Source organism: Paenibacillus sp. sgz302164 (assembly GCF_056120505.1).
In genome coordinates this window covers 1-55,321 of record NZ_JBVYOL010000036.1, presented here as the reverse complement: position 1 = coordinate 55,321, position 55,321 = coordinate 1, and the positions used below count along the sequence as shown (strand labels likewise).

Annotated in this window: 66 protein-coding genes, 3 rRNA genes, 1 riboswitch and 1 other annotated feature (1 of these 71 cut by a window edge); of the genes, 4 read left to right on the top strand and 65 right to left on the bottom strand. The window is 49.2% G+C overall.

What is annotated here, in order from left to right; translation table 11 throughout:
• From AC0LWT_RS35095 to AC0LWT_RS34825, 55 genes are all read right to left on the bottom strand, one after another.
• Window positions 1–787: the 5' portion of a DNA-directed RNA polymerase subunit alpha gene (locus AC0LWT_RS35095; protein ID WP_474686349.1), read on the bottom strand. 158 nt of this gene lie to the left of the window's left edge; the window shows 787 of its 945 coding nt (coding positions 1–787); the start codon lies at window positions 785–787; its stop codon lies off the left edge, out of view.
• Between the two features lie 126 nt (window positions 788–913).
• Complete coding sequence (gene rpsK / locus AC0LWT_RS35090) at window positions 914–1,309, bottom strand: 30S ribosomal protein S11 (RefSeq protein ID WP_188178365.1); 396 nt, start codon at window positions 1,307–1,309, stop codon at window positions 914–916.
• A gap of 18 nt (window positions 1,310–1,327) precedes the next feature.
• Window positions 1,328–1,696, bottom strand: coding sequence for a 30S ribosomal protein S13 (gene rpsM / locus AC0LWT_RS35085; protein ID WP_474686347.1), 369 nt, complete (start codon window positions 1,694–1,696; stop codon window positions 1,328–1,330).
• A gap of 19 nt (window positions 1,697–1,715) precedes the next feature.
• On the bottom strand, window positions 1,716–1,829 hold the full coding sequence (rpmJ, locus tag AC0LWT_RS35080; protein WP_003333770.1) for a 50S ribosomal protein L36: 114 nt from the start codon (window positions 1,827–1,829) through the stop codon (window positions 1,716–1,718).
• A gap of 127 nt (window positions 1,830–1,956) precedes the next feature.
• Window positions 1,957–2,175 (bottom strand): translation initiation factor IF-1, encoded by a 219-nt coding sequence (infA, locus tag AC0LWT_RS35075; RefSeq protein WP_009676800.1) that lies wholly within the window; start codon window positions 2,173–2,175, stop codon window positions 1,957–1,959.
• Window positions 2,176–2,177: 2 nt separating this feature from the next.
• Window positions 2,178–2,483, bottom strand: a complete 306-nt coding sequence (locus AC0LWT_RS35070) for a hypothetical protein (RefSeq protein ID WP_474686345.1) — start codon at window positions 2,481–2,483, stop codon at window positions 2,178–2,180.
• Between the two features lie 10 nt (window positions 2,484–2,493).
• Window positions 2,494–3,246, bottom strand: coding sequence for a type I methionyl aminopeptidase (map, locus tag AC0LWT_RS35065; RefSeq protein ID WP_474686343.1), 753 nt, complete (start codon window positions 3,244–3,246; stop codon window positions 2,494–2,496).
• Entirely contained in the window at window positions 3,246–3,896 is a 651-nt protein-coding gene (locus AC0LWT_RS35060; protein WP_474686341.1) for an adenylate kinase, read from the bottom strand. The genes map and AC0LWT_RS35060 overlap by 1 nt, the downstream gene beginning before the upstream one ends.
• Window positions 3,897–3,984: 88 nt before the next feature.
• Window positions 3,985–5,292, bottom strand: coding sequence for a preprotein translocase subunit SecY (secY, locus tag AC0LWT_RS35055; protein WP_474686339.1), 1,308 nt, complete (start codon window positions 5,290–5,292; stop codon window positions 3,985–3,987).
• Entirely contained in the window at window positions 5,292–5,732 is a 441-nt protein-coding gene (gene rplO / locus AC0LWT_RS35050) for a 50S ribosomal protein L15 (RefSeq protein WP_474686337.1), read from the bottom strand. Before rplO ends, secY begins: the two co-directional genes overlap by 1 nt.
• 36 nt (window positions 5,733–5,768) lie before the next feature.
• Entirely contained in the window at window positions 5,769–5,957 is a 189-nt protein-coding gene (gene rpmD, locus AC0LWT_RS35045) for a 50S ribosomal protein L30 (protein ID WP_163953700.1), read from the bottom strand.
• A gap of 12 nt (window positions 5,958–5,969) precedes the next feature.
• Entirely contained in the window at window positions 5,970–6,467 is a 498-nt protein-coding gene (gene rpsE, locus AC0LWT_RS35040) for a 30S ribosomal protein S5 (protein ID WP_474686335.1), read from the bottom strand.
• Between the two features lie 28 nt (window positions 6,468–6,495).
• Complete coding sequence (gene rplR, locus AC0LWT_RS35035; protein ID WP_474686333.1) at window positions 6,496–6,864, bottom strand: 50S ribosomal protein L18; 369 nt, start codon at window positions 6,862–6,864, stop codon at window positions 6,496–6,498.
• A 101-nt stretch (window positions 6,865–6,965) separates the two neighbouring features.
• Window positions 6,966–7,508: a 50S ribosomal protein L6 gene (rplF, locus tag AC0LWT_RS35030; protein WP_474686331.1), complete on the bottom strand. Its 543-nt coding sequence runs from the start codon at window positions 7,506–7,508 to the stop codon at window positions 6,966–6,968.
• A 29-nt stretch (window positions 7,509–7,537) separates the two neighbouring features.
• Window positions 7,538–7,936 carry a 30S ribosomal protein S8 gene (gene rpsH / locus AC0LWT_RS35025; protein WP_474686329.1) on the bottom strand — a complete coding sequence of 133 codons (399 nt, stop codon included), beginning with the start codon at window positions 7,934–7,936 and terminating at the stop codon, window positions 7,538–7,540.
• A gap of 32 nt (window positions 7,937–7,968) precedes the next feature.
• Window positions 7,969–8,154, bottom strand: coding sequence for a type Z 30S ribosomal protein S14 (locus AC0LWT_RS35020; protein WP_113022649.1), 186 nt, complete (start codon window positions 8,152–8,154; stop codon window positions 7,969–7,971).
• Window positions 8,155–8,190: 36 nt separating this feature from the next.
• On the bottom strand, window positions 8,191–8,733 hold the full coding sequence (gene rplE, locus AC0LWT_RS35015) for a 50S ribosomal protein L5 (protein ID WP_474686327.1): 543 nt from the start codon (window positions 8,731–8,733) through the stop codon (window positions 8,191–8,193).
• Between the two features lie 32 nt (window positions 8,734–8,765).
• Window positions 8,766–9,119 (bottom strand): 50S ribosomal protein L24, encoded by a 354-nt coding sequence (gene rplX, locus AC0LWT_RS35010; RefSeq protein WP_474686325.1) that lies wholly within the window; start codon window positions 9,117–9,119, stop codon window positions 8,766–8,768.
• Between the two features lie 41 nt (window positions 9,120–9,160).
• The gene (rplN, locus tag AC0LWT_RS35005) at window positions 9,161–9,529 is read right to left on the bottom strand and encodes a 50S ribosomal protein L14 (protein ID WP_474686323.1); all 369 of its coding nucleotides are present in this window, start codon (window positions 9,527–9,529) and stop codon (window positions 9,161–9,163) included.
• A gap of 36 nt (window positions 9,530–9,565) precedes the next feature.
• The gene (rpsQ, locus tag AC0LWT_RS35000) at window positions 9,566–9,829 is read right to left on the bottom strand and encodes a 30S ribosomal protein S17 (protein ID WP_474686321.1); all 264 of its coding nucleotides are present in this window, start codon (window positions 9,827–9,829) and stop codon (window positions 9,566–9,568) included.
• Between the two features lie 27 nt (window positions 9,830–9,856).
• Window positions 9,857–10,054 carry a 50S ribosomal protein L29 gene (rpmC, locus tag AC0LWT_RS34995; protein ID WP_134756089.1) on the bottom strand — a complete coding sequence of 66 codons (198 nt, stop codon included), beginning with the start codon at window positions 10,052–10,054 and terminating at the stop codon, window positions 9,857–9,859.
• Window positions 10,044–10,478, bottom strand: coding sequence for a 50S ribosomal protein L16 (gene rplP, locus AC0LWT_RS34990; RefSeq protein ID WP_474686319.1), 435 nt, complete (start codon window positions 10,476–10,478; stop codon window positions 10,044–10,046). Before rplP ends, rpmC begins: the two co-directional genes overlap by 11 nt.
• Before the next feature lie 3 nt (window positions 10,479–10,481).
• Entirely contained in the window at window positions 10,482–11,144 is a 663-nt protein-coding gene (gene rpsC, locus AC0LWT_RS34985; RefSeq protein ID WP_474686317.1) for a 30S ribosomal protein S3, read from the bottom strand.
• Window positions 11,145–11,157: 13 nt separating this feature from the next.
• Window positions 11,158–11,490, bottom strand: coding sequence for a 50S ribosomal protein L22 (gene rplV / locus AC0LWT_RS34980; RefSeq protein WP_474686315.1), 333 nt, complete (start codon window positions 11,488–11,490; stop codon window positions 11,158–11,160).
• 30 nt (window positions 11,491–11,520) lie between these two features.
• Complete coding sequence (gene rpsS, locus AC0LWT_RS34975; RefSeq protein ID WP_474686313.1) at window positions 11,521–11,799, bottom strand: 30S ribosomal protein S19; 279 nt, start codon at window positions 11,797–11,799, stop codon at window positions 11,521–11,523.
• 48 nt (window positions 11,800–11,847) lie between these two features.
• On the bottom strand, window positions 11,848–12,678 hold the full coding sequence (gene rplB, locus AC0LWT_RS34970) for a 50S ribosomal protein L2 (protein ID WP_474686311.1): 831 nt from the start codon (window positions 12,676–12,678) through the stop codon (window positions 11,848–11,850).
• A 30-nt stretch (window positions 12,679–12,708) separates the two neighbouring features.
• Complete coding sequence (gene rplW, locus AC0LWT_RS34965; RefSeq protein ID WP_474686309.1) at window positions 12,709–12,999, bottom strand: 50S ribosomal protein L23; 291 nt, start codon at window positions 12,997–12,999, stop codon at window positions 12,709–12,711.
• The gene (gene rplD, locus AC0LWT_RS34960) at window positions 12,996–13,622 is read right to left on the bottom strand and encodes a 50S ribosomal protein L4 (RefSeq protein ID WP_474686308.1); all 627 of its coding nucleotides are present in this window, start codon (window positions 13,620–13,622) and stop codon (window positions 12,996–12,998) included. Before rplD ends, rplW begins: the two co-directional genes overlap by 4 nt.
• Before the next feature lie 16 nt (window positions 13,623–13,638).
• Window positions 13,639–14,262 carry a 50S ribosomal protein L3 gene (gene rplC, locus AC0LWT_RS34955; RefSeq protein WP_474686306.1) on the bottom strand — a complete coding sequence of 208 codons (624 nt, stop codon included), beginning with the start codon at window positions 14,260–14,262 and terminating at the stop codon, window positions 13,639–13,641.
• 45 nt (window positions 14,263–14,307) lie between these two features.
• Window positions 14,308–14,616, bottom strand: a complete 309-nt coding sequence (gene rpsJ / locus AC0LWT_RS34950; protein ID WP_028557496.1) for a 30S ribosomal protein S10 — start codon at window positions 14,614–14,616, stop codon at window positions 14,308–14,310.
• An 826-nt stretch (window positions 14,617–15,442) separates the two neighbouring features.
• Complete coding sequence (tuf, locus tag AC0LWT_RS34945; RefSeq protein ID WP_474686304.1) at window positions 15,443–16,633, bottom strand: elongation factor Tu; 1,191 nt, start codon at window positions 16,631–16,633, stop codon at window positions 15,443–15,445.
• 38 nt (window positions 16,634–16,671) lie between these two features.
• Window positions 16,672–18,747 (bottom strand): elongation factor G, encoded by a 2,076-nt coding sequence (fusA, locus tag AC0LWT_RS34940; protein ID WP_474686302.1) that lies wholly within the window; start codon window positions 18,745–18,747, stop codon window positions 16,672–16,674.
• A gap of 38 nt (window positions 18,748–18,785) precedes the next feature.
• Window positions 18,786–19,256 (bottom strand): 30S ribosomal protein S7, encoded by a 471-nt coding sequence (gene rpsG / locus AC0LWT_RS34935; RefSeq protein WP_134756067.1) that lies wholly within the window; start codon window positions 19,254–19,256, stop codon window positions 18,786–18,788.
• A gap of 44 nt (window positions 19,257–19,300) precedes the next feature.
• Entirely contained in the window at window positions 19,301–19,720 is a 420-nt protein-coding gene (gene rpsL, locus AC0LWT_RS34930; RefSeq protein WP_474686300.1) for a 30S ribosomal protein S12, read from the bottom strand.
• Between the two features lie 163 nt (window positions 19,721–19,883).
• Window positions 19,884–20,135 carry a ribosomal L7Ae/L30e/S12e/Gadd45 family protein gene (locus AC0LWT_RS34925; RefSeq protein ID WP_474686298.1) on the bottom strand — a complete coding sequence of 84 codons (252 nt, stop codon included), beginning with the start codon at window positions 20,133–20,135 and terminating at the stop codon, window positions 19,884–19,886.
• Between the two features lie 178 nt (window positions 20,136–20,313).
• Window positions 20,314–23,934, bottom strand: coding sequence for a DNA-directed RNA polymerase subunit beta' (gene rpoC / locus AC0LWT_RS34920; RefSeq protein WP_474686296.1), 3,621 nt, complete (start codon window positions 23,932–23,934; stop codon window positions 20,314–20,316).
• A 70-nt stretch (window positions 23,935–24,004) separates the two neighbouring features.
• Window positions 24,005–27,541 carry a DNA-directed RNA polymerase subunit beta gene (gene rpoB, locus AC0LWT_RS34915; protein WP_474686294.1) on the bottom strand — a complete coding sequence of 1,179 codons (3,537 nt, stop codon included), beginning with the start codon at window positions 27,539–27,541 and terminating at the stop codon, window positions 24,005–24,007.
• 366 nt (window positions 27,542–27,907) lie between these two features.
• The gene (locus AC0LWT_RS34910; protein ID WP_474686292.1) at window positions 27,908–28,507 is read right to left on the bottom strand and encodes a class I SAM-dependent methyltransferase; all 600 of its coding nucleotides are present in this window, start codon (window positions 28,505–28,507) and stop codon (window positions 27,908–27,910) included.
• Window positions 28,508–28,642: 135 nt separating this feature from the next.
• Complete coding sequence (gene rplL, locus AC0LWT_RS34905) at window positions 28,643–29,005, bottom strand: 50S ribosomal protein L7/L12 (protein WP_235120077.1); 363 nt, start codon at window positions 29,003–29,005, stop codon at window positions 28,643–28,645.
• 48 nt (window positions 29,006–29,053) lie between these two features.
• Entirely contained in the window at window positions 29,054–29,563 is a 510-nt protein-coding gene (gene rplJ, locus AC0LWT_RS34900; RefSeq protein ID WP_474686290.1) for a 50S ribosomal protein L10, read from the bottom strand.
• Between the two features lie 64 nt (window positions 29,564–29,627).
• Window positions 29,628–29,781 (bottom strand) — a sequence feature (ribosomal protein L10 leader region).
• A gap of 55 nt (window positions 29,782–29,836) precedes the next feature.
• Window positions 29,837–30,529 (bottom strand): 50S ribosomal protein L1, encoded by a 693-nt coding sequence (rplA, locus tag AC0LWT_RS34895; protein ID WP_474686288.1) that lies wholly within the window; start codon window positions 30,527–30,529, stop codon window positions 29,837–29,839.
• A gap of 91 nt (window positions 30,530–30,620) precedes the next feature.
• On the bottom strand, window positions 30,621–31,046 hold the full coding sequence (rplK, locus tag AC0LWT_RS34890) for a 50S ribosomal protein L11 (protein WP_474686286.1): 426 nt from the start codon (window positions 31,044–31,046) through the stop codon (window positions 30,621–30,623).
• Between the two features lie 156 nt (window positions 31,047–31,202).
• On the bottom strand, window positions 31,203–31,736 hold the full coding sequence (nusG, locus tag AC0LWT_RS34885) for a transcription termination/antitermination protein NusG (protein WP_235120070.1): 534 nt from the start codon (window positions 31,734–31,736) through the stop codon (window positions 31,203–31,205).
• A 24-nt stretch (window positions 31,737–31,760) separates the two neighbouring features.
• Window positions 31,761–31,973, bottom strand: a complete 213-nt coding sequence (gene secE / locus AC0LWT_RS34880; protein WP_474686284.1) for a preprotein translocase subunit SecE — start codon at window positions 31,971–31,973, stop codon at window positions 31,761–31,763.
• 19 nt (window positions 31,974–31,992) lie between these two features.
• Window positions 31,993–32,142: a 50S ribosomal protein L33 gene (rpmG, locus tag AC0LWT_RS34875; RefSeq protein ID WP_134756045.1), complete on the bottom strand. Its 150-nt coding sequence runs from the start codon at window positions 32,140–32,142 to the stop codon at window positions 31,993–31,995.
• 254 nt (window positions 32,143–32,396) lie between these two features.
• Window positions 32,397–33,041 carry an RNA polymerase sporulation sigma factor SigH gene (sigH, locus tag AC0LWT_RS34870; protein WP_028557511.1) on the bottom strand — a complete coding sequence of 215 codons (645 nt, stop codon included), beginning with the start codon at window positions 33,039–33,041 and terminating at the stop codon, window positions 32,397–32,399.
• A gap of 116 nt (window positions 33,042–33,157) precedes the next feature.
• On the bottom strand, window positions 33,158–33,670 hold the full coding sequence (locus AC0LWT_RS34865; RefSeq protein ID WP_474686281.1) for an NYN domain-containing protein: 513 nt from the start codon (window positions 33,668–33,670) through the stop codon (window positions 33,158–33,160).
• A 4-nt stretch (window positions 33,671–33,674) separates the two neighbouring features.
• Window positions 33,675–34,412, bottom strand: a complete 738-nt coding sequence (gene rlmB / locus AC0LWT_RS34860; RefSeq protein ID WP_474686279.1) for a 23S rRNA (guanosine(2251)-2'-O)-methyltransferase RlmB — start codon at window positions 34,410–34,412, stop codon at window positions 33,675–33,677.
• 66 nt (window positions 34,413–34,478) lie between these two features.
• Window positions 34,479–34,910 carry a Mini-ribonuclease 3 gene (locus AC0LWT_RS34855; RefSeq protein WP_474686278.1) on the bottom strand — a complete coding sequence of 144 codons (432 nt, stop codon included), beginning with the start codon at window positions 34,908–34,910 and terminating at the stop codon, window positions 34,479–34,481.
• Window positions 34,907–36,307, bottom strand: coding sequence for a cysteine--tRNA ligase (gene cysS, locus AC0LWT_RS34850; protein ID WP_474686276.1), 1,401 nt, complete (start codon window positions 36,305–36,307; stop codon window positions 34,907–34,909). The genes AC0LWT_RS34855 and cysS overlap by 4 nt, the downstream gene beginning before the upstream one ends.
• A complete protein-coding gene (gene cysE / locus AC0LWT_RS34845) occupies window positions 36,288–36,959 on the bottom strand; it encodes a serine O-acetyltransferase (RefSeq protein ID WP_474686274.1) in 672 nt (223 codons plus the stop codon). The genes cysS and cysE overlap by 20 nt, the downstream gene beginning before the upstream one ends.
• A 334-nt stretch (window positions 36,960–37,293) precedes the next feature.
• Window positions 37,294–38,742 carry a glutamate--tRNA ligase gene (gene gltX, locus AC0LWT_RS34840; protein WP_474686272.1) on the bottom strand — a complete coding sequence of 483 codons (1,449 nt, stop codon included), beginning with the start codon at window positions 38,740–38,742 and terminating at the stop codon, window positions 37,294–37,296.
• A gap of 31 nt (window positions 38,743–38,773) precedes the next feature.
• On the bottom strand, window positions 38,774–39,259 hold the full coding sequence (gene ispF, locus AC0LWT_RS34835) for a 2-C-methyl-D-erythritol 2,4-cyclodiphosphate synthase (protein ID WP_474686270.1): 486 nt from the start codon (window positions 39,257–39,259) through the stop codon (window positions 38,774–38,776).
• Window positions 39,256–39,960, bottom strand: a complete 705-nt coding sequence (ispD, locus tag AC0LWT_RS34830) for a 2-C-methyl-D-erythritol 4-phosphate cytidylyltransferase (RefSeq protein ID WP_474686268.1) — start codon at window positions 39,958–39,960, stop codon at window positions 39,256–39,258. Before ispD ends, ispF begins: the two co-directional genes overlap by 4 nt.
• 51 nt (window positions 39,961–40,011) lie before the next feature.
• Window positions 40,012–41,079, bottom strand: coding sequence for a PIN/TRAM domain-containing protein (locus AC0LWT_RS34825; RefSeq protein ID WP_474686266.1), 1,068 nt, complete (start codon window positions 41,077–41,079; stop codon window positions 40,012–40,014).
• A 142-nt stretch (window positions 41,080–41,221) separates the two neighbouring features.
• On the opposite strand from AC0LWT_RS34825, the gene AC0LWT_RS34820 reads away from it, so the two are divergent.
• Complete coding sequence (locus AC0LWT_RS34820) at window positions 41,222–41,617, top strand: nucleoside triphosphate pyrophosphohydrolase family protein (protein WP_474686264.1); 396 nt, start codon at window positions 41,222–41,224, stop codon at window positions 41,615–41,617.
• An 84-nt stretch (window positions 41,618–41,701) separates the two neighbouring features.
• Here the strand turns inward: AC0LWT_RS34820 and pssA are convergent, their stop codons facing one another.
• From pssA to AC0LWT_RS34785, 7 genes are all read right to left on the bottom strand, one after another.
• Complete coding sequence (gene pssA / locus AC0LWT_RS34815; RefSeq protein WP_474686262.1) at window positions 41,702–42,448, bottom strand: CDP-diacylglycerol--serine O-phosphatidyltransferase; 747 nt, start codon at window positions 42,446–42,448, stop codon at window positions 41,702–41,704.
• A gap of 86 nt (window positions 42,449–42,534) precedes the next feature.
• The gene (gene disA, locus AC0LWT_RS34810) at window positions 42,535–43,614 is read right to left on the bottom strand and encodes a DNA integrity scanning diadenylate cyclase DisA (protein ID WP_474686260.1); all 1,080 of its coding nucleotides are present in this window, start codon (window positions 43,612–43,614) and stop codon (window positions 42,535–42,537) included.
• 40 nt (window positions 43,615–43,654) lie between these two features.
• Entirely contained in the window at window positions 43,655–45,022 is a 1,368-nt protein-coding gene (gene radA, locus AC0LWT_RS34805) for a DNA repair protein RadA (protein ID WP_474686257.1), read from the bottom strand.
• A gap of 164 nt (window positions 45,023–45,186) precedes the next feature.
• On the bottom strand, window positions 45,187–47,628 hold the full coding sequence (gene clpC, locus AC0LWT_RS34800; protein ID WP_474686255.1) for an ATP-dependent protease ATP-binding subunit ClpC: 2,442 nt from the start codon (window positions 47,626–47,628) through the stop codon (window positions 45,187–45,189).
• Window positions 47,629–47,685: 57 nt separating this feature from the next.
• Window positions 47,686–48,747: a protein-arginine kinase McsB gene (gene mcsB, locus AC0LWT_RS34795; protein WP_474686253.1), complete on the bottom strand. Its 1,062-nt coding sequence runs from the start codon at window positions 48,745–48,747 to the stop codon at window positions 47,686–47,688.
• Window positions 48,748–48,771: 24 nt separating this feature from the next.
• Entirely contained in the window at window positions 48,772–49,284 is a 513-nt protein-coding gene (gene mcsA, locus AC0LWT_RS34790) for a protein-arginine kinase activator protein McsA (protein WP_474686251.1), read from the bottom strand.
• Between the two features lie 16 nt (window positions 49,285–49,300).
• Window positions 49,301–49,762, bottom strand: coding sequence for a CtsR family transcriptional regulator (locus AC0LWT_RS34785; RefSeq protein WP_474686249.1), 462 nt, complete (start codon window positions 49,760–49,762; stop codon window positions 49,301–49,303).
• 253 nt (window positions 49,763–50,015) lie between these two features.
• Window positions 50,016–50,190: riboswitch (M-box (ykoK) riboswitch) on the top strand.
• 330 nt (window positions 50,191–50,520) lie between these two features.
• Here AC0LWT_RS34785 and AC0LWT_RS34780 point away from each other — a divergent pair.
• The 3 genes from AC0LWT_RS34780 to AC0LWT_RS34770 are packed head-to-tail and all read left to right on the top strand — an operon-like array spanning window position 50,521 to window position 54,742.
• Window positions 50,521–52,245 carry an ABC transporter permease gene (locus tag AC0LWT_RS34780; RefSeq protein ID WP_474686247.1) on the top strand — a complete coding sequence of 575 codons (1,725 nt, stop codon included), beginning with the start codon at window positions 50,521–50,523 and terminating at the stop codon, window positions 52,243–52,245.
• A gap of 13 nt (window positions 52,246–52,258) precedes the next feature.
• The gene (locus tag AC0LWT_RS34775; protein ID WP_474686245.1) at window positions 52,259–53,563 is read left to right on the top strand and encodes an ABC transporter ATP-binding protein; all 1,305 of its coding nucleotides are present in this window, start codon (window positions 52,259–52,261) and stop codon (window positions 53,561–53,563) included.
• Between the two features lie 30 nt (window positions 53,564–53,593).
• On the top strand, window positions 53,594–54,742 hold the full coding sequence (locus AC0LWT_RS34770) for an FtsW/RodA/SpoVE family cell cycle protein (protein ID WP_474686243.1): 1,149 nt from the start codon (window positions 53,594–53,596) through the stop codon (window positions 54,740–54,742).
• 126 nt (window positions 54,743–54,868) lie between these two features.
• On the opposite strand, the gene rrf (AC0LWT_RS34765) is transcribed toward AC0LWT_RS34770, so the two are convergent.
• The 3 genes from rrf (AC0LWT_RS34765) to AC0LWT_RS34755 all read right to left on the bottom strand — a co-directional run.
• Window positions 54,869–54,962 (bottom strand): 5S ribosomal RNA (gene rrf / locus AC0LWT_RS34765).
• Between the two features lies 1 nt (window position 54,963).
• Window positions 54,964–55,080 (bottom strand): 5S ribosomal RNA (rrf, locus tag AC0LWT_RS34760).
• Between the two features lie 99 nt (window positions 55,081–55,179).
• Window positions 55,180–55,321, bottom strand: a 23S ribosomal RNA gene (locus tag AC0LWT_RS34755); the annotation flags it as partial.

Here is a 55,321-nt window from a genome sequence, read left to right as displayed (position 1 = left end):
AAGAGCGAACGGAAAGATCCAGCTCTTCGATCGTCATCTCGAGAACTTTTTCTTTCTTGTCTTCTTCCTTCTCCACCATGATCTCGGCATCCTTCGCTTCATCCGTCAAACCGACGAACAGGAACAAATGCTCCGTCAAGATTTTGGCGCCCAAGCTTACCGCTTCTTCAGGTCTGATGCTTCCATCGGTCCACACTTCGAGGGTCAGTTTATCATAGTTAGTCACTTGGCCGACACGAGTATTCTCGACACTGTAGTTCACGCGGGTAATCGGCGTGTAAATCGAATCGATAGGAATAACTCCGATCGGCTGGTCTTCACGCTTATTCTTGTCCGATTGAACATAACCGCGGCCTCTGCCTGCATGAATCCTCAAATGAAGACGAGCATCAGGAGACAAAGTCGCAATGTGCAGATCCGGATTGAGAATCTCCACATCACTATCACCGCGGATATCCGCTGCGGTAATATTCCCTTCTCCCTCAGCATCAATTTCAAGTACTTTCTCCTCATCGGAGTGAATTTTCAACGATAGGCCCTTAAGGTTGAGGATAATTTCCGTTACATCCTCAAGCACGCCAGGGATCGTCGAGAACTCATGCAAAACGCCATCGATTTGGACAGAGGTTACTGCAGCACCCGGTAAAGAGGACAGCAAGATACGACGTAGTGAGTTACCTAATGTGGTACCGTAGCCCCGTTCCAACGGCTCTACGACAAATTTGCCATAGGCGCCGTCTTCACTTAAAGCTACAGTTTCTATTTTTGGCTTTTCAATTTCGATCATGAAATGTACCCTCCATTCAAAACGTCGTTTCCCTCTGGATACTTCGGTAAAAATTTGATAGTATGCCTATCCTTCAAAACCATTATTCACGATTTTGAGATATTTATACTACAAAGTATGCCTGAATTATACGCGACGGCGTTTTGGAGGACGGCAGCCATTGTGAGGAACCGGAGTTACGTCTTTAATCAGGTTCACTTCAAGACCTGCTGCTTGCAAAGAACGAATTGCTGCTTCGCGGCCAGCGCCAGGGCCTTTAACCATGACTTCAACAGTTTTCAAACCGTGCTCCATAGCTGCTTTTGCTGCGGATTCTGCTGCCATTTGCGCTGCAAAAGGCGTGCTTTTACGGGAACCTTTGAAACCGAGGTTTCCTGAACTTGCCCAGGAAATCGCGTTGCCATGAGGATCCGTAATGGTAACGATAGTGTTGTTGAACGTGGAACGGATATGTGCCACGCCGGACTCAATATTTTTGCGGTCACGACGTTTCGTACGGACTACTTTTTTAGGTTTTGCCATTAGCTCTAACCCCCTTTATTATTTCTTCTTGTTAGCTACTGTACGACGAGGACCTTTACGCGTACGAGCATTCGTTTTAGTACGTTGTCCGCGAACAGGAAGGCCGCGGCGGTGACGAAGACCACGATACGATCCGATCTCGATCAGACGCTTGATGTTCAGGGAGATTTCACGACGCAGATCGCCTTCAACTTTCAGCGTTTTGTCGATTACATCACGAATTTTGCTCACTTCGTCTTCAGTCAGGTCGCGAACGCGAGTGTTCTCGCTAATTCCTGTAGCGCTGACGATTTTTTGAGCTGTTGTATTGCCGATACCGAAAATGTAAGTCAAAGCGATAACTACACGCTTATCACGAGGTAAGTCAACTCCAGCTATACGTGCCATTTACAGGCTGCACCTCCTTTTATCCTTGTTTTTGTTTGTGTTTCGGATTTTCACAGATAACCATTACATTGCCTTTGCGGCGAATAACTTTACATTTCTCGCAGATCGGTTTAACCGACGGTCTTACCTTCATTTTTAACCCCTCCTATAAAGATTTCTTCAAGAAATCTTGTATCGTAAGCACCATGTTGCGTTTTCGTTAGAAAACTTGCTTCGTAAGCATACGCCTTGAGAGAGTAACTTACATATAAGCCGAACATTTATTTAAAACGGTAGGTTATACGGCCTCTTGTTAAATCATAAGGCGATAATTCTACGGTAACCTTGTCTCCGGGCAAAATGCGGATAAAGTGCATTCTGATTTTACCGGATACATGGGCTAGGATTTTATGACCATTTTCCAATTCAACCTTAAACATTGCATTCGGAAGAGGTTCAATCACTGTACCTTCTACTTCAATTACATCTTCTTTGGCCACAGTCATTCTCCTTTCTCTTGTGCTTCAACTTGCAGACGATCTACGAATTTGGCAATTGCGAACCGCAACTTCCCATTAGTTACACGGCCTGTTTCCCTGATGCTTGACTCGACTTCGCTGCTGATTGCATCCTGCAATTGAAGGTGGTTCAGGTTCTTCTTCTTCGGCTGATCGAATTTGCGCTTATCACCGTCTGCGAGCAGCACAAAACGGGAATCTACAATTCCGATCACGACCGCATATTCTCCGGGATCTCTGCCGCGAAGCACCTTTACGATCTGGCCCAGTTGTGGAGTTAGGCTATCCACTCTTTATCACCTACGCTTTAGGCAAAGTTAGTATTTCATAACCGTCTGCCGTAATTGCTATCGTATGTTCAAAGTGAGCACATAGTGTTCCATCCACCGTAACTACGGTCCAATCGTCTTCGAGTGTTTTGACAAACCTTTCGCCAACGATCACCATTGGCTCAATGGCTAATACCATACCCGGTTTCAAGCGTGGTCCTTTGTCCGGTATGCCGTAGTTCGGAATTTGCGGCTCTTCGTGAAGATCCGTGCCAATCCCGTGCCCGACATACTCCCTGACTACGGAGAAGCCTGCATCTTCAATACAGGTTTGGATCGCATGCGACAGCGTGTAAAGCCTGGCATCCGGTTTTGCCTCGGCTAGACCTTGATAGAGCGACTTTTCGGTAACTTCCAATAAACGCTTGGCGGTTTCCGTGATTTCGCCTACCGGATAGGTCCATGCGGAATCTCCATGATAGCCCTTATAGCGAGCCCCGATATCGATGCTGATTATATCGCCCTCTGCCAGCTTTCTTGGACCAGGAATACCGTGAACTAATTCATCGTTGACTGAAGCACAGATGCTGCCTGGAAAACCGTTGTAGCCTTTAAAAGATGGAGTTGCTCCCTGACTGCGAATGTATTCCTCTGCGATCTGATCAAGTTCTTTCGTTGTAATGTTCGGACGAATCGCCCTTGCCAGCAAGCGGTGCGTCTCTGCTACGATCCGACCTGCTTCTCGCATAAGGTCCAGTTCAACCTCGGACTTACAAATGATCATTACGCCAGACCTCTTATCAGTGAGCTGATTTGTTCGGTTACCGCATTAATATCCTGTTCCCCGTTAACCTCACGCAACATTTCCCTCTTTTGGTAGTAATCCAGCAGTGGAGCCGTTTTGTTTGTGTACTCATCCAGGCGGGTACCGACTTTTTCTTCCGTATCGTCAGATCTTTGATACAATTCACCGGAGCATTTATCGCATACGCCTTCTTGCTTCGGCGGATTGAAGACGACATGATACGTAGCGCCACAGGATTTGCAAATTCTGCGGCCCGTAAGTCGTGGAAGCAGATAGCTGCGATCGACGGCAAGATTGATGACAAGCTCAATCTTCTTGCCCAGGGATTCCACGATTTCGTTCAAAGCATCCGCCTGGGCGACGGTTCTGGGGAACCCGTCAAGCAAGAAGCCTTTATCGCAATCCGGCTGTGCAAGCCGTTCTTTCACAATACCGTTCGTGATTTCATCCGGAACCAGAAGTCCCTTATCCACATATCCCTTAGCCTCGACTCCGAGCGGCGTTCCTTGGCTCATCGCCAAACGGAATGCATCGCCGGTTGAAATATGAGGAATTTGAAATTCGCTTACGATTTTTTCCGCCTGCGTACCTTTGCCTGCACCAGGAGGACCCATAAAAATAACGTTCACTTTTAACTCCCTCCCATCGCACTCGGCAATACGAACAGCACAATAGGTGCCGATGTCGCAAAATAAACGCCCCATCAGAACCTATTTGCTATTTATTGATAAAACCTTTGTAATGTCGCTTGATCAATTGGCTCTCGATTTGTTTCATCGTCTCGAGACCAACGCCTACTACGATCAATAGTGAAGTTCCACCGATTCTAACCGAGGTAGGAAGACCTGCAAGCCCTCCGAACAGCATCGGCAAAATCGAAATGGCTGACAAAAACAAAGCGCCCGACAAAGTAATTCTGGTCATTACTCGCGTCAGATAAACAGAAGTTGTTTTACCAGGACGAATGCCCGGGATGTATCCGCCGTTCTTTTTCATCTGATCGGCCATCTGAACAGGATTGATTTGTACAAACGTGTAGAAGTAGGTGAACCCGATAATCAGCAGCACGTAAAGCACGATCGCGAGCGGAGCTGTTTGGTTAATGCTCAAGTTAGTAATGATCCACTCGGCAACCACGTTGCCTCTCCAGTAACTTGCAATGGTCGGAGGGAACATGAGCAGTGACAAAGCAAAGATTACAGGAATTACACCAGCCGCATTCACTTTCAGAGGGATGTGGGTCGTTTGACCGCCGTACATTTTTCTTCCAACCACACGCTTCGCGTATTGGACCGGAATTTTACGTACCCCCTGTTGAACGAAAATCACCCCGGCAATGATCAAAATTACGACCAAAGCAATGATGACGAGTTTTACGATGTTAAGGAACAAAGCTCCCTCTGCGTTGGCAAAGAGTGTTTTGTAAATTTGCTGGATGCCAGTCGGAATCGCCGCGACGATCCCTGCAAAGATGATAATGGAAATACCGTTTCCAATCCCATACTCGGTGATTTGCTCTCCAAGCCACATCAAGAAGGCAGTTCCTGCCGTCAGCACGATGGCAATTAACGCAAATGTTGTAAAGCCAGGCGTAATAACAAGCCCGCTGTACAGACGGTTAAAGCCGATCGAAAGTCCAAACGCTTGAATCAACCCTAAGACGATCGTTCCGTAACGGGTAATCTGCGTCATCTTCTTTCTTCCGACTTCGCCCTCTTTCGCCCATTGCGCAAAGCGTGGAATTACATCCATGGACAAAAGCTGAACGATAATCGAAGCTGTGATGTACGGCATGATCCCCATCGCGAAAATCGAAAATTGGAAGAGCGCTCCACCAGAGAACGTGTTGAGCAAACCAAAGACGTCATTCTGATTGGTCTGGTCTTGCAGCTTCAAAACATCTGTATTAATGTTCGGCACCGGGATAAAGGCACCTACTCTGTAGACGATCAGCATAATAAGAGTGAAAATAATTCTTCTTCGCAGATCCTCTACCTTGAAGATGTTGGATATGGTATTGAACATTAAATCACCTCGGTTTGACCGCCGGCAGCTTGGATTTTCTCAATTGCGGATTGAGAGAACTTATTCGCTTTTACGGTTAATTTTACTGTAATTTCACCGTTTCCTAAAATCTTGATGCCATCTTTAGGAGCCTTAACAATACCAGTCTCCAGCAATACTTCTGGAGTTACTTCGGTACCAGCTGCGAAATTGTTCAGATCCTCCAAGTTCACAATTGCAAACTCTTTACGGAAGCGGTTGTTGAAACCACGTTTAGGCAAACGACGGTACAACGGATTTTGTCCACCTTCGAAACCAGGACGAACGCCTCCGCCGGAACGTGCATTTTGACCTTTATGACCGCGAGTTGCTGTTTTACCCATACCACTACCAGTACCGCGACCAACGCGCTTACGAGTGTGACGAGAACCAGTTGCGGAGCTAAGCTCATGTAACTTCATCGTTGCACACCTCCTCTAGATCTAAATGTGTAGCATTTATGCTTCGATTTCTTTAACTTCTACCAAGTGGCTTACTTGATTGACCATGCCTCTGATCGCTGCGTTGTCTTGGTGAACAACAGTTTGGTGCAGCTTGCGCAGACCTAATGTTTTCACAGTGACGCGTTGAGTTTCAGGACGGCCGATCAGGCTGCGTTTCAGGGTAATTTGTAATTGCTTCGCCATGTTTACCCCTCCTTAACCTAATAGCTCTTCAACTGTTTTACCGCGAAGCTTAGCGACTTCTTCCGCTCTTTTCAAACGGCTTAAGCCTTCAAGCGTTGCGTTAACCATGTTAATGGAGTTGGAAGAGCCAAGGGATTTGGTCAAAATATCGCCGACACCGGCAAGCTCGAGAACCGCACGAACCGGTCCGCCTGCGATAACTCCAGTACCTTGGGAAGCCGGCTTAAGCAGAACGCGGCCTGCGCCAAAACGGCCAGTAACAAGGTGAGGAATGGAAGTTCCTACGATAGGAACGTGAATCAGGTTCTTTTTCGCATCTTCGATGCCTTTGCGAATCGCGTCTGGTACTTCGGATGCTTTACCGATCCCTGCACCAACCCAGCCATTGCCGTCGCCTACGACAACAAGTGCGCTGAAGCTGAAACGGCGTCCGCCTTTTACTACTTTAGCTACGCGGTTAATGTTTACAACTTTTTCAGTTAGTTCTAAAGTATTCGGATCTACACGCAAGTCTCTTACCTCCTTATATATGTTTTTCCTAGAATTCTAATCCTGCTTCGCGAGCTGCATCAGCCAATGCTTGCACGCGTCCATGGTACAGGTATCCGCCGCGGTCAAAAACCACTTGGGCAAAACCTTTTTCTTTTGCACGTTTTGCGATCAGTTCGCCGACTTTACGAGCAGCTTCTACGTTACCACCGTTGCCTACTTCTGCTTTCAGTTCTTTATCCTGAGTCGAAGCGGACGCTACAGTGACGCCAGTCGTATCATCGATCAATTGAGCGTACATGTGCTTGGAAGAACGGAAAATGTTCAACCGAGGACGAGCCGTAGTTCCTTCGATTTTTTTACGAACGCGAAGGTGTCTTTTCAGACGCGCTTTGTTTTTATCGCTTTTAGTAATCATGAATACTTACACTCCTTTCATCATCTTATGATGCGAGGTCTATACTTACGAAGCCGGTCTTCTCACGAAAACCCAGAGCTCTTACCCGCGATCTGACTAGCTTATTTTTTCTTACCTGCTTTACCTTCTTTGCGAAGGATGCGTTCGCCTTCATACTTGATACCTTTACCTTTGTAAGGCTCAGGCTCACGAACAGCGCGAACTTTGGCAGCTGTAGCGCCGACCAGTTCTTTATCGATGCCTTTAACGATAATTTTCGTGTTGGAAGGCACTTCGAATTCGATTCCGCTCTCGGGAGCGATTTCCACCGGATGGGAGTAGCCAACGTTCAGAACCAGTTTGTCGCCGCTTTTGTTAGCACGGTAACCAACGCCTACAAGATCCAACGATTTCGAGAAACCTTCCGTTACACCGTTTACCATGTTGGCAACGACACTGCGTGTAGTACCATGCAGGGAACGGTGAAGTTTGTTATCGGAAGGACGCTCAACGGAAATCTCGTTCTCCAGAACGTTGATTTTCATATCTTTATGAAGTTCACGAGACAAAGTGCCTTTAGGCCCTTTAACTGTGATTAAAGTATTGTCCAGGGTTACATTAACACCACTTGGAATGGTGATCGGTTTGCGACCAATACGAGACATGTTTGCACCTCCATTCAATTACAATTGTATTACCAAACGTAGCAGATAACCTCTCCGCCTGCTTTGGATTGACGAGCATCTTTATCCGTCATAACTCCTTTGGAAGTGGAGATGATGGCAATCCCCAAACCGCCCAGTACACGAGGGATTTCTTGAGACTTAGTATATACGCGCAGACCTGGTTTGCTGATTCTTTTCAAACCGGAGATAACACGCTCGTTGTTTGAACCGTATTTCAGGAACAAACGGATGATACCTTGTTTGCTGTCCTCAACGTATTCAGCGTCACGAATAAATCCTTCTTTTTTCAGGATTTCAGCGATTTCCCGTTTCATTTTGGATGCAGGGATTTCAACTGTTTCATGACGAACGATATTTGCGTTACGGATGCGTGTTAGCATATCTGCAATTGGATCTGACATGACCATTTGTGTAAACCTCCTTCCCGAAAATAGGCTGATTACCAGCTTGCTTTTTTCACACCTGGAATCTGACCTTTGTAAGCTAATTCACGGAAACAAATTCTGCAAATTTTAAACTTGCGAAGCACGGAATGCGGACGACCGCAGCGCTCGCAGCGTGTGTATGCTTGAACTTTAAACTTCGGAGCGCGTTGCTGCTTGATTTTCATCGAAGTTTTTGCCACTTAATATTCCACCTCCTGATAGGTACAATTGGTAACCTATTTAACGAAAGGAGCGCCGAGTTGGGTTAAAAGCTCGCGAGCTTCTTCGTCGGACTTAGCTGTCGTTACGATAACGATATCCATACCACGAACTTTATCTATTTTATCATACTCGATCTCTGGGAAGATCAGTTGCTCTTTCAGACCCAGTGTGTAGTTGCCGCGGCCGTCAAAAGCCTTGTTGGAAATACCACGGAAGTCACGTACGCGAGGAAGCGCAACGTTGAAGAGTTTATCCAAGAAGTGATACATACGCTCGCCGCGCAGTGTCACTTTCACGCCGATCGGCATATTTTCACGAAGCTTGAAACCCGCAATGGATTTTTTCGCTCTCGTTACAACCGGTTTTTGTCCTGCGATTTTTTGCAGATCTTCTACAGCGGTATCCAGTACTTTGGAGTTCGATACAGCTTCACCAACACCCATGTTGATAACGACTTTCTCGATCTTAGGTACTTGCATAACTGTTGTGTAGTTGAACTTTTGAATCAGCGCAGGCGTAATTTCATTCAAATAACGATCTTTCATTCTTGCTGACATGTTTCAGTTGCCTCCTTTCCGTGCTTTTGGCATTAGTCGATGACTTCACCGGATTTTTTCGCTACGCGAACTTTTGTTCCGTTCTCTAAAACTTTGTAACCTACGCGAGTAGGTTTGCCGCTCTTAGGATCAATCAGCATCACGTTGGAAACGTGGATTGGAGCTTCTTGATTCAAGATGCCGCCTTGCGGATTTTGTTGGGTAGGCTTCGCATGTTTTTTAACCATGTTGACACCTTCGACCAATACACGGTTTTCACGAGGGTAAGCAGCGATAACGCGGCCCTTTTTACCTTTGTCTTTACCGGTAATTACAAAAACCGTATCGTCTTTTTTCACGTGCAGTTTATTGTTATGAGACTCAAGTCTCTTTTTGGTTCTTGGCATTGTGTTCTACACCTCCTGAAAGCATACTTCAAAACGCTTTATTAGATAACTTCTGGAGCCAAGGATACGATCTTCATGAAGTCTTTGTCACGAAGTTCGCGAGCAACCGGTCCAAAAATACGAGTTCCGCGCGGGCTTTTATCTTCTTTCACGATAACAGCTGCGTTCTCGTCAAAAGAGATGTATGATCCGTCTTTACGGCGAGCACCGCTCTTCGTACGAACGATAACTGCTTTAACAACATCGCCTTTTTTGACAACGCCGCCTGGTGTTGCTTCTTTTACAGAACAGATGATCAAATCACCAATATGACCTACGCGACGACCTGTACCACCCAAAACGCGGATACACATCAATTGCTTAGCGCCCGAGTTGTCAGCAACCGCCAAACGAGTAAATGGTTGAATCATCGTAGTCCCTCCTTTCGGGGTTCATGCCTGAAATGTTTAAATAATTACTGCTTCTTCCACGATTTCAACCAGTCTCCAACGTTTGTCTTTGGAAATCGGTCTAGTTTCCATGATTTTCACGACGTCGCCAATTTTAGCTTGATTGTTTTCGTCGTGAGCTTTGAATTTTTTCGTATATTTGATTCTCTTGTGATAGAGATCATGTTTTTTGTAAGTTTCAACAGCAACAACGATGGTTTTATCCATTTTATCGCTGACGACTTTACCGATCTGCACTTTACGCTCATTGCGTTCAGCCATTTACGAAGCCCTCCTTTCTAGATTTGGTTAGCCAATCCCCAATTCTCTTTCACGCAAAACAGTCTTGGCACGAGCGATCTCTTTGCGCAAATCGCGAATTTGAGTCGGGTTGTCCAATTGACCTGTAGCTAGTTGAAAACGGAGGTTAAAGAGTTCTTCTTTAAAACCATTGACTTTTTGCTCGATCTCAGCAGTGGTTAAGTTGCGGAATTCACTAGCCTTCATTTGCTTCACCACCTACTTCATCTCTTTTCACGAACTTCGTTTTGATTGGAAGCTTGTGAGCAGCAAGACGCATCGCTTCGCGAGCGACTTCTTCGCTTACACCAGCAAGTTCAAACAAAATTTTGCCCGGTTTAACAACGGAAACCCATTTTTCCACGTTACCTTTACCGCTACCCATCCGAACTTCAAGCGGCTTTTGCGTAATTGGTTTTGCTGGGAAAATTTTGATCCATACTTTACCGCCACGTTTGATGTAACGTGTCATCGCAATACGCGCAGATTCGATTTGACGGTTGGTTACCCAAGCCGGTTCCATCGCTTGCAAGCCGTATTCGCCAAAGGCAACTTCCGTACCGCCTTTAGCGCGACCTTTCATGTTACCACGGTGTTCCTTACGGTGTTTTACACGTTTAGGTACTAACATGATTTAATTTCCTCCTTCCGGCTGAGCCTTTTTCTTAGCTGTCGGAAGAACTTCTCCACGATAAATCCATACTTTCACACCGATACGTCCGTAAGTAGTGTGTGCTTCTGCAGTACCGTAATCGATATCCGCGCGAAGCGTATGAAGTGGAACTGTTCCTTCGCTATATCCTTCCGTACGGGCGATCTCAGCGCCGCCAAGACGTCCGCTAGTTGCAACTTTAATTCCTTTTGCCCCGGATCTCATTGTTCTTTGGATAGCTTGTTTCATTGCACGACGGAATGAAACGCGGCGCTCCAATTGTTGAGCGATGCTTTCTGCAACAAGAATTGCGTCCAGCTCAGGGTTTTTGATTTCAGAGATGTTGATGTGAACTTTTTTACCGGACAGAGCAGCGATGTAGTTGCGGATAACTTCAACTTCAGCTCCGCCTTTACCGATAACCATGCCTGGTTTCGCAGTATGAATCGTTACGTTCACACGGTTAGCCGCGCGCTCGATATCGATGTGGGATACTGCAGAATCTTTTAATTTATTTTTCAAGTATTCGCGAATTTTGACGTCTTCAAGCAGCAGAGTTCCGAAATCTTTTTCTGCGAACCATTTGGACTCCCAATCGCGAATAATTCCGATTCTAAGACCTACCGGGTTTACTTTCTGACCCACACGTTATCCCTCCTTATTTCTCAGATACCACTAATGTAATGTGGCTGGTACGTTTTCTGATTGCACTTGCGCGGCCCATCGCACGTTGTTGGAACCTTTTCATTGTCGGTCCTTGGTTCACAAACGCTTGAGTAACCACTAATTTATTCGGATCTAACGAATAGTTGTGCTCTGCATTGGCAATAGCGGAGTTCAGAAGTTTCTCCAGAATTGGAGAAGCTGCTTTAGGTGTGTGACGCAGAATCGCAATCGCCTCACCTACCGCTTTTCCCCGAATCAAGTCAACAACGAGTTGTGCTTTACGAGGAGCAATCCGAGCATGATTAAGAACTGCTTTAGCTTGCATGGTAGTACCTCCTCTCGGTTAAAAATGCGATTAGCGTTTGCCTGTTTTCTTATCGTCGTCGTGACCTTTGTAAGTACGAGTTGGCGCGAACTCACCAAGCTTATGTCCTACCATGTCTTCAGTTACATACACAGGCACGTGTTTTCTTCCATCGTACACTCCGAAAGTGTGGCCTACGAATTGCGGGAAAATCGTAGAGCGACGGGACCAAGTTTTAACAACTACTTTCTTGCTGGAAGCGTTCAAGTCTTCTACTTTTTTCAGCAAGTATCCATCGATAAATGGACCTTTCTTTAAGCTGCGACCCATGGGTGTTCCTCCCTTCCTTGAACCTCACGAATATTGAAATATCCAGGATTACTTCGTACGACGGCGCACGATGTATTTATCGGATGCTTTACCTTTTTTACGAGTTTTGTAACCGAGCGTAGGTTTGCCCCATGGAGACATAGGCGATTTACGTCCGATTGGCGCGCGTCCTTCACCACCACCGTGTGGGTGATCGTTAGGGTTCATAACAACCCCGCGGACTTGAGGACGATTGCCTTTCCAACGGTTACGACCGGCTTTACCGATTTTGACAAGCTCATGATCTTCGTTGCCTACAGATCCGATTGTCGCGCGGCAAACTTTAAGCACTTTGCGAACTTCGCCGGAAGAAAGACGAACTGTTGCATATTGCTCTTCTTTACCCAGCAATTGAGCTTCAGTTCCAGCTGCGCGAACCATTTGTCCGCCTTTGCCAGGCTTCAATTCAATGTTGTGGATAACTGTACCGACCGGAATGTTTTCCAGTGGAAGAGCGTTACCTATTTTAATGTCGGATTGCGGTCCGGATACGATTTGATCTCCCACTTTAAGACCTTTAGGAGCGAGAATGTATCTTTTCTCACCGTCTGCGTAGTTGATCAAAGCGATGTTAGCGGAACGGTTAGGATCGTACTCAATTGTAGCAACGCGTCCTGGTATTCCGTCTTTGGTACGTTTGAAATCGATAATCCGGTATTTACGCTTGTGGCCGCCGCCGTGGTGACGAACCGTAATTTTACCTTGGTTGTTCCGTCCAGCTGTTTTGCTCAAAGGAGACAGCAAGGACTTCTCCGGTGTAGATGTGGTGATTTCTTCAAAAGTAGAAACCGACATAGCACGTCTAGCCGGGGACGTTGGTTTATATTTTTTAATCGGCACTCCGATTCCCTCCTTACTTCAAAAAATGTGTTATACCGTTTCGAAGAATTCCAGTTCTTTGCTTTCCGCGCTCAGGGACACGATAGCTTTCTTCCATTCGGAAGTGTAGCCGAAGTGACGGCCGTAACGTTTTGGCTTGGCTGGCATTCTGAGTGTGTTAACATTCGTAACTTTAACTTTGAAAATAGCTTCGATAGCTTGTTTGATTTCCGTTTTGTTAGCGCGAATATCGACTTCAAAAGCGTACTTTTTGTTAGCCATCAGTTCGCTTGTACGTTCAGTGATGATCGGGCGCTTGATAATGTCGCGTGGATTTTTCATTGTGCAAGCACCTCCTCTACTTTCTGTACAGCGTCTTTTGTAATGATCAGCTTGTCATGCAGCATGACATCCAGAACGCTAATTCCATCAGCAGCAACAAATTTCACACCTGGGATGTTACGAGCGGAAAGAGCTGCGTTGGAGTCACTTTCAAGACCAACTACGAGCACTTTTCTATCCACTTTCAGGTTATTCAAAATAGCTGCGAACTCTTTCGTCTTAGGAGCATTCAATTGAAGTTGATCCAGTACAATCAATCCGTTATCGATCACTTTCGAAGACAAAGCGGATTTAATCGCCAAACGACGAACTTTTTTAGGCAGTTTGTAACCGTAGCTGCGAGGTGTCGGACCAAAAACGGTACCGCCGCCTTTCCATTGCGGAGCACGGATACTACCTTGACGGGCACGACCTGTACCTTTTTGCTTCCAAGGTTTACGTCCGCCGCCGCGCACTTCAGAACGGCCTTTTGTTTTGTGAGTACCTTGACGAACAGCAGCCTGCTGTAAAAGAACAGCTTCATGAATCGCATGAACGTGAGGCTCAATTCCGAAAACAACATCAGACAGCTCGATTTCACCAACTTGAGCACCTGTTACGTTATATAAAGCTACTTTTGGCATCAGTCTTCCTCCTTTCTTACTTTTTAACAGCGGATTTCACGCTTACGTAGCTGTTAGTAGGGCCTGGAATGGAACCTTTAACAAGCAGCACATTGCGCTCAGCATCCACTTTAATGATTTGCAGATTTTGCAAAGTTACGGTTTCGTTACCCATATGTCCTGGCAGGTTTTTACCTTTAGGAACACGGTTGGCTTGAATGGAACCCATGGAACCTGGTCCGCGGTGATAGCGGGAGCCGTGAGCCATTGGCCCTCTGGATTGGTTATGTCTTTTGATGTTACCTTGGAACCCTTTACCTTTGGAAGTACCTGTTACATCAACGAATTCGCCTTCTGCGAACAGATCTGCCTTCAATTCCTGGCCAACTTCGTAATCAGCCAACTGAACGCCGCGAATTTCTTTAACGTAGCGCTTAGGTGCTGCCCCTGCTTTTTTCGCATGGCCGAGCTCTGGCTTAATGACTCTGCTTGCTTTTTTATCATCAAAACCGATTTGGATCGACTCATATCCGTCGTTATCCACATCTTTCTTTTGAAGAACCACACATGGTCCCGCTTGAATGACAGTTACCGGCACTACATTGCCTTCCGGAGTAAACACTTGTGTCATCCCAAGTTTTTTTCCTAAGATACCTTTCATCGTTGACACCTCTTTTCCTTCCTAAACGTTTGTTCTATAATTGTTTTACAGTTTGATCTCGATGTCTACACCAGACGGCAAGTCCAGTCTCATCAAAGCATCAACTGTTTGTGGCGTTGGATTCACAATATCGATAAGACGCTTATGCGTACGCATTTCGAATTGCTCGCGCGAATCCTTGTACTTGTGTACCGCACGAAGAATCGTGATGATTTGCTTCTCTGTAGGAAGCGGAATCGGACCGGATACACCTGCACCGGAACGCTTGGCAGTTTCCACGATTTTCTCAGCCGATTGATCGATAATTCTGTGATCATAAGCTTTCAAACGGATACGAATTTTTTGCTTTGCCATATAAGTCCCTCCTTCTATCGCCCAATTTAGTATCGGACATACTCCGTGAAAATTCTCCGGCAACCTGCCCCATGGCAAAGGGGCCGGGTGTGTCGGCAACCTCTCACATCATCGCAACGTCACAGACCAACGTTTTATATTATATAAAATCTGAAAATGAAAAGCAACAAAAATCTCAGCGAATATCACAAAAAGTTTAAAAAGCGAGCTTTCTGCGTCTTTCTTCATTATATTATAGAAGAAACAAGCGAAATTTTGCTGGTGTAAGCCTGTACTTTTGCAGGCTGTACTAGAAAGTCGCAAACACTCTGTGAGTGTTAGTGGAACCACTGGGGGGCTAATTTAGAGAACAGCCGCTTTTTTCGAACGCGCGCCTCTCCTGGTGTAGGTCGTGGAACTGCATCACCGGGCAAGGGACAGCCTGCTAGAGAGAAAACCTGCAAAAGTGCAGGAATTTTCACTGAAAGTGAACCGGAGTCCATGTGTTCGGTGAAAAGCCTGCACTTTTGCAGGAATTGTTCGCGGCCAGTGATCAAGGACGCAAATTCATGTATTTTTGCAGGTTTTCTTCGCCCGGCGGGCAGTTTATGGCTATTCCCTCTAAAGTGGGGGTTTTCTGGTAGCCATGTCGCAAGTCAAAAAAAATGAAATGACCCCATCATTAAAACGATGGGAAGCCCGGGACTTGTTGCTAGCTGCCGATTTTGCAGCAAGTACGGAAGCAGCTTGGCACGCAACTAGGGCCTGTACGAAGGCCGCAACTAACTGGCACTTACGCAAAAAACGCCCCCCGCCTAAGCGGAGAGCGCTCTTTATGGTGAAACAATTATTTTTGGATTGTAGCAACCGCGCCCGCACCAACTGTACGTCCGCCTTCACGAATCGCGAAACGAGTACCTTCTTCGATAGCGATTGGGGAGATCAGTTCTACAGTAACAGTGATGTTGTCGCCAGGCATAACCATTTCAGTACCTTCTGGAAGGTTGATGATACCAGTTACGTCTGTTGTACGGAAATAGAATTGTGGACGGTAGCCTGTGAAGAAAGGCTTATGACGGCCACCCTCTTCTTTAGTCAGAACGTAGATTTGAGCAGAAAAGTTCGTGTGAGGCTTAACTGAACCTGGTTTTGCAAGAACTTGTCCACGCTCGATATCTTTACGGTCTACACCGCGAAGCAGAGCTCCAATGTTGTCGCCAGCTTGAGCGGAGTCAAGCAATTTGCGGAACATCTCTACGCCTGTTACGATGCATTTGCGAGTTTCTTCAGCGATACCTACGATTTCAACTTCGTCTTGTACTTTAACAGTACCACGCTCTACACGGCCTGTAGCAACTGTTCCGCGGCCTGTGATGGAGAATACGTCCTCAACCGGCATAAGGAAAGGCTTGTCAGTGTCGCGCTCTGGAGTTGGGATGTAAGTATCAACTTGCTCAAACAACTCGATGATTTTATCAGCCCAAGGACCATCCGGATTTTGAAGAGCTTCACGAGCTGCACCACGGATGATTGGAGTGTCATCGCCTGGGAACTCGTACTCGTTCAGCAGGTCGCGAACTTCCATCTCAACCAGTTCAAGCAACTCATCATCTTCAACCATGTCGCATTTGTTCAAGAATACGACGATGTAAGGAACGCCTACTTGGCGGGAGAGCAGGATGTGTTCGCGAGTTTGCGGCATAGGACCGTCAGCTGCGGATACAACCAGGATCGCTCCGTCCATTTGTGCAGCACCAGTGATCATGTTTTTAACATAGTCAGCATGGCCTGGGCAGTCAACGTGCGCATAGTGGCGGTTAGGTGTTTCATATTCAACGTGAGCTGTGGAGATTGTGATACCGCGCTCGCGCTCTTCTGGTGCTTTATCGATTTGGTCGAATGCTACTGCAGCTCCACCGTATCTTTTGGAAAGTACAGTTGTAATAGCAGCAGTCAAAGTTGTTTTACCATGGTCAACGTGACCGATAGTACCGATGTTAACATGCGGTTTGTTACGTTCAAATTTAGCCTTTGCCATTTCAAACGATTCCTCCTTAGAGTAACTATTAGTTTATATTAAGCGCCTTTACCCTTTGCGATAATTTCTTCAGCAATGGATTTAGGTACTTCTTCATAGTGGGAAATTTCCATGGAGTAAACACCACGGCCTTGTGTTCTGGAGCGAAGTGTTGTGGAGTATCCAAACATTTCGGACAGAGGCACTTTGGCACGGATGATTTGAGCGCCATGGCGGTTATCCATACCTTCGATACGTCCGCGGCGGGAGTTAAGGTCGCCCATAACATCGCCCATGTACTCTTCAGGCACAGTAACTTCCACTTTCATGATTGGCTCAAGAAGAACCGGCTTACATTTGTCTTTGGCAGCTTTAAGTGCCATGGAACCCGCGATTTTGAACGCCATTTCATTGGAGTCAACATCATGGTAGGAACCGTCGACAACAGTAGCTTTGATATCCACGAGTGGGAATCCTGCGAGAACCCCGTTCTTCATGGACTCTTCGATACCCGCTTGAATCGGAGCGATATATTCTCTAGGAATCGATCCGCCCACGATCTTGCTTTCGAATAAGAATCCTGCCCCAGCTTCTTGTGGTGCAAATTCAACCCAACAATGTCCGTATTGACCACGGCCACCGGATTGGCGAACGAACTTACCTTCCACTTTAGCTGCAGCGCGGAAAGTTTCACGGTAAGCAACCTGCGGTTTACCTACGTTGGTTTCCACTTTGAACTCGCGAAGCATACGGTCAACGAGAATCTCAAGGTGAAGCTCACCCATACCTGCGATAATCGTTTGTCCTGTTTCTTCGTCTGTGTGAGCGCGGAAAGTAGGATCTTCCTCGGCAAGCTTTTGCAGAGCGATACCCATTTTATCTTGGTCAGCCTTCGTTTTCGGTTCAACAGCAAGCTGGATAACCGGCTCAGGGAAGTTCATGGACTCAAGAATAACCGGGTTTTTCTCATCGCAAAGCGTGTCGCCCGTAGTCGTATCTTTCAAGCCAACCGCTGCCGCGATATCACCGGAGTAAACTTCGCTGATTTCTTGACGGCTGTTAGCATGCATTTGCAGGATACGGCCAACGCGCTCGCGTTTGCCTTTCGTTGCATTCAGAACGTAAGAACCGGAGCTCAATACGCCGGAGTACACGCGGAAGAAAGTGAGTCGGCCCACGAACGGGTCTGTCATGATTTTGAATGCAAGCGCTGAAAACGGTTGGTCGTCAGCAGATTTGCGAATCACTTCAGTACCATCGTCAAGTACGCCTTTAATGTCAGGTACGTCAACTGGAGCAGGAAGATAATCAATAACCGCATCCAGCATCAATTGAACGCCTTTGTTTCTGTAAGAAGATCCGCAGATAACCGGGAAAATCTTAACTTCGCAGACACCTTTGCGGAGTGCTGCTTTAATTTCAGCTACAGTAAGTTCTTCACCTTCGAGATATTTCATTGTAAGCTCTTCATCAAGCTCAGCAACTTTCTCTACCAGTTCCAATCTCAGTTCTGCAACTTTATCTTTGAACTCAGCTGGGATTTCCACTTTCTCGATATCCTTGCCAAGATCGTCTTTGTACATATACGCCACTTCGTCAACCAAGTCGATGATGCCTTTGAAATCATTCTCAGCACCGATCGGAAGTTGAATAGCAACTGCATTTGCACCAAGCTTAAGGCGCATGGAATCAACGACGGCCAGGTAATCGGCTCCGATAATATCCATTTTGTTTACGTACGCGATCCGAGGAACGCCGTAACGGTCAGCTTGTCTCCAAACTGTTTCCGATTGCGGCTCAACGCCTTCTTTCGCACTGAAAACGCCAACTGCTCCATCCAACACACGAAGGGAACGCTCTACTTCAACAGTAAAGTCAACGTGTCCCGGGGTATCGATGATATTGATGCGGTGACCAGCCCATTGCGCAGTCGTAGCGGCGGAAGTAATCGTGATTCCGCGCTCCTGCTCTTGCTCCATCCAGTCCATCGTAGCGGCACCTTCGTGCACTTCTCCGATTTTGTGAACTCGGCCCGTGTAGTACAAAATGCGCTCTGTCGTAGTCGTTTTACCAGCGTCAATATGAGCCATGATCCCGATATTGCGTGTGTTTTTTAAGGAGAACTCTCTAGCCATAGGTCGGTATGTCTCCTTTCTGTATTTGAATCTTTATTCTACCAACGATAGTGAGCAAACGCTTTGTTTGCTTCAGCCATTTTGTGCGTATCTTCACGTTTCTTAACGGAAGAACCCGTGTTGTTGCTAGCGTCGATAATTTCAAAAGCCAATCTTTCTTCCATCGTCTTCTCACCGCGAAGACGGGAGTAGTTCACCAACCAACGCAAGCCTAAAGTCGTACGGCGCTCAGGCTTAACTTCGATCGGCACTTGGTAGTTAGCTCCACCCACACGGCGTGCTTTTACTTCCAAAACCGGCATGATGTTCTTGATTGCTTGCTCGAACACTTCCATCGGTTCTTTACCCGTGCGGTCTTTCACAAGGTTAAAAGCATTGTATAAAATGGACTGTGCCACCCCTCTTTTTCCGTCAATCATGATGCGATTGATGAGACGAGTAACAAGCTTGCTATTGTAAATCGGATCTGGCAATACATCTCTGCGAGTAACTGGACCTTTACGAGGCATAGTTATCCCCCTTTCTCGAAAAAATCATCCTTGAAATCAATTGCTTACTTTTTAACTTTCGGACGTTTAGCACCGTATTTGGAACGGGCTTGCTTACGGTTGTTAACACCCGCTGTATCCAAAGCGCCACGCACGATGTGGTAACGTACCCCTGGAAGGTCTTTAACCCTGCCCCCACGGATCAATACAACGCTATGCTCTTGCAGGTTGTGACCGATACCTGGAATGTAAGCAGTCACCTCTACGCGGTTCGTCAAGCGAACACGAGCATATTTACGAAGTGCGGAGTTCGGCTTCTTAGGAGTCATTGTACCTACACGAGTGCAGACACCGCGTTTTTGAGGTGCGCTCAAATCCGTCGACTCTCTTTTCAAAGCGTTGAATCCTTTTTGCAAAGCCGGGGATTTGGATTTATCCACCTTTGCTTCACGGCCTTTACGTACTAATTGGTTAATTGTTGGCATATCGCCACCTCCTCCCTACTTTCATGAAAATAACTACAGCTTTTTGCAAGCCCACAGATCCAGGCGAGTCGTAAATGAGCAAAGGAAAAGTTTTTGCCGAGGACTGCAAACAGATTCCCAAGAATCTTCATGTTTCTATCCAGCAACAAAAACATTCATATACCTATTCATTCACAACAGCTGCTACCGCAGCTCCAACTTCAATTCCACATGCTTTACCTAGCATTTTCATAGAATCAACGTAGGTTACGGGCACATCCATCTTTTTACAGAGGCTTACCAGTTTTATCGTCAATCGCGGATCTGCATCTTTGGCGACAAACACTTCGACGGCTTTGCCTTGCTCAACCGTCTTCGTCGCTTTCTTCGTACCTACACTTACATTCTTCGCCTGTTTGACTTTATCATAAGACATGAACGTCATCCTCCAAAGCGCAGGAAAGCATAGTAACTTAGGCACACTACGATATATTAGCATCTCGATCATGCAGTGTCAAGATTATACTTGCACATTACAAAATCTTTATTTTTGACAAAGCACACGGGAAAGTCCGCTCATTCAAACGGCTTTCCCGCATCGCTTTTTTCAACATTTATTCGACAGCAACCGTCTCTTTTTCCAAATCTTCGTCCTGCAAGAGCTCCTCATTCGGATCCGTGATGCGGATGTTCCGATAACGAGGCATACCGGTTCCAGCCGGAATCAGCTTGCCGATAATGACGTTCTCTTTCAGACCGAGGAGCTGGTCAACCTTGCCTTTAATAGCCGCATCCGTCAAGACGCGTGTAGTCTCCTGGAAAGATGCCGCGGACAAGAAGGAGTCCGTCTCCAGGGACGCTTTGGTAATACCGAGCAGGATGGGTCTCGCGACAGCCGGTTCGTTGCCTGCAAACAGGGCCACTTTGTTGGCTTCTTCATATTCGTGAATGTCTACGAAGGAACCTGGCAGCAGCGTCGTGTCTCCGGCGTCAACGATGCGGATTTTGCGCAGCATTTGACGAACCATCACTTCAATATGCTTATCGTTGATTTCTACCCCTTGGTTACGGTAAACGCGCTGTACTTCTTGCAAAATGTAGTTCTGCACGCCGCGGATACCTTTGATACGCAGCATATCTTTAGGGTCGATGGAGCCGTCTGTCAGCTCATCCCCTGCTTCGATATGCTGGTTAACGGATACGCGGATACGGGAGCCGTAAGGCACAGCGTAAACCTTGGACTCCGCTTCGCCCTGAACCTCGATTTCGCGACGGTCCTTCGCTTCGCGGATTTCTTTCACGATACCGTCGATTTCCGTGATGATCGCTTGCCCTTTCGGATTCCGGGCTTCGAAGAGCTCCTGAATACGCGGCAAACCTTGCGTAATGTCGTCTCCGGCAACGCCCCCGGTATGGAACGTACGCATCGTGAGCTGTGTTCCCGGCTCGCCGATCGATTGAGCGGCGATGATGCCAACAGCTTCCCCGATCTCGACGTGCTGGCCTGTCGCCAGGTTGCGGCCGTAGCATTTTTTACATACGCCATGGCGCGAGCGGCAGCTCAATACGGAACGGATTTGCAGCCTCTCGATTCCGGCCGCGATGATAGCGTCGGCAATGTTCGCTTCAATAAGCTCATTGCGCTGAACAATGACTTCGCCGGTCTCAGGATGACGCAAAGTTTCAAACGCGTAGCGTCCTTCAATACGGTCGTAGAGGTCTTCGATAACCTCTTTGCCGTCTTGAATTTTGCTGACCATAAAGCCTTTATCCGTGCCGCAATCTTCATCGCGGACGATAACGTCCTGCGCGACGTCGACGAGACGGCGGGTCAAGTAACCGGAGTCGGCTGTACGAAGCGCCGTATCGGCAAGACCTTTACGGGCACCGTGCGTAGAAATAAAGTACTCCAGGATGGTCAGACCTTCACGGAAGTTCGATTTGATCGGCAACTCCATGATTTTACCGGACGGGTTGGCCATCAGCCCCCGCATACCGCCCAACTGGGTAATCTGCGATTTGTTACCCCGGGCTTTGGATTCCACCATCATGTTGATGGAATTGTATTTATCGAGGGATTTCATCAAAATTTCCGTGATTTCATCCTTCGCTTTGCTCCAGATCGCGATAACGCGGTCATAGCGCTCTTCATCGGTGATCAAGCCGCGGCGGTATTGGTTCGTAACTACGCGGACTTTCTCTTCGCATTCTTTGAGGATTCCTTCTTTTTCAGTTGGAACGACAACGTCGGATACGGCAACGGTAATCCCCGCTTTAGTGGAGTACGTAAAGCCGAGCTCCTTGATTTTATCCAGAATGATCGAAGTTTGCGTCGTATGGTACTTACGGAAACATTCGGCAATGATCGATCCCAGATACTCTTTGCCTACCGCTTTGTTCTCATCACGCTCCAGCATGATCGCCCTCAGATCGGCGCCTTTATCAAAAACAAAGTGCGAATCCGGAATACCGTTCAGCAGATTCGTTTTCGTCGGCTCGTTGATGAAAGGGAAATCGCTCGGGAAAATTTCGTTGAAAATGATCTTCCCGATCGTTGTGATCAGCATGGCGTTCTGTTGGCTCTCTGTGAAGCTTGCTTTGTTCAGCGCCTTGGCCGGAATGGCCACGCGGGCGTGCAAAGCTGACTTGCCGGATTGGTAAGACGAAACCGCCTCATGTACGGTTCTGATAATAGCGCCGGCGCCTTTGGCAAATTTGTTGTCCGTCGTCAAATAGAAGCTTCCGAGGACCATGTCCTGAGAAGGCGTAACGACCGGCTTGCCGTCTTTCGGGTTCAAAATGTTGCCCGATGCAAGCATCAGCACCCGGGCTTCCGCTTGCGCTTCGGACGACAACGGTACGTGAACGGCCATTTGGTCGCCGTCGAAGTCGGCGTTGTAAGCCGTACATACGAGCGGATGCAGCTTGATGGCGCGGCCTTCGACGAGAATCGGCTCGAACGCCTGAATCCCGAGTCTATGCAGCGTGGGGGCACGGTTCAGCAGAACCGGATGCTCCTTAATAACTTCTTCGAGTACGTCCCAAACATCAGGACTTACGCGCTCAACCTTGCGCTTGGCGCTCTTGATGTTATGAGCCAACCCTTTATTCACAAGCTCTTTCATGACGAAAGGCTTGAACAGTTCAAGTGCCATTTCCTTAGGAAGACCGCATTGGTACATCTTCAGGTTAGGGCCTACGACGATAACGGAACGGCCGGAGTAATCAACGCGTTTACCGAGCAAGTTTTGACGAAAACGGCCTTGTTTCCCTTTCAGCATATGGCTGAGCGATTTCAAAGGACGGTTGCCGGGACCTGTAACCGGACGGCCGCGGCGGCCGTTGTCGATCAATGCGTCAACCGCTTCCTGAAGCATCCGTTTTTCGTTTTGCACGATAATGTCCGGCGCGCCGAGATCGAGCAATCTTTTCAAACGGTTGTTGCGGTTAATGACGCGGCGGTACAGATCGTTCAAGTCGGAAGTCGCAAAGCGTCCGCCATCGAGCTGTACCATCGGGCGAAGCTCAGGCGGGATGACCGGAAGGACGTCAAGAACCATCCACTCCGGCATATTTTTGGAATTGCGGAATGCTTCCATAACTTCCAAACGCTTAATCGCACGGTTGCGGCGTTGGCCTTGAGCCGTTTTCAGCTCTTCCTTCAGCATCTCGACTTCGCGGTCGATGTCGATATCCTGCAGCAGCTTTTTCACGGCTTCCGCGCCCATGCCGGCCTGGAACGCATACCCGTATTTTTCACGGTAACTGCGGTATTCTTTTTCCGACAGCAGCTGTTTTTTCTCAAGAGGCGTATCGCCTGGATCCGTAACCACATAGGAAGCAAAGTAAATGATCTCCTCCAACGATCTTGGAGACATATCCAGAGCTAGCCCCATTCGGCTCGGAATTCCCTTAAAATACCAGATATGGGAAACAGGAGCAGCAAGTTCGATATGGCCCATGCGCTCGCGGCGAACCTTTTGACGGGTTACTTCTACGCCGCATCGGTCACAGACTACGCCTTTATAACGGACGCGCTTGTATTTACCGCAATGACATTCCCAATCTTTGGTTGGCCCGAAGATTTTTTCGCAGAAGAGGCCTTCCTTCTCCGGTTTTAAGGTTCTGTAGTTGATTGTTTCCGGTTTTTTTACTTCCCCACGGGACCATGAGCGTATTTTTTCGGGCGATGCCAAGCCGATTTTCATAAACTCGAAGTTGTTAACGTCCATCAAGGAGCAACCCTCCTTTAAGAATTTAAACCTTACTATGCAGTGAATCGTGCTCGATCTATTGCTCTAAAGATTATTCGACCCCAAGTTCGGTGCCCTCTAAATTCAGGTTCAATTTGTCGCTAGTGACTTCGTCGTCGTCATCCATTTCTTTCATTTCGATCTCTTCCTCGTTGCCGGACAGGATCTTCACATCCATACCCAAGCTTTGAAGCTCTTTGATCAAAACTTTGAACGACTCCGGAACGCCCGGTTCTGGAACGTTTTCGCCTTTAACGATGGATTCGTAAGTTTTCACGCGGCCTACGACATCGTCAGACTTAACGGTGAGAATTTCTTGCAGGGTATAAGCGGCTCCGTAAGCTTCGAGCGCCCAAACCTCCATCTCCCCGAAACGCTGTCCGCCGAACTGCGCTTTACCGCCCAGCGGCTGCTGGGTAACGAGCGAGTAAGGACCGGTGGAACGGGCGTGGATTTTATCGTCAACCATGTGCGCCAGTTTGATCATGTACATGACGCCGACGGTAACTTCGCGTTCAAACGGCTCGCCTGTACGGCCATCGTACAAAATGGTTTTGCCGTTGCGCTGCATGCCTGCTTCTTCCATCGTATCGAAAACGTCGTATTCACGCGCGCCGTCGAATACGGGAGTAGCTGCATGAATGCCCAAATACTTGGATGCCATACCCAAGTGAACTTCGAGCACCTGCCCGATATTCATACGGGATGGAACCCCCAGCGGGTTCAGTACAACTTCAACCGGTGTGCCGTCAGGCAGGAACGGCATATCTTCTTCCGGAAGAATACGGGCTACTACCCCTTTGTTGCCGTGGCGTCCCGCCATTTTATCGCCTTCGGAAATTTTCCGTTTTTGCGCGATGTAGACGCGAACGAGTTGGTTTACGCCAGGAGGCAGCTCGTCGCCGTTCTCACGGGTAAACACTTTTACGTCGACAACGATGCCGTCCGTACCATGCGGTACGCGAAGGGACGTGTCGCGGACTTCACGGGCTTTTTCACCGAAAATGGCGTGCAGCAATCTTTCTTCCGCAGTCAATTCGGTAACCCCTTTTGGCGTTACTTTACCTACGAGAATGTCGCCTGCGCCGATCTCTGCACCGACGCGAATGATTCCGCGCTCATCGAGATTTTTCAGCGCATCTTCCCCAACGTTCGGGATATCGCGTGTAATCTCTTCAGGTCCGAGCTTCGTATCGCGCGCTTCCGACTCGTATTCCTCGATATGAATCGAAGTGTACACGTCTTCCTTCACCAGCTTTTGGCTGAGCAGGATCGCATCCTCGTAGTTGTAACCTTCCCAAGTCATGAAGGCTACGACAACGTTGCGGCCAAGCGCCAATTCGCCTTGCTCGGTCGACGGTCCGTCGGCAAGAATGTCGCCGACTTTAACCAACTGTCCTTTTTTCACGATCGGACGCTGGTTAATGCACGTTCCCTGGTTGGAACGCATGAATTTATGAAGTTTATATTTGACGATATTGCCGCTGACCAACTTACCGTCCACTGTTTCCTGACGGCGAAGCCAAATTTCATTTGCAGCAGCTTTTTCGATAATTCCGTCAAATTTGGATACAATACATACTCCCGAGTCTTTCGCAACCTTATGCTCCATGCCGGTACCGACCAGCGGAGCTTTGGGGATCAGGAGAGGAACGGCCTGACGCTGCATGTTCGAACCCATGAGGGCGCGGTTGGAGTCGTCATTTTCCAAGAACGGAATGAGCGCCGTCGCAACCGAAACGACCTGCTTCGGCGATACGTCCATGTAGTCGACACGTTCGACAGGAAGCGTTAAGTTATCGTCTTTGTAACGAACGATAATGGATTCTTCCACGAACTTGCCTTCTTCGGTCAATTCCGCATTCGCCTGCGCGATAACATAATTATCTTCTTCATCCGCCGTAAGGTAAGCAATCTGATCGGTAACGGTACCCGACTTTGGATCAACCCAACGATACGGAGCCTCGATAAAACCATACTCGTTAATGCGCGCAAACGTCGACAACGAGTTGATCAAACCGATGTTCGGACCCTCCGGGGTCTCGATCGGACACATCCGCCCATAGTGGGAGTGATGCACGTCGCGGACTTCCATGCCCGCGCGCTCTCTCGTCAGACCGCCGGGTCCGAGTGCGGAGAGACGTCTTTTGTGCGTCAGCTCGGCAAGCGGGTTCGTCTGGTCCATAAACTGCGAGAGCTGGGAGCTTCCGAAAAACTCTTTAATCGACGCGATCACAGGCCGGATGTTGATCAAAGCCTGCGGCGTAATCACGTTAGCGTCTTGAATGGACATGCGCTCGCGAACGACGCGCTCCATACGGGAGAGACCGATGCGGAACTGATTTTGCAGCAGCTCGCCCACGGAACGGAGACGACGGTTGCCCAAGTGGTCGATATCGTCCGTGTTGCCGATGCCGTGCAGCAAGTTGATAAAGTAGTTGATCGACGAAATAATATCGGCAGGCGTGATATTTTTAACGGCTTTATCAATAATACCGTTAGAAATTACTTTCACGACTTTACCGTCTTCCACCGGCGAGTATACGTTGATGCACTGAACAGGAATGCTGTCCGCTTCCGTAACGCCATTCGGAATGGAGTATTCTCTGAAGCCTGCACCTTTTTCGATATAAGGGAGCACTTCATCGAGCGTACGGCGGTCAAGCAGCTGCCCGGCTTCGGCAATAATTTCACCGGTCTCGGCGTCCACCAAAGTTTCGGCCAAACGCTGATTGAACAGTCTATTTTTGATGTGCAGTTTTTTATTGATTTTGTAGCGGCCTACGTTCGCCAAATCATAACGCTTCGGATCGAAGAAACGAGCAACAAGCAGGCTTCTTGCGTTATCCAATGTAGGCGGCTCGCCCGGACGCAAACGTTCGTAAATTTCGATCAACGCTTTATCCGTGGAGTCGGTGTTATCTTTATCCAGCGTATTGCGAATGAATTCATCGTCGCCCAGCAGATCCAGAATCTCTGCATCCGTTCCGAAACCTAACGCTCTGAGCAGAACGGTAACGGGGATTTTACGAGTACGGTCGATGCGCACATAAATGATGTCTTTCGCGTCCGTCTCAAGCTCCAACCACGCGCCCCGGTTCGGAATAACTGTAGCGGTGTAAGTTTTTTTGCCGTTTTTATCCACTTTCGTGCTATAATAGACACTGGGAGAGCGAACGAGCTGGGAGACGATTACGCGCTCCGCGCCGTTGATAATGAAAGTACCCGTCTCGGTCATAATCGGGAAATCTCCCATGAACACTTCCTGTTCCTTGACCTCACCAGTTTCTTTATTGATCAAACGGACTTTGACTCTTAACGGCGCCGCATAAGTTACGTCGCGTTCTTTGGATTCGTCAACCGAATACTTAGGTTCGCCCAAGCTGTAGTCAATAAACTCCAACACCAGATTACCCGTAAAATCCTGAATCGGGGAGATATCCTGAAACATCTCTCTGAGTCCCTCTTCCAAAAACCACTCATACGATTTTTGCTGGATTTCAATCAGATTCGGAATGCCCAGCACCTCATTAATCCGTGCATAAGTCCTGCGTTTACGTCGTCCAAATTGAACAAGATGTCCCGCCAACTTTCATTCACCCCTCAAGTCTACTCAATAAATAAAAAAGAAAAGAAGAAAAACTTCTACCGACGTACACTCAGGACGCCTCCGAAGTTGGAGCCCGTCCGAATCAAGCGACTGTATGGATGGAGGTTTTTCTCTGTTGTTCAACAAGATTTTCCAGATATTTCTTCTCATCCTGTTAGAGTTGCCTAAAATTTCAACATTATACGTTACAGGTTAAAATTTTATTCATAAAGGCGAGAAAAAATACTTGACATTTTTGTTAACTAAAGACATGTGTCCCATCTTAATGCTGACATTTTTTAATAATACCACATCTGAGTTGTCAAGTCAAACAAAATTCCAAGCCCCAAAAACAATGATTGCTTCCTACATTTTGGTCGCTTTGATGATGCGATATCCTTTATCTTTGGACACCTCGACCGCCTCTGCGTAAATCGATTCGAGCTTCGCCATCGCCGAGGGCGCTCCCTGCTTTTTCTGAATGACCACCCATAAAGAGCCGCCTTCCTTCAGGCATTGAAAAGCATCCGTGAAAATTCGGTGCACGACTTCTTTGCCCGCGCGAATAGGCGGGTTCGTCAATATGACATCGAACTTCTCTTCCTTCACCTGCTCCAGCAAATCGCTTTGCAGGACGGACACATTATGAATGCCGTTGCGCTTCGCATTTTCCCGCGCGAGCTCGACAGCCCTCTCGTTGATATCAACCATCGTAACATGTCCCTCGGGGCATAAGCTTGCAGCGGCTAATCCGATCGGACCGTACCCGCAGCCTACATCGAGAACTCTGGCGTCCTCAGCTATGTCCATCGTTGCAATCAAATGCTTGCTTCCGTAGTCCACGTCTTTTTTTGAAAAGACGCCCGCATCGGTCTGAAACGTAAATTTCCGTCCGCGGAGCCATTCTTCAATCGTATGCACATCATGCTGAACCGTGGGACGTTTCGTATAATAATGTTCGGACACGTCGGTATATCCCTCCTACTCTTTTACCAATAGGAAAACCCGATAACCTCCGCCTTGCGCTATCCCGGCTTTCCTATCTGGTAAAAAAACCTCTTGAAGCCCGGCTTCAAGAGGTTTTGATTGGCAAAGCAGCTATTACTTCACTTCTACAGTAGCGCCAGCTTCTGTAAGTTTTGCTTTAACAGCTTCCGCTTCTTCTTGGCCAACTTTTTCTTTGATTGGCTTAGGAGCGCCGTCAACCAGGTCTTTTGCTTCTTTCAGACCAAGACCGGTGATTTCGCGAACTACTTTGATTACGTTGATTTTGGAAGCGCCAGCGTTAGTCAGGATTACGTCAAACTCAGTTTGAGCTTCTTCAACTGCAGCTGCGCCGCCTGCTACTACAGCTACAGGAGCTGCTGCAGTTACGCCGAATTCTTCTTCGATTGCTTTAACCAGATCGTTCAGTTCCAAAATAGTCATGCCTTTGATGGCTTCCAAGATTTGTGCGTTACTCATGGTTAAACCTCCATTATCATCTTAAAATTTGGTTTTTGTAAAACGGGATTAAGCTTGACCTTCAGCTTCTTTTTTCTCTGCAACTGCTTTAACTGCAAGAGCAAAGTTGCGGACAGGAGCTTGAAGAACGCTAAGCAACATGGAGAGAAGACCTTCTTTGGAAGGCAGATCCGCAAGTGCTTTAATTTGATCGTAACCAACGACGCGGCCTTCGACAACGCCGGCTTTTACGCTCAATGCGTCATTCTTTTTAGCGAATTCAGTCAAGATTTTAGCAGGAGTTACTACATCGTCTTTACTGAAAGCAATCGCTGTAGGACCAGTCAAGAACTCATCAAGCTCGCTCAGCTCAGCATTTGCAGTAGCGCGGCGGGCAAGTGTATTCTTAAGAACTGTGAATTCGATGCCGGCTTCGCGCAGGGATTTACGCAGCTGAGTTACTTGAGCTACGTTCAAACCGCGGTAATCGGTAACGATTGTGCAGGAGCTGCCTTTGAGCTTTTCAGTCACCTCAGCTACTGCCTGTTCTTTTTCTGCAAGAATTTTCGCGTTTGCCATAGTACACCTCACTTCTTAAGCATTTGTATTTCCACGTTCGCAAACAGTAGGCCATCAGCATTTCTCAATAAATAAGAAATGCCTTCGTAGACGCTACGAAGGCATGATGTGTTCACTATTCTCTGATGTACAAAGAAATCGTTCCATTTATCATAACACCTCGGTAGGAAATTAAGCCCGAAGGCACCTACTGTCTACGGTTTGCATATTCACTTTTAAGACCTTAGATAGATTAGCACGACCGGCGCAAGAAGTCAACCGGATTGCTTATTCTTATCTGAAGGATTGCAGGTTCACGCGCACGCTTGGTCCCATAGTCGATGAAACTGCGATGCTTTTCAGGTATACCCCTTTAGCAGCTGCAGGCTTCGCTCTGAGAAGTGCATCAACCAACGCTTTGAAGTTTTCATTCAATTTGTCGGCATCGAACGATACTTTACCAAGTGGAGCATGGATTTGTCCCGCTTTGTCGAGACGGTATTCGATTTTACCGGCTTTGATCTCCTGAACGGCTTTCGCTACGTCGAATGTAACTGTACCTGCTTTAGGGTTCGGCATCAAACCTTTACCCCCGAGAATACGGCCCAGTTTACCGACTTCGCTCATCATATCCGGAGTAGCTACGCAAACGTCGAATTCGAACCAGCCTTGTTGAATTTTGTTGATCATGTCTTGATCGCCAACAAAATCAGCGCCGGCCGCTTCCGCTTCTTTCACTTTTTCGCCTTTGGCAAATACGAGTACGCGTTTTGTTTTACCAGTTCCGTGCGGAAGTACAACGACGCCGCGGACAGCCTGGTCTTGTTTTCTTGGGTCTACGCCCAGACGAACTGCAACATCGACAGTTTCGTCAAATTTAGCAGGAGCCGTTTTTTTAACAAGCTCGATTGCTTCTGACGGATCGTACAAGGTTTCAGCGTTGACAAGCTGAGCAACCTCGCGGTATTTTTTACCGTGTTTAGGCATTGATTGAGTCCTCCTTAGTGGTATTAGCGGATAATCCTCCCACCGAGCGCCCTAAAAACTTTCATGTAGGCCGCATATTCCCGAAAAGGAATTAATCTTCGATGATGATACCCATGCTGCGAGCAGTACCTTCCACCATGCGCATTGCAGCCTCTACGGACGCAGCGTTCAGGTCAGGCATTTTTTGCTCGGCGATTTCGCGAACTTTCGCACGCTTCACAGTTGCAACTTTCTTTTTGTTAGGTTCGCCGGATCCTTTTTCGATACCAGCAACTACGCGAAGAAGAACTGCAGCCGGAGGCGTTTTGGTGATAAATGTAAAGGAACGGTCTTCGAATACTGTGATTTCAACCGGAATGATAAGACCCGCTTGATCGGCAGTACGAGCGTTAAACTCTTTACAGAAAGCCATGATGTTCACACCTGCTTGACCCAAAGCCGGACCGATAGGTGGCGCTGGATTTGCTTTCGCAGCAGGAACTTGAAGCTTCACGATTTTAATAACCTTTTTTGCCATGTTTGACACCTCCTTGCACTTAGTGTGGTTAGACGGGCAGGTGACCTTGAGCGCATAGCGAGCAGTTGACAACTGACGCAGTCAACGACCGGCCCTCCCACTAACGAAGGTCTATCCCAAGGAATAGACCTGGCAGAAACCCTAGGTTGTCTCGTATTATAGCTTTTCCACCTGGTTGAAATCCAACTCAAGCGGGGTTTCTCTACCAAACATGTTGACGTGAACCTTGAGCTTGCCTTTATCAGCCACGATTTCTTCAACCGAGCCGACGAAGTTTGCAAAAGGTCCCACCTTGACGCGTACGGTTTCCTTGAGTTCGAAGTCGATCTTCGGCTTCGGCTCTTCCATTCCCATATGCTTCAGGATGGCTTCCACTTCTTCGGGAAGCAGTGCAGTCGGTTTTGAGCCAGATCCAGTAGAGCCCACGAATCCTGTAACTCCCGGGGTGTTGCGGACAACGTACCAGGAATCGTCAGTTTGAATCATTTCCACGAGGACATAGCCCGGATAAACTTTACGCATGACGGTTTTCTTCTTCCCGTCTTTGTTTACCAGTTCCTCTTCCATCGGCACAAGCACCCGAAAGATCTTGTCCTGCATTTCCATCGATTCAACGCGCTTCTCTAAATTGGCTTTCACTTTGTTCTCATACCCTGAATAGGTATGTACGACGTACCATCTTTTTTCCATGTTCGAATTCACCTATAGTCCTGTTTATTTAAAAACAAGGCGCAGCAGCTCAGTGATTCCAAGATCAAGCACAAAAAAATAAATGGCAACGAATGCTACCGTACCGATAACGACGAGCGTATAGGTGATCATTTCTTTGCGGCTTGGCCACTTGACTTTTTTGAGTTCTGACCAACTGTCGGTGAAGAAGGAAAAGGTGGATCCGAAGCTTTGTTTCATTCTAGCCAAGAACGCCACAAACTACACCTCCAAAGAACTACCTGGTCTCGCGATGAGCAGTATGTTCATTGCAAAATCTGCAATATTTCTTCAACTCAATACGGTCGGGATTGTTGCGCTTATTTTTAGTGGATGCATAGTTTCTTTGTTTGCAATTTGTGCACGCTAATGTGATGATAACCCGCATGATGTACACCTCCTACAGACGCTTTTCTGAGTACAGCCCTTTTTGCGCATCAGAAAGAAAGCGACATTTTAGGGCTACCTGAACTACTTTATCACAACCCGTAATAGGGTGTCAAGGAAGAAACTCTCTTAGCACCGCTATTTTTGCCTGAATGCCGCAGGCTGGAAGTATCATCATTATCGACCGCGAGCGCGGATATTAAACCTGATTCGGCACAAAAGAAAAACACCCGCCGCAATTGCAGCAAGGCGTTCTTATAGATCCCGAACTTCCAAGTATCTTTCGAGCTTGCGTTTCACACGTTGGAGGGCATTGTCGATAGACTTGACATGTCGATCAAGATCAACTGCAATCTCCTGATAAGACCGGCCGTCGAGGTAGAGCATAAGCACTCTGCGCTCCAGGTCGCTCAAAATTTCTCCCATCTTATCTTCGAGACCTGTAAATTCTTCCTGATTAATCACCAGTTCTTCCGGATCGGTGACCCGGGAACCGCTTATGACGTCAAGCAGAGTGCGATCGGAATCTTCATCATAGATGGGCTTGTCCAATGAAACGTAGGAATTCAGAGGAATGTGTTTCTGGCGGGTCGCGGTCTTGATCGCCGTAATGATCTGTCTCGTGATGCAAAGTTCGGCAAAGGCTTTAAAAGAAGCCAGCTTGTCGCCGCGAAAGTCACGGATAGATTTATATAAACCTATCATGCCTTCCTGCACGATATCTTCGCGATCAGCACCTATCAAAAAATAGGATCGCGCCTTGGCACGAACGAAATTCTTATATTTATTGATCAGGTATTCCAATGCTTCGCTACTGCCTTCACGGACTGCCTCGACTATGTCTTCATCCGGCTTGAGGTCATAATCATACATTCTCAGTTCTTTGAGGTCGACGCTCACCAACAATCCCTCCGGCCTGCAAGACTACCCAGATTCACTTCAAGGTTAGGTTAAGTATACATGAAGAAATCTCACATCGTCAACGGGGAACCGCGTCATTTCTAGCATTTGGAGGTTTATTCCCCCCTTCGCCACCGTTCGAAAATGTCTTTGAGGTCGCCTTTTATTTTCTCGTCAAAAGGGTTTCGCTTCGAAGACGTTTCAGGACGAATCCGCTCGCGGACCTCTCTCCGGTTTTGATTGATTTTGACCAGCAGTTCGCTTGCAGGCAGGCGCAGCGCCCCTTTGCCGAAAATAACGTGCTGCTCGATCATATCCGAAGTCGCCACATAGATTTGCTTGCGGCGCCCCATAAGCTCGGTAACCAAGCGCTCAATCAGTTCGTCGGCGGTCTCCTTCTCTTTGGTATAAAGCACATCCAGCTTGCTTTGCAAATATTTCTTGCCCAGTCCGGGCACCATGTAGGCGTCGAACACCAGATATACCTTCATTCCCGAGAAGGATTGATACTCCGCCAGCGTATGAATAAGTTTGTCCCGTGCTCCTTCAAGATCCGTATCCTTCAGCTTGCTGAGCTCGGGCCAGGCTCCGATGACATTATAGCCGTCAACGATCAAGAACTCTTCCATGGCGTCAGCTCATGCTGCGCTGTCTGACCACTTCATACATCAGCACTCCGGCCGCTACCGAAGCGTTCAGGGAATTGATATGCCCGGTCATCGGAAGCTTGACCAGAAAGTCGCACTTTTCCTTGATCAGCCTGCCGACTCCCTTGCCTTCGTTGCCGATGACCAGCGCGATAGCCATTTTGAAGTTGGCTTTATACACGTCCTGGGCTGCGGATACGTCCGTGCCCGCTACCCATACGCCTTCTTCTTTCAACTGTTCGATGGTTTGCGCGATATTCGTCACACGGGCTACCGGGACGTATTCCACAGCGCCGGCGGAAGTTTTGGAAACCGTCGCCGTCAAGCCGACCGACCGGCGTTTGGGGATGATGACCCCGTGGACGCCCGTGCAATCCGCCGTCCTTAGAATCGAGCCCAAATTGTGCGGGTCCTCGATTTCGTCCAAAATCAGAACGAACGGCTCCTCGCCCCGCTCCCTCGCTTTGGCCAATATGTCTTCGACCTCCACATACTCGTAAGCGGCCACCTGAGCTACAACGCCTTGGTGCTGCAGCCCCTCGGCCATTTGGTCCAGCTTCCGCTTATCCGTGAACTGAACGACGATGCCGTGGTTTTTCGCTTCCGCGACGATGGGTCCGGCAAACTGTTTTTGCGCGTTGTCCGCAACCCAGATTTTGTTGATCGTCCGGCCTGAGCGAAGCGCCTCCAGAACGGAATGCTTTCCGCCGATATATTCTTCCATCAGGTGTATCCTCCCAAGAGCTTTGTTCGCAAACATCTGCCGCGCGATGCATTTACGCGGGCGCGGTTAACCGTTTTGTTTGGAGGCAACCGCAAAATCCAGCAGTTCCCGCAAGCGTTCGTAAGATTTTGTATAGTACAAATATCCGATCAGGCACTCAAACGCAGTGCTGTGGCGGTATTCCAGCACGTTCGCGTTTTTGGCCGTCGTTCCCGACTTGGCGTTGCGCCCCCGCTTGACCACGTCCCGCTCCTCGTCCGTCAGCCGGGGCAGCAAAGCTTCCAGCAGCTTGGCCTGCGCTTTGGCCGAGACGAACCGGGTCGCCTCCTTGTGCAAATGATTCGGCCGGTGATTCGGCAGAGAAATTACATACTGCCTGATGTACACCTCGTACACGGCGTCCCCGATATAGGCAAGCACCAGCGGACTCATCAGCTGCGGACTTTTGGCCGGCGGAAAATGGAACAGCTGAGGGGCGTCCGAAAAGAGCTCGCTCATTTGCGGCGCCAGCGTATTCCTTGCGGCGTATCCTCAAGGAATATCCCTTTCTCCGTCAGCAGGTCGCGGATTTCATCGGCTCTCGCCCAGTTTTTAGACTTGCGGGCTTCCGTCCGCTCCACGATCAGCCGTTCGATTTCTTCATCCAGCAATTCGTCGGCCCCCTGGCTTAATATGCCGATAACCCGATCGAAAGCCTGAAGTTGATCAAGGAACAACTGCACGGCGGCGGCGTTCACCCGCTCCTGCTGCAAATACAAATTCGCTTCCGCGACCAAATCGAATACAGCGGTAATCGCGTCCGGCGTATTGAAATCGTCGTTCATCTTATCATCAAATTGACGCGCAATGGCAGCAATCCGCTCGCTCAGGGCAGCTTCCACCGCGTCATCGATAGATGCGGTGGCAAGGCGATGCTTCAAATTGTCGTAAGCATTTTGAATCCGTTCGAGCGCGTTGGCGGCCTGCTTCAAGCTTTCGTCGCTGAAATTCAGCGGGTTGCGGTAATGCGCGGAAAGCATGAAGAAGCGGAACACTTCCGGCTTGATCTTCTTGATCAAATCGCGGATCAGGATGCCGTTGCCGAGCGATTTGGACATTTTTTCGTTATCGATGTTCAGGAATGCGTTGTGCAGCCAGTAGTTGGCCATCGGGTGTCCCGTAACCGCTTCGGTCTGGGCGATTTCGCACTCATGATGCGGGAACGCCAAGTCCTGTCCGCCTCCGTGAATGTCGATCGTTTCGCCCAAATATTTGCGTACCATGGCGGAGCATTCGATATGCCAGCCGGGGCGGCCTTGTCCCCACGGGCTGTCCCAGTAAATCTCGCCCGGCTTGGCCGCCTTCCACAGGACGAAATCCTGCGGATTCTCCTTGCGGTCGTCGACTTCGATGCGGATGCCGTACTGAAGCTCCTCCAAATTTTGATGGGACAGCTTTCCGTACTCGGCGAATTTCGTCGTTCTGTAGTATACGTCCCCTCGGCTTTCATAGGCGTAGCCTTGCGCTTCGAGCGCAGCGATGAAATCGATAATTTCCTGAATATTTTCCGTAACCCGGGGATTCAGGCTGGCCTCGCGCACGCCGAGCGCCCGGATATCTTCCAGAAACGCCCGGATGTACGTCTCCGCGAGCTGAGGCACCGTCTGGCCGACCTCTTCGGCCTTGCGGATCATTTTATCGTCCACATCGGTAAAGTTGGTCACGTAAGTCACGGCATACCCTTGAGATTCCAGAAATCTCCGGACAACATCGAAGAAAATAACCGGTCTGCCGTTGCCGATATGAATATAGTTATATACGGTTGGGCCGCAAACATACATTTTGACCTTGTTCGGCTCGATCGGAACGAACTCTTCTTTTTTACGGGATAGCGTGTTATACACTTTGAGCGTCATGCTCTCTGGCTCCTCCATTCTTGTGCCTTTCTTGTTCAAGCTGCGACTTCAGGTCGTTGATCTGCTTCTGCAGCCCCTCAAATATATCGATGACTGGGTCCGGCAAGCTCGTATGATCCAATCGGTTCACGCGCACACCGTCCCGCTTTACGATTTTACCCGGAATACAAACAACGGTGCTGTTGGGAGGCACTTCTTTAATGACTACGGTATTCGGGCCGATTCGGGAATTTTCCCCTACGGTAAACGATCCGATGATTTTGGCTCCCGATCCTATAATAACATTATTCCCGATCGTTGGGTGCCTTTTTCCCTTTTCCTTGCCTGTTCCCCCCAGCGTGACGCCCTGGTACAAAGTTACATCGTCACCGATGACGCACGTTTCCCCGATAACGACCCCCATGCCATGATCGATGAACAGCCGGTCTCCGATTACTGCGCCGGGATGAATTTCGATTCCCGTCATAAACCGGCTGAATTGCGAGACGATGCGGGCCACTGTGAAAATGCCGCGTTTATAAAACCAATGACCGATCCGATGCCACCAAATGGCATGAAGCCCCGAATACGTAAACACGACTTCAAACCAGCTTCGTGCAGCCGGGTCGTTATCGAATACGGCGGAAATATCGGATTTGATCGTTTTCCACATGCTCTTCACCTTCTTAAACGGGAGTAAAATCAAAAAGCCCCCGCAGCCATAAGGCTGCAGAGGCGTTCTACCGCGGTTCCACTCTGCTTGGTGACTCGGAAGTCTCCCAACTCTAGCTTCCCTTAACGTGGGCATCCGGCTGCGCCTACGGTTCTCGTGCGAGAATTCGGCGCGGCAGCTCACAGGTGCATTTCCGGTTGCAGGAATTGGATAATTCACAGCCCGAAGCCTGACGCTTCGATTATCCTCTCTGGGAATTCCTTGACAATCGTACTCTCCTGATCGTCGCTTATCATAATGAACTAAGTATAGCGAAAAGATAGCGGCTTTACAATCACTTCCGCAGCCTTGACACAACTTTTTGTTTGCCGAGCAAATAAATCGACATATTCAAATCCGGTCCGTGCACTTGTCCGGTCAAGGCCGCGCGAATGGACATGAACAGCTGCTTGCCTTTATAGCCGGTATCCTTTTGCACCTGCTTGAGCAGGGCCGGAATCTCATCGACCGTCAGCTCGGCTGCCTGTTCGATCTGCTGCAGGAAGCTTTGCAGCACGACAGGAACGTGCTCTTCTTGCAGAACCGCTGCCGCTTCTTCGTCGATATGGAGCTCGTCCTGGAAAAACAGCCTCGACAAATCGACAATTTCCGCCGCGTAGCGCATTCTTTCCTGGTTAAGCCCTACCAGAGCGCTTACCCACTCTTGCGCAGCCGCATCCAGCTCTTCCCGGATGAACCCGGCTTTTTGCAGATGAGGAATGCACAGTTCGACAACGCGGGACAGCGGAGCTTTTTTCAAATAATGGTTGTTCATCCAATTGAGCTTGTCCATGTCGAATACGGCAGGGCTCTTGGATACGCGGCTCAGGTCGAACCCGGCGATCAGTTCTTCTTTGGTGAAAATTTCTTCTTCTCCCCCCGGCGACCAGCCGAGCAGCGCGATAAAGTTCAGCACCGCTTCAGGCAAATAACCGAGTTCCTTGTACTGCTCGATAAATTGGATAATGGACTCGTCCCGCTTGCTCATTTTTTTGCGGTCCTGATTCAGAATCAGCGCCAAATGGGCGAATTCGGGAGTCGGCAGCCCCAAAGCTTCATACATCATAATCTGTCTCGGCGTATTGGACAAATGCTCCTCGCCGCGGATGACGAGATTGATCCGCATCAGGTGGTCGTCGAGAATAACGGCGAAATTATAAGTAGGTATGCCGTCCGGGCGGACAATGATAAAATCGCCGATGCCGTTCGACTCGAATTCGACATGCTCGCGCACTTTGTCCTCGAAGGCGATCACGCGGTCTTCGGGCACGCGAAAACGAATGGACGGCTTGCGGCCCGCAGCCTTATAAGCTTCGGCCTGCTCCGCCGTCAGATTGCGGCACTTGCCGGAGTACCGCGGCATTTCGCCGCTCGCTTCCTGCTCGGCGCGCTCCTGCTCAAGCTCTTCCTCCGAGCAGTAGCAATGATAAGCGTCGCCTTGACTCAGCAATTGCTCGACGTACGGCCGGTACAGGTCCAGGCGCTCCATTTGGCGGTACGGACCGTACGGGCCTCCGATATCCACGCTTTCGTCCCACTCGAGACCAAGCCATTTGAGACCGTTCAGCTGGTCGGCGATGCCGGACTCCTTGTGGCGGGTTTGATCCGTATCTTCAAAACGAACGATGAAAGCCCCGTTATGCCGGCGGGCCAGCAAATAGTCAAAAAGCGCGGTACGGGCGCCGCCGATATGCAAATGCCCGGTAGGACTGGGCGCATAACGCACGCGTAATGGATGACTCATGATAAATCCCCTCTTTGTCCATAATTATCTGCTATTCTAGCACATCTCGAATTAAACAAACAACCGATTGCGCGGCGATGCCTTCGCCTCTTCCGGTGAATCCGAGCTGTTCCGTCGTTGTCGCCTTGACGTTCACCTGCTCGGGCGTCGCCTCCAGCGCCTCCGCGATAATCGCTGCCATTTGCGGAATATAGGGCGCCATTTGCGGCTTCTGCGCAATGATCGTCGAATCGGAATTGCCGAGCCGGTAGCCTTTGTCTTTGGCCAGCTGCCAGACCTGTTTCAGCAGCACCAGACTGTCGGCATCCTTGAACTCGGCGGACGTGTCGGGAAAATGCTTGCCGATATCCCCCAGACCGAGCGCTCCCAAAATCGCGTCAGTGATCGCATGCAGCAGCACGTCGGCGTCCGAATGGCCGAGCAGCCCCTTTTCATAAGGAATCGTGACGCCCCCGATAATGCATTTGCGGCCCTCCGCCAATTGATGCACGTCAAAACCTTGTCCAACTCGAATCATGACTTACCCTCTCCCCTTGCATGTTCTAGAAGCCATTCCGCCCAAGGCAAGTCCTCGGGGGACGTAATTTTGATGTTGTAGTAGTCCCCTTCGACAACGAGAACTTTTGTTCCCATTCTCTCCACCAGGCTTGCATCGTCCGTGCCGATAAAGCCTTCCCGGGCAGCTCGCTCATGCGCCTCTCTTAAAAGAGAAAGCTGAAAAGCCTGCGGCGTTTGGATCGCCCACAAGCTTCGTCTGTCCGGCGTGGATTGAATTTGCTTCGCTTCATCGACAATTTTGATCGTATCCTTCACAGGCACGGCCAGCACCGCGGCACCCGCCTCCTTCGCCTTTTGCAGACAATCGAGAACGTGCTCCACGGCTACGAAAGGCCTGACGCCGTCATGCACAAGCACCCACTCCGTGTCCGGCCCCAGCGCTTCCAAGCCCAGTCTTACGGAATCCTGCCGCTCGGCGCCGCCGACTTGAATGCGGGTCACTTTGGTCAGCGCGTTATCCGCCACGAATTGCTGGCAGCGGACAACATCCGCCTCCGGAGCGACCAAAATGATTTCGTCCACTTCACGTATGTTTTGAAATAATTGCAACGTATGTACCAAAATCGGTTTTTTGCCGATCTGCAAATATTGTTTGCTCTCTACCGTCCGCATGCGGGACCCTTTGCCCGCCGCCACGATGACAACCCCTAGCTTCCCCATAAATTCCCCACCTGGATAATTGCTGATTTGCCTCCCCCTATCATACTAATTTTACTGGGCTTTTTCCAACAATTTCGGCTTTGCGAAAATCATCCGGCCCGCCGATGTCTGCAGCACGCTCGTAACCATCACTTCCAGCGTCGTTCCGATAAACTCGCGCCCGCCTTCCACTACGATCATCGTGCCGTCGTCGAGATAGGCAACGCCTTGTCCGTGCTCCTTGCCGTCTTTGATGACCTGCACAATAATTTCTTCCCCGGGAAGCACCACCGGTTTGACGGCGTTAGCCAGATCGTTGATGTTCAGAACCGAGACGCCTTGAAGCTCGCACACCTTATTCAGGTTGAAATCATTCGTAATCACTTTGCCCTGCAGCACTTTAGCCAAGCGGACGAGCTTGCTGTCTACCTCGGAAATTTCCTCGAAATCCCCTTCGTAGATCAGCACCTTCACTTCCAGCTCTTTCTGAATCTTGTTTAAAATGTCCAGACCGCGCCGGCCGCGGTTACGTTTGAGCAAATCCGAGGAATCCGCGATATGCTGCAGCTCTTCCAGCACGAATTCCGGGATTACCAGCGTGCCTTCGATAAAGCCCGTTTTGCAAATATCCGCGATGCGCCCGTCGATAATCACGCTCGTGTCCAAGATTTTATGCTCCTCATACGGTCGATGCGTCTGCTTATCGGAGCCTTGGGACCGGCTTTTGGCCCAAATTTGCATCAGCTCGTCCCGCTTGTTATAACCGATGCGGAATCCCATAACGGCGAGCACGGCAGCGGCAACGACCGGTACGAAAGGCCCGGCCCAAGTAGCTTGCGCAAGCACGGGAAAAGCGAGCGCCGAGATCAGCAGGCCGATGACAAGTCCGACAGTTCCCGAGAGCAGGTCGGCTGCGGGAATGCTTTCGACGTTCCTTTCTCCCCGGATCAGCAGCTTCATGCCATAATCGGCCACCCAGGCCGACAACACGAACATAGCGGCGGCACACAAGCCGGCCAGCCAGAAAGCTTGTCCTTTTCCGTCGGCAAAACCCGTCATACGAAGTATCGAATCACTCCATTGATAGCCCAAACTTCCCCCCATGATTGCAAAAATGATTTGTATCCATTTCTTCATCATAGATTCACCTCCACGTCAAACTATGTTTAAGTCCCTTTTACAATTATGTTCCAATTTATCCAACGTTAATCATTCAAATTGAAATATTAGGGGGCTTCCATTATAATGAAGTTGGAAGTTACAAACACACCGAGGTGGATAAATGAGCACCCTGACCTTAAAGCAGTTCCAGGATCAAGTATCCGAGTTGTTGCTCCGTCACCGCAGCTTGCTTGACGTCCTATCCAAATTTCAACAAACGAATGCAGCAACGAACCGCTCGGTCATTAAATCCATTACGGAATGCGGATGTATCGGGATTCATGCCGCCAAACAGCAGTATCATTCCGATATGACGTTGGACGAGGCCAAGGAAGTACTGGAGACTCATGTGAACGGACAGTTGTGCGAGCAATGCAGCGAAGTTCTGAGCGCCGAACTCGGGCGGAACTTGTTCTATATGGCGGCTCTTGGCAACATTCTTCAGGTAGATTTGGAGCAAGTTTTGGAGAATGAATCCAAAAAATGCTCGACACTCGGACTTTTCAACATGTCTTGATGACGATGACAAAACAAAAAAGCATTTATTTTTTCTGAAGCGCTTCAGAGAAAATAAATGCTTTTTATTTTCGGAATGCCGGTCTTATACGTCGGATTTGACGGAGTTGTCATCCATTGCGCGTCTTTTGTTGCGTCTGCGCAATCGGATGAAGATGCCATCAACGTTTTTTTTTAAGCCGTACAATGCGTAGAGCAGCAAAGGTACGAAAATCATTTTGGAAATCGACTCCGGCCATTTCACCGCTATTAAGACCGCAACCGCTACGATAAGCGGCGTCACCCATATGGCGGCCTTCGGAATGCCGGCTTTCTTGAAGTTCGGGTATTTTACCGTGCTGACCATCAAATAAGACAGAAGAACAGTGCTGACCAACAGGACGTACACGTTAATTTCGTTATTGAACAAAGCAAGCGTACAGAGCACGCCGCCCGCAGCCGGTATCGGCAGCCCGATGAAATATCCGGGAGTTCCGGCCACGACATTAAAGCGGGCCAGACGCAGAGCGCCGCAAATCGGGAATATCGCCGTTACGATCCAGGCAAAAGCCGGACTGATTACGGCCGGATTGTTAAACGCAACGACATACATAATAAATGCGGGAGCAACACCGAACGAAATAACGTCGGACAGCGAATCCAACTCTTTGCCAAATTCACTTTGCGCATTCAGCGCCCGTGCCACTCTTCCATCCAGCCCATCCAGCAACATGGCTACGATTACAAGAACTGCGGCGCGTCCCGGTTCTCCGTTGAACACCAGGATGATCGAGAGAACGCCAAGGAATAAGTTCCCTACGGTAAAAAGGCTGGGAATCGATTTTGTTAACATATGTTTTTGTCCACCTCTGGATTTACTATACCCTAATTCACGCCTTAATAAAACCTCAACAATGATACTTTATGATTGTATCTACTTTAAATATGTCTGTCAATGAAGACTTGTTCCTGAATTCGCTTCAAACCTTCCTTGATCGCGCGCGCTCTGACCTCTCCGATGCCGTCGACTTCATCCAGCTCCTCGATGGTTGCCATCATCATATGCGGCAGGTAGCCGAATTTCTCGACCAGATTGGCAATAATGATCGAGGGAAGCCGCGGGATTTTGCCGAGCATTCTGAACCCTCTGGGCGATACGGGCTCTTCCGCAATCGCATTCGTATGTGAGTAGCCCAGCAGGCGGATAATTTGTTGAGGTTCCAAAAGCTCATCCGACGAGAGGCGCTTCAGCCCCGTCAACACGTCTTTGACCTTGTCATCCGATAGGTCGCGGACGTAATCTTTGATCAGCAGTCGCGCCTCCAACTCCGAATTGCCGACCAGTTCTTCGAGCTGCATGCTGATTAGACGGCCCTCATTGCCAAGCTCGTTGATGTACCGGTTGATTTCGGCCCTGATTCTAAGCACCATCTCGAACCGGGCGATGACGTTGGTCACATCGTGCAAAGTAACCAGCTCTTCGAATTCCGACGCGCCCAAATTGGTGAGCGATTGATCCAGCACCACTTTGTACCGTTCCAGCGTCTGAATCGCCTGATTCGCCTTGGTCAAAATAACGCCGATATCTTTCAGCGCATAGCGCAAATTGCCTTGATACAGCGTTATGACATTACGCCTTTGCGAGATCGAAACGACGAGCTTGTTCGTCTGCTTAGCCACCCGCTCGGCGGTCCGATGCCGGATGCCTGTTTCGGACGACTGGATCGACGAGTCCGGAATCAGCTGCGTGTTCGCATACAATATTCTTTTTATATCTTCGCTTAAAATAATCGCCCCGTCCATCTTTGCTAGCTCGTAGAGGTAATTGGGCGAGAAATCGCAATCAATCGAAAAGCCGCCGTCTACGATTTCCATCACTTCCGGACTATAGCCGACGACAATCAGTCCTCCCGTTTTGGCACGCAGGACATTTTCCAATCCGTCTCTGAACGCGGTACCAGGGGCTACCATTTGCAGCAACTGGCTCATTACGTCCCGCTTCGTCTCTTCTTTGCTCATTTTATTCCTCCTGATGACTGGCTGGCTCCATGCAGGCGAGTCAACCCAGCGCCGCTGCTAGTGCCTCTGATACCGTGTTTACTCCGATAATCTCCATTCCGGGGGGATGCGTCCATCCCTTCAAGCTTTTCTCCGGCATAATGACTCTGCGGAAGCCCAGCTTCTGCGCCTCTTTCACCCGCTGATCAATGCGGGAAACGCCGCGCACTTCGCCCGTCAAGCCGATCTCCCCAAACACAACGTCATACGGCCGGGTCGGCTGGTCCTTGAAAGAAGAGGCTATACTGATCGCCACAGCCAGATCGACTGCAGGCTCATCCAGTTTGACGCCGCCAGCTACATTCAGGTAGGCGTCCTGATTTTGCAGGAAAAGCCCCATGCGCTTCTCCAGCACCGCCATAATCAGCGAAAGCCGGTTATGATCGATGCCCGTAGCCATTCTGCGCGGGGATGGAAAATTCGTAGTTGATACTAATGCCTGAATTTCGACGAGCACAGGCCGGGTTCCTTCCATACTCGCTACAACCGTGGAACCCGCCACCCCGAGCGGCCGTTCGGACAGGAACAGCTCCGACGGATTGCTGACTTCGACAAGTCCCGCTTCCTGCATTTCAAAGATGCCGATTTCATTGGTCGAACCAAAACGGTTCTTCACCGCTCTCAGCAAGCGATAGGAATGATGCCGCTCGCCCTCGAAGTACAGCACGCAATCAACCATGTGCTCCAGCATTCTCGGTCCTGCAATGGCCCCTTCCTTCGTGACGTGACCGACGAGGACCGTTGCAATTCCTTTGCCTTTAGCAATTCTCATAAAATGGCCTGTGCATTCACGAACTTGGCCAACCGTGCCCGGAGCGGACGCAATAGCCGGATGATAAACCGTTTGAATGGAGTCAATGACCAAAAAATCGGGATCCGTTTCCTGAATCGCCTCTTCGATCAGCTCCAGATTCGTTTCGCAGAGCACATACAGCAGCGGCGACGACGCTTCCAGGCGGTCAGCCCGCAGCTTCGTTTGCTTAACCGATTCCTCTCCGGATATATAAAGCACTTTCTGCCCGGCTTGCGTAAGCGCGAATGAAGTTTGCAGCAGCAGCGTCGACTTGCCGATCCCCGGGTCTCCTCCGACGAGAATCAGGGAACCGGGAACGATGCCTCCGCCCAACACGCGGTTCAATTCCTGGTTATTCGTCAATACTCTCGGCTCAGGGCTGCTCTCGATATGTATGATAGGGGTGGGCTTTTCTTTCGTTCTGGCGAAAGAGGAATTCATCCCCTGGGTGCGAACAACGGTTTCCACTTCTTCAACCATCGTGTTCCACGATTGGCAGCCTGGGCATTTGCCCATCCATTTCGGCGATTCGTAGCCGCACTCCTGGCAGCAAAATTTCGTCTTCTGTTTGCTCATTATGCACTTGCTCCCTTATAAGACATGCGGAAATATCTGGCTATACTTACCAATAAAAGTTTACCACTTTTGCTAAGTGTGTGAAAGGGCCGATGAAAAATATACGAAAGAAAAAGCATTTTGCCGCCACCGCAACGGATGGAGCAAAATGCTTTTCAGGAACATTATTGGGCTGTTACGCCTTCGCCGCGAAGGACGACAAGCTCGCCTTCTTTTTCGTCGATGGTTAAGGAATCGCCTTTGGAGATATTGCCTCTGAGCAGCTCCTCGGACAGCCGGTCCTCGATATGCTTTTGAATCGCTCTGCGCAGCGGTCTTGCCCCGTAAGTCGGGTCAAAGCCTTCTTTGGCAAGGAACATTTTCGCTTTGTCCGTAAGGTTGAAGTCCACTTCCTGCTCTTTCAGGCGCTTGCGCAGATCGTCCGCCATCAGGCTAACGATTTGAGCGATATGCTGCTCATCCAGAGAGTGGAAGACGATGATCTCGTCGATCCGGTTCAGGAACTCCGGACGGAAGCTTTTCTTCAGCTCGCCCATCACTTTGTCTTTCATGTTGGAGTATTCTTTGCCGGCATCCTGCACGGCCGTAAAGCCGAGCGTGGAGTTTTTCTTGATCATCTCCGCGCCCACGTTGGACGTCATGATGATCAACGTGTTGCGGAAATCGACGGTGCGGCCTTTGGAATCCGTCAGGCGTCCGTCCTCCAGCACTTGAAGCAGGATGTTGAACACTTCAGGATGAGCTTTCTCGATCTCGTCAAGCAGGACGACCGAGTATGGTTTGCGGCGCACTTTTTCAGTAAGCTGGCCGCCTTCCTCATATCCGACATACCCCGGAGGCGCTCCTACCAGGCGGGATGTGGAGTGCTTCTCCATGTACTCGGACATATCGATGCGAATGACGGCGTTTTGATCGCCGAACAGCGATTCCGCCAGGGCGCGTGCCAGTTCCGTTTTACCTACGCCGGTTGGTCCAAGGAAGATGAAGGAGCCCATCGGGCGCTTCGGATCTTTCAGACCGGCTCTGGCGCGGCGGATGGCGCGGCTTACCGCTTTGACCGCCTCTTCTTGACCGATTACGCGCTCATGCAAAATGTCTTCCATTTTGAGCAGACGCTCGGTCTCTTCTTCGGCCAGTTTGCTGACCGGAATTCCCGTCCAGCTTGCAACGACCTGAGCGATATCCTCCGGAGTCACTTCGGTATCCAGACGGCCTTGTTTTTCTTTCCACTCGTTTCGCGTGGAATCCAGTTCCTCGCGAAGTTTTTGCTCGGTATCGCGCAGGCCGGCCGCTTTTTCGAACTCCTGGCTTTGCACGGCCGCATCTTTTTCCTTGCGGATATCATCCAGCTTATTTTCCAACTGTTTCAAGCTAGGCGGAATCGTGTAGGAACGCAGCCTTACTTTGGAGCTGGCCTCGTCAATAAGGTCAATCGCCTTATCCGGCAGGAAACGGTCGGTGATATAGCGGTCGGACAGCTTCACCGCTTCCTCGATAGCCGCATCCGTAATTTTCACGCGGTGATGCGCTTCGTAACGGTCGCGGAGCCCGTGAAGAATTTGAATCGCTTCGTCAGGAGACGGCTGGTCTACCGTAATCGGTTGGAAACGGCGCTCGAGCGCTGCATCTTTCTCGATATATTTGCGGTATTCGTCCAGCGTAGTCGCCCCGATGCACTGCAGCTCGCCTCTCGCCAGCGCCGGCTTCAGGATGTTCGACGCATCGATCGCGCCTTCCGCCCCGCCTGCGCCGATCAAAGTGTGCAGCTCGTCAATGAACAACACGATATTGCCCGCTTGGCGAATCTCGTCCATAATCTTTTTGAGCCGGTCTTCGAACTCGCCGCGGTACTTGGTTCCCGCAACGACCGAGCCCATATCGAGGGTCATGACCCTTTTATCTTTCAACGTTTCCGGAATTTCATTGTTGATGATTTTTTGCGCCAAGCCTTCGGCAATCGCCGTTTTACCGACGCCCGGTTCCCCGATCAGGACCGGATTGTTTTTCGTTCTGCGGCTCAGCACTTGAATGACGCGCTCGATTTCCTTGCTGCGCCCGATAACCGGATCCAAATGGCCCTCTTTCGCAAATGCGGTGAGGTCTCTGGCCAAACCGTCAAGCGTCGGCGTGTTCACATTCGGATTAGCGCCGTGGCTCGGTGATACGGTTTCGCTGCTGCCGAGCAGCTGCAGCACTTGCTGGCGCGCTTTATTCAGGCTGACGCCGAGGTTGTTCAGCACACGCGCCGCGACCCCTTCGCCTTCGCGAATGAGCCCGAGTAAAATGTGCTCGGTTCCTACGTAAGTATGGCCTAATTTTCTGGCTTCGTCCATAGAAAGCTCAATGACTTTCTTTGCTCTCGGCGTGTACGCGATGTTGGTCGGCTGTTCTTGACCGCGGCCAATCAAGGATTCCACTTCGTCCTGGATCTTCTCAAGCCCCAGGCCCAGTGCAATCAGCGCTTTGGCTGCAATCCCCTCGCCTTCACGGATCAGTCCGAGTAAAATATGCTCAGTTCCAATATTGTTGTGCCCCAACCGAACGGCCTCTTCTTGAGCTAAGGAGAGAACCTTTTGCGCTCGTTCCGTAAATCTTCCAAACATCATAGAGAAACACCTCCAAAAGTAATATATCTATGGAAAACCCAAAGGATGATGCTGCCTTTAATAGCGGCCGAATTTTTCCCGGATCAATTCCGCCCTGCGGATGTCGCGGTCTTCGGCGGACAACTTTTCTCCCGCGCTCTGCTGCAAAAATCCGGGCTGCGTCATCACCAGCAGTTCATTGAGAATGTTGGATGAAACATTGTTGATGATCCCAACGTCAATGCCCAGCCTCACATCCGACAATCGTTGGGCCGCTTCCTTCGAGTCCATAATCCCCGCATAGGATAATATCCCGAGGGAGCGGTTGACGCGGTCGATGATGCGCATTTTGGATTCTTGCATTAGCTTATGCCTTGCGGCGCGTTCATGCTCGATAATTTGCCGCGCTACGCTAAAAAGATTGTCGATGATCTCGTCTTCCGACTGGCCCAACGTAATCTGGTTGGAGATTTGAAACAGATTACCTAAAGCTTCGCTGCCTTCCCCGTATAATCCTCTAACGGTCAGCCCAACTTGTGTAACCGCCGATAAAATCCGGTTGATTTGTTGGGTGAGCACGAGCGCGGGGAGATGCATCATGACGGAAGCCCGAATCCCTGTGCCCACATTCGTAGGACAGCTCGTCAGATAGCCTCTTTTCTCATCATACCCGTAATCAAGCTGGGATTCAAAAATATCGTCAAGCTGATTGGCCAAATCCCATACTTCTTTAATCTGAAATCCGGGACACAAGCACTGGATCCGCAAATGGTCTTCTTCGTTGATCATAATGCTGATAGATTCATTCTCGCTTAATATGACGGCTCCATTCCTGGATTCGTTCGCCAGATTCGGGCTGATCAAGTGCTTTTCCACCAGCACCATCCGCTCCAGCTCGTTAAGCTCCGACAACGGAATCAGCGAAAAATGACTGATCGTTTCCAGCTCTTCGTTGTCCAAAACCCCAGAGAGCCGATCAAGCACTTCCTCCGATTGCTGATTCGTCGCGAGCATGGGATAAGGATAATCCTTGAGGTTGCGGGCAATGCGTATCCGACTGCTGATGACAATATCGGATTCCGGCCCGTCCCCCTTCATCCATTCGCTTAAAGCATCTCCTGTAAAACGATGCAGCGCCATTGAAATCATACCCTCCTCAAGACCCTAATTTCCGGCGATCTTCTTTTCGATTTCCCGAATTTGATCGCGGATTTTAGCCGCCTGCTCGAACTCTTCGCTTTCGATGCGGGTCATCATTTCCTTTTTGAGACTTTCGATTTCCCGCTTGTATTGAACAAGTCCTCCAGTGCGTTTGGGAACTTTGCCTACATGAACCGTGTTGCCGTGCACTCTTTTGAACAGAGGATCTAATTTCTCCGAAAAGCTTTGGTAGCATGAACCGCAGCCGAATCGCCCGAGTTTGCTGAATTGGGTGTAGGTGAGACCGCAATGTTCGCAGCGCACCGACTGCGGCTTGGCAGAAGCGACCGACGAAGGCTCAAAATCCAGAAGTCCCGACAACAAATTGTGGATGGAAAATCCGTTGGAAGAGCCCGGAATCATCTCGCCCTTCTCGCGGGCGCAAGTTTCGCAAATGTGAAACTCGTTTTTGTCGCCGTTTATGATCTTGGTGAAATGAAGCGTCGCCGGCCGTTTGCCGCACTCCTGACAAATCATAAAGTGTACCCCTCCCTCATTTGCTCAGCAAGGATATCAGCATTGCCTTAAGAATATTAGCGCGGATTTCATCCCGCAGCGGGAGCTCGAATGTCAGCACATCCCTGGAGATGGCCGCCTTGATCAGATTGGCCTCACGTGCAGAAATAAAATGGCCTTCCTGCAGCTGATAAATAAGTCCCTCGGAGGCGACCTGATCTATGTGAGTGTGAATCGTTCGAAAAATGTGATCGAGTATGGAGCCGTGCTGACGCAGCTCGATTTTCTGGATGCGAATATAGCCGCCGCCCCCGCGCTTGCTCTCCACAATGTATCCCTTCTCCAAAGTAAACCGGGTGCTGATAACGTAGTTGATTTGGGACGGAACGCATTGGAACTGATCGGCAAGCTCATTGCGCTGAATCTCGATCGCTCCTTCGGGACTTTGCAGCAAAACTTGTTTCAAGTACTGCTCGATAATTTCTGAAACATTACGCATCAATTCATCCTCCCAGAATTCTAGAAGTAAATTGACTTTGACTTTCTTTGACCTTAACTAAATTATAATCATTTCCTTTCTTTTTGACAAGTGTTGCTGTTAAAAAGTATTTTGCGCCTGATTTGCGGCTCTACACTCAGTATTTACAAAATTACTCCAACTTAACGTCACGGCGCTTTCCAATTGATTCTTTTTTGCTTTTTTTGCTATTGACAAGCAAGCGTACTTAGGAGTACGATTTCAAAGGAATTAAATATGTCCTCGTTAGGTGAGGCTCCTATACAAACATAGGCCACTGCCCGGAAATATCGAAAGATGCCAATGGGTAGAACAGGAACTGCCGGATTAAGGCTTTTCTTAAGGTGGCTAAGCGAACGAACGTTCGCTTTACGTTGTATAGTGTCAAAACTGGACTAGGGGGAGCCGTTTTATTGCCTTGTAAACGCATGCCCTCTGGGACCAATCCCTGAGGGCTTTCATATTGTATGTACAAAGGGGGGAAACTGGAAATGGACAGTAGTAGTCGAATGCGACAGATGAATAGCTTGCCATATGCATTGTTAGCTAGGAAACGTGTGCATCCATTATTCAGCGTACCCTCAGATCGTCATCAAGCATGTTCAAAGCCCGGCTTGCCCAAGGGCTTGTTCTGCCGCTGATTCATCTGATAATCAACCTGAATAGATGGAATATTTGCGCTCTCCTCCTGCCAATTGCAGGGGAGAGTTTTTTTATTTCGCCCAAAGGGGGTTATCACGATGAAATGGAACGGCTTCTCCACCATCAACAGCAAACGTAAGTTCGGTTTGGCGGACATCATCGTCTTTCTCATGCTTATGTCCATTCTTTATATGGCTGCCCAGCTTGGCGCCGGTATGCGCGCCCCATTTTCTCCAAGCCAGCAGCCTGTTATGAACCTTGACCCCTATCTGCTTCCTTATTACGCGGGGCGCTCGCTTTTGAGAATGTTCATCGCCTTCGGCGCTTCGCTATTGTTTACGTTCGTATACGGGCGAATCGCCGCGAATAACCGGATTGCCGAGAAAATTATGATCCCTGCGCTCGACATCCTGCAATCCGTGCCTGTGCTCGGTTTCCTGTCGGCAACCGTCTTGATGTTCATGGCGCTTTTTCCCGGCAGTCTGCTCGGCGTCGAATGTGCTTCGATCTTTGCCATATTCACCGGTCAGGTATGGAATATGACATTCAGCTTCTACCACTCGCTGACAACGATACCGCGGGCGCTGGACGAAGCAGCCAGCATTCACCGGCTTGGCCGGTGGCCGCGCTTTACCAAGCTCGAAGTGCCCTTTTCCATGTTGGGGCTCGTGTGGAACAGCATGATGTCTTTCGGCGGAGGCTGGTTTTTTCTCGCGGCCAGCGAATCGATCAGCGTGCTCAATCAAGACATTCATCTGCCCGGCATCGGCTCTTACATGGCTTTGGCCGCCGATCAAGGAAACGTGAAAGCCATTGTATACGCCATTATCACTATGGTCATTCTGATTATTCTGGTAGACCAGCTGTTCTGGCGGCCGATCGTCGCTTGGGCGCAAAAATTCAAGAACGAGCAAACGGAAGCGGGCGAAGTGCCGCAATCCTGGGTATACGATATCCTCAAACGCGCCAGATTCGTTCGCTACGCTAATCATGCCGCCGGAACCTTTTTTCACGACCTAAGCAGTCGTTTCAAAAAGCGAAGCGCCGCCATCCATTGGCCGAAACCGCCTGCACTCGCATCCAAAATAGCGGTCCGGCTAATCGGAATCGTCATCATTTTGTTCGTCGCGAGGTATGTGTATGAAGCTCTGCTCGAAATCGTACAGTTAAGCTGGAAGGAATTGTTGCGGGTTGTCGGACTCGGGCTTTTAACGGCTCTTCGCGTATTCGTGGCAACGCTGCTGGCCGCAGCATGGACGGTTCCGGTCGGGGTCATGATCGGGATGAGTCCCAAACTATCCAGGATTGCTCAGCCTGTTGTGCAGGTCCTCGCTTCTTTTCCGGCCAATATGGCTTTCCCGTTGTTCGCCATCCTGTACCTGAAGCTTGGGATCAGCATGGATATCGGCGCTGTTCCTCTCATGATGCTGGGAACGCAGTGGTACATCCTGTTCAACGTCATCGCCGGAGCGATGGCCATTCCTTCCGATTTGAAAGAAGCTGCATCTATTTTGCGTTTGTCGCGTCTACAAACATGGGTGAAGTTAATTTTGCCGAGCATATTTCCTTTTCTGATTACGGGATGCATAACCGCCAGCGGCGGCGCTTGGAACGCAAGCATCGTATCCGAGCTCGTCTCGTGGAAAAACAACAACCTGCAAGCGTCCGGGTTAGGAACATTCATTACCGAGGCGACAACCAAAGGAGATTGGCCGCAAATCATTTGGGGAATTATCGTGATGTGCCTGCTGGTCGTTCTGGTCAATCGCTTGGTGTGGCGCAAGCTGTACGCCGTCTCCGAGAAAAAATATCATTTGGAATAGAGGTGTCTTCACCATGAAACATGCATTGATCGAACTGCAGCAAGTTCTCAAACATTACGATATGCCGGGCTCGGCCGGCGCCAACATCCTGGAGGATATCCATCTGAAAATAACGGAAGGCGAGTTTGTCTCCATCCTGGGTCCATCCGGTTCGGGCAAATCCACTCTGCTTCGAATCATTGCCGGGCTCATCCCTCCCTCTCAGGGAGCCGTCTTTTATAACGGTAAAGAAGTACGGGGGACTAATCCCGGAGTCGGCATGGTCTTTCAGTCTTTTGCGCTTTTTCCGTGGCTGACCGTTCTGGAGAACGTAAAACTGGGGCTTGAAAATAAACCGCTGACGGAAGCGGACAAAATGCGCAAAGCCCTCTCGATCATCGATATGGTCGGATTGGACGGATTCGAAAGTGCCTATCCGAAAGAACTGTCGGGAGGGATGAGGCAGCGTGTCGGCATTGGCCGCGCTTTAGTGATGGAGCCCGACATTTTGCTGATGGATGAGCCTTTTTCGGCCTTGGACGTTCTGACCGCGGAGAACCTCAAACGCGACTTGCTTGAACTGTGGACGGAAAAAAAGATTCCTACGAAGTCCATTATTATGGTCACGCACAGCATCGAAGAAGCGGTGTACATGTCCGATCGGGCCATCGTCCTGTCTCGCGACCCTGCCCGGGTCATCGCCGATATTCCCATTTCCATGCCTCATTGGCGAAACAAGCAGGAGCCGCACTTTACAGGCCTTGTCGACAAAATTTATTCTATTTTGACCAAACGCGAAATGAAGCAGGATGAACCGTTTGGCGGGCAAAAGAAAAAGATCGAAAAAGTGCCGAAAGTGCCGGCCGGTGCATTAACGGGATTTATCGAATTGATCGACGATCTCGGGAAAACGGTCGATTTATATAAGCTGGCCGATCAATTAAGCCTGAATCTTGAAGACTTTTTGCCCATTGTCGAAGCCGCGCAGATGCTCGGGTTTGCCAGCATACAACACGGAGATATCGAATTAACGGAGATTGGGCGCCATTTTGCCGATGCCAGCGTTCTGGACAGGAAAGAAATTTTCAAAAAACAGGTGCTGCATCACGTCCCCATGATTGAAAAAATCATCTGGATCTTGCATTCCAAGTCCAATAACAAAATGGAGCGGGAATTTTTCGTGGAAATTTTTGAAAAGCACTTTGGTTCGGAAGAAGCCGCCCATCAGTTGGACATTTTGATTGACTGGGGACGGTACGCCGAATTGTACGCCTATGACGAAAAAGCGAAAAACCTCTATCTTGAACACGATGCAACTGCAGCATCAGAAAATATGTAACCCGGAAACAAATGAAAGGAAGGGTGGCGCATGCTCCAGGAACTGCTGCTAAGAGCGAAAAAATTAGACCCTGTTATTATCTCCTTATTGATATGTTTTATGGCGATCAGCACGATTGCAATTTATAGCGCCACGAATAACACGAAGTATGCCGGGCTGCATATATCGAATTTGGTTATGTTTGCCGTCTTGTTTGTGCCCATGTTGGCCCTCGCCATGATCGATTACAGGGGTATCGTGCGCCACTTATCCGTATATCTTTATATATTCAGCGTCCTTTTGCTAGTTTTCGTCAAGTTTAAAGGGATGAATATTAACGGGTCCCAACGTTGGATTAACCTTCATTTCATGCAATTTCAGCCGTCGGAGCTGGCCAAAGTATTCGTCATCCTGCTGTTGGCGAAAATGATTGAAAAACGCAGCGGCGACTATCTGCGATTCTTTCGAGATATCGTTCCAATGCTGGCCATTGTAGGCATACCGTTTCTGCTCATCATGGATCAGCCCGATATGGGGACATCGATCGTTTTTATTTGCATATTGATCGGCATGTTGTGGATCGGCATGATTCGTGTAAAACATGGACTTATCGGCTTTATCACCTTTATCGTAATTGTCGGCAGCATAACGGCCTTATATTTCGTAGACACGCCTGTTTTCAACAAAATCATAAAAACACACCAGCTTCACAGAATTCAGACCTTTCTGGACCCGACTCTGGATCCGGATCAAAGTTATCATGTTGTCAATTCCATGAGAGCAGTCAGTTCCGGCCAGCTTATGGGCGAAGGCTACCTCAAGGGCAAAATGGTGCAAAGCGGATATATCCCTTATGATTATGCCGACTCGATTTATGTCGTTATCGGTGAGGAATTCGGCTTCATAGGCTCAGCCGTGCTGCTGCTGCTCTATTTTCTACTGATTTATCGAATGATTCTTATTGCGATCAGATGCGAGGATTTAGCCGGATCTTATATAATTATCGGCGTGGTATCGATGTTTACGCTGCAAATTTTTGAGAATATCGCCATGCATACCGGGTTAATGCCGCTTACGGGAATCGCGCTCCCTTTTGTCAGCTATGGAGGAAGTTCTTTAATGAGCAACATGCTGTCCATGGGGCTGGTCCTCAGCATCGTCGTGCATCAATCAAAACCTTTTCATTTCGGGGAAAAATGAAAATATTGTCCGCCTCTGAATGTCGTCGGGGGGCGGCCCTTTCGGGGGCGTTTCTCTTCGGCCGGATACAAAAATAGCCTTCTTGAGATTGTTTTCTCAAGAAGGCTATTTGCAGTGCTTGGCAACGTTCTACTCTCCCAGAACCCTTCGGTTCAAGTACCATCGACGCTGGAGGGCTTAACGGTCGTGTTCGAGATGGGAACGCGTGGATCCCCTCCGCNGCTTGGCAACGTTCTACTCTCCCAGAACCCTTCGGTTCAAGTACCATCGACGCTGGAGGGCTTAACGGTCGTGTTCGAGATGGGAACGCGTGGATCCCCTCCGCCATCATCACCAAACAGGATGTTTCTGCCAGGAAACATCAATCAAACTCCTCAGGCTGACTTGCACCCTGAAAACTAGATACGAAACTTGCGTAAAGTGTGAGTTGAATTGTATAGGTTAAGCCCTCGACCGATTAGTATTCGTCAGCTGCACACGTTGCCGCGCTTCCACCTCGAACCTATCTACCTCGTCGTCTACAAGGGGTCTTACATACTGGGAAATCTCATCTTGAGGGGGGCTTCACGCTTAGATGCT

What these genes read in the sequence shown, in the direction of transcription:
- rpsK (WP_188178365.1), bottom strand. Translation starts at nt 1,309, where the DNA reads ATGGCAAAACCTAAAAAAGTAGTCCGTACGAAACGTCGTGACCGCAAA.
- rpmG (WP_134756045.1), bottom strand. Translation starts at nt 32,142, where the DNA reads ATGCGGGTTATCATCACATTAGCGTGCACAAATTGCAAACAAAGAAAC.
- rplX (WP_474686325.1), bottom strand. Translation starts at nt 9,119, where the DNA reads ATGCCAAGAACCAAAAAGAGACTTGAGTCTCATAACAATAAACTGCAC.
- rplE (WP_474686327.1), bottom strand. Translation starts at nt 8,733, where the DNA reads ATGTCAGCAAGAATGAAAGATCGTTATTTGAATGAAATTACGCCTGCG.
- rpmC (WP_134756089.1), bottom strand. Translation starts at nt 10,054, where the DNA reads ATGAAGGCTAGTGAATTCCGCAACTTAACCACTGCTGAGATCGAGCAA.
- map (WP_474686343.1), bottom strand. Translation starts at nt 3,246, where the DNA reads ATGATCATTTGTAAGTCCGAGGTTGAACTGGACCTTATGCGAGAAGCA.
- AC0LWT_RS34785 (WP_474686249.1), bottom strand. Translation starts at nt 49,762, where the DNA reads ATGCGTAATGTTTCAGAAATTATCGAGCAGTACTTGAAACAAGTTTTG.
- AC0LWT_RS34780 (WP_474686247.1), top strand. Translation starts at nt 50,521, where the DNA reads ATGAAATGGAACGGCTTCTCCACCATCAACAGCAAACGTAAGTTCGGT.
- ispD (WP_474686268.1), bottom strand. Translation starts at nt 39,960, where the DNA reads ATGGGGAAGCTAGGGGTTGTCATCGTGGCGGCGGGCAAAGGGTCCCGC.
- disA (WP_474686260.1), bottom strand. Translation starts at nt 43,614, where the DNA reads ATGAGCAAAGAAGAGACGAAGCGGGACGTAATGAGCCAGTTGCTGCAA.
- rplW (WP_474686309.1), bottom strand. Translation starts at nt 12,999, where the DNA reads ATGAAAAATCCACGCGACATTATCAAGCGCCCGATCATCACTGAACGT.
- rpsQ (WP_474686321.1), bottom strand. Translation starts at nt 9,829, where the DNA reads ATGGCTGAACGCAATGAGCGTAAAGTGCAGATCGGTAAAGTCGTCAGC.
- mcsB (WP_474686253.1), bottom strand. Translation starts at nt 48,747, where the DNA reads ATGGCGCTGCATCGTTTTACAGGAGATGCTTTAAGCGAATGGATGAAG.
- rpmD (WP_163953700.1), bottom strand. Translation starts at nt 5,957, where the DNA reads ATGGCGAAGCAATTACAAATTACCCTGAAACGCAGCCTGATCGGCCGT.
- rplL (WP_235120077.1), bottom strand. Translation starts at nt 29,005, where the DNA reads ATGAGTAACGCACAAATCTTGGAAGCCATCAAAGGCATGACTATTTTG.
- rplR (WP_474686333.1), bottom strand. Translation starts at nt 6,864, where the DNA reads ATGATTACTAAAAGCGATAAAAACAAAGCGCGTCTGAAAAGACACCTT.
- rplD (WP_474686308.1), bottom strand. Translation starts at nt 13,622, where the DNA reads ATGCCAAAAGTAGCTTTATATAACGTAACAGGTGCTCAAGTTGGTGAA.
- clpC (WP_474686255.1), bottom strand. Translation starts at nt 47,628, where the DNA reads ATGATGTTTGGAAGATTTACGGAACGAGCGCAAAAGGTTCTCTCCTTA.
- fusA (WP_474686302.1), bottom strand. Translation starts at nt 18,747, where the DNA reads ATGGCTAGAGAGTTCTCCTTAAAAAACACACGCAATATCGGGATCATG.
- rpsS (WP_474686313.1), bottom strand. Translation starts at nt 11,799, where the DNA reads ATGGGTCGCAGCTTAAAGAAAGGTCCATTTATCGATGGATACTTGCTG.
- AC0LWT_RS34865 (WP_474686281.1), bottom strand. Translation starts at nt 33,670, where the DNA reads ATGGAAGAGTTCTTGATCGTTGACGGCTATAATGTCATCGGAGCCTGG.
- gltX (WP_474686272.1), bottom strand. Translation starts at nt 38,742, where the DNA reads ATGAGTCATCCATTACGCGTGCGTTATGCGCCCAGTCCTACCGGGCAT.
- tuf (WP_474686304.1), bottom strand. Translation starts at nt 16,633, where the DNA reads ATGGCAAAGGCTAAATTTGAACGTAACAAACCGCATGTTAACATCGGT.
- rplP (WP_474686319.1), bottom strand. Translation starts at nt 10,478, where the DNA reads ATGTTAGTACCTAAACGTGTAAAACACCGTAAGGAACACCGTGGTAAC.
- rplF (WP_474686331.1), bottom strand. Translation starts at nt 7,508, where the DNA reads ATGTCTCGTATTGGTCGCAAACCGATCACCATTCCAAGTGGTGTTAAT.
- ispF (WP_474686270.1), bottom strand. Translation starts at nt 39,259, where the DNA reads ATGATTCGAGTTGGACAAGGTTTTGACGTGCATCAATTGGCGGAGGGC.
- pssA (WP_474686262.1), bottom strand. Translation starts at nt 42,448, where the DNA reads ATGTTAACAAAATCGATTCCCAGCCTTTTTACCGTAGGGAACTTATTC.
- rplC (WP_474686306.1), bottom strand. Translation starts at nt 14,262, where the DNA reads ATGAAAGGTATCTTAGGAAAAAAACTTGGGATGACACAAGTGTTTACT.
- rplV (WP_474686315.1), bottom strand. Translation starts at nt 11,490, where the DNA reads ATGCAAGCTAAAGCAGTTCTTAATCATGCTCGGATTGCTCCTCGTAAA.
- AC0LWT_RS34820 (WP_474686264.1), top strand. Translation starts at nt 41,222, where the DNA reads ATGAGCACCCTGACCTTAAAGCAGTTCCAGGATCAAGTATCCGAGTTG.
- rpsM (WP_474686347.1), bottom strand. Translation starts at nt 1,696, where the DNA reads ATGGCACGTATAGCTGGAGTTGACTTACCTCGTGATAAGCGTGTAGTT.
- rpsH (WP_474686329.1), bottom strand. Translation starts at nt 7,936, where the DNA reads ATGGTCATGTCAGATCCAATTGCAGATATGCTAACACGCATCCGTAAC.
- nusG (WP_235120070.1), bottom strand. Translation starts at nt 31,736, where the DNA reads ATGGAAAAAAGATGGTACGTCGTACATACCTATTCAGGGTATGAGAAC.
- cysE (WP_474686274.1), bottom strand. Translation starts at nt 36,959, where the DNA reads ATGTGGAAAACGATCAAATCCGATATTTCCGCCGTATTCGATAACGAC.
- radA (WP_474686257.1), bottom strand. Translation starts at nt 45,022, where the DNA reads ATGAGCAAACAGAAGACGAAATTTTGCTGCCAGGAGTGCGGCTACGAA.
- rplA (WP_474686288.1), bottom strand. Translation starts at nt 30,529, where the DNA reads ATGCCTAAACACGGTAAAAAATACCGCGAGGTTGCTCAGCTTGTCAAC.
- AC0LWT_RS34925 (WP_474686298.1), bottom strand. Translation starts at nt 20,135, where the DNA reads ATGTCTTATGATAAAGTCAAACAGGCGAAGAATGTAAGTGTAGGTACG.
- rplJ (WP_474686290.1), bottom strand. Translation starts at nt 29,563, where the DNA reads ATGGCAAACGCGAAAATTCTTGCAGAAAAAGAACAGGCAGTAGCTGAG.
- rplN (WP_474686323.1), bottom strand. Translation starts at nt 9,529, where the DNA reads ATGATTCAACCATTTACTCGTTTGGCGGTTGCTGACAACTCGGGCGCT.
- AC0LWT_RS34770 (WP_474686243.1), top strand. Translation starts at nt 53,594, where the DNA reads ATGCTCCAGGAACTGCTGCTAAGAGCGAAAAAATTAGACCCTGTTATT.
- rplO (WP_474686337.1), bottom strand. Translation starts at nt 5,732, where the DNA reads ATGAAGTTACATGAGCTTAGCTCCGCAACTGGTTCTCGTCACACTCGT.
- cysS (WP_474686276.1), bottom strand. Translation starts at nt 36,307, where the DNA reads ATGACGCTCAAAGTGTATAACACGCTATCCCGTAAAAAAGAAGAGTTC.
- rpsL (WP_474686300.1), bottom strand. Translation starts at nt 19,720, where the DNA reads ATGCCAACAATTAACCAATTAGTACGTAAAGGCCGTGAAGCAAAGGTG.
- AC0LWT_RS34855 (WP_474686278.1), bottom strand. Translation starts at nt 34,910, where the DNA reads ATGAGCGAGCTCTTTTCGGACGCCCCTCAGCTGTTCCATTTTCCGCCG.
- rlmB (WP_474686279.1), bottom strand. Translation starts at nt 34,412, where the DNA reads ATGGAAGAATATATCGGCGGAAAGCATTCCGTTCTGGAGGCGCTTCGC.
- secY (WP_474686339.1), bottom strand. Translation starts at nt 5,292, where the DNA reads ATGTTCAATACCATATCCAACATCTTCAAGGTAGAGGATCTGCGAAGA.
- AC0LWT_RS34775 (WP_474686245.1), top strand. Translation starts at nt 52,259, where the DNA reads ATGAAACATGCATTGATCGAACTGCAGCAAGTTCTCAAACATTACGAT.
- AC0LWT_RS34825 (WP_474686266.1), bottom strand. Translation starts at nt 41,079, where the DNA reads ATGATGAAGAAATGGATACAAATCATTTTTGCAATCATGGGGGGAAGT.
- rplK (WP_474686286.1), bottom strand. Translation starts at nt 31,046, where the DNA reads ATGGCAAAAAAGGTTATTAAAATCGTGAAGCTTCAAGTTCCTGCTGCG.
- mcsA (WP_474686251.1), bottom strand. Translation starts at nt 49,284, where the DNA reads ATGATTTGTCAGGAGTGCGGCAAACGGCCGGCGACGCTTCATTTCACC.
- rpsG (WP_134756067.1), bottom strand. Translation starts at nt 19,256, where the DNA reads ATGCCTCGTAAAGGTCCAGTTACTCGCAGAGATGTATTGCCAGATCCG.
- rpmJ (WP_003333770.1), bottom strand. Translation starts at nt 1,829, where the DNA reads ATGAAGGTAAGACCGTCGGTTAAACCGATCTGCGAGAAATGTAAAGTT.
- rpsJ (WP_028557496.1), bottom strand. Translation starts at nt 14,616, where the DNA reads ATGGCAAAGCAAAAAATTCGTATCCGTTTGAAAGCTTATGATCACAGA.